Genomic DNA, 55,262 nt, shown 5'->3' on the forward strand with positions numbered 1-55,262 from the left:
CTGCGGCGATCAGGCGCACCCGACCTGCGCCTGATCGCCGCAGGCCGGGCCGTCAACAGCCCGGCAGAGCGCCGTTCGGTGAGTGGCCACGCGACTTGCTTACATCGGCATCAACTGATGCACATCGTCGGGACGAGGTGCACGCCAGACTCGACCGGTCCATGTCTGCCGGGCCAGAGTACGACGGACTGCCGTGATGTGGCTTCAATCCTAGGCTGGCGAGGCCGCAGACGGCAGGCCGCCCGATTGCAGCGCCCGCCCGTCGGTGGTCAGCACTGACCACTGGTGGCCGTCGAGCCGGTTCAGCCAGCTGACCGACCGTGGTCCCATGGCCATCGCGGCGGTGGCATAGGCGTCGGCGTCGGCCAGATCGGGTCCGATCACGGTGGCTGAGGCCAGGCCGTGCGCCGGTCGGCCGGTGTGGGGGTCGGTGATGTGCGCGCCCCGCTCGTAAACGCCGGACGTGGCGACTGCGGCGTCGGTCAGTTCGAGCGTCCACGCCAGCGAGTCGCGGTGCCACGGGTTGGCGACGCCGATACGCCACAGCCGATCCGGTGCCGGCCTGCCTCGTATGCAGATGTCGCCGCCGGCGTTGAGGCAGTGGCTGCCGGCGCCGGAGGCGGCCAGCCGTTCGGAGGCGACCTGGACCGACCAGCCTTTGACGTAGCCGGACGGATCGAAGCGACCGTCGGCGAACGCGTCGAAGTATCCGTCGGTCGCCGTCCACAGGCGGGTGCAGTCGTCCAGTACACGGCGGGTGTCGGGCGAGCAGTCCTCGCGCCGCAACACGCCCGCCCGCAGCAGGCTGACCTCGCTGTCCGGCCGGTAGGTGCTGAACTTCCGGTCGATCTCGCGCAGCCAGGCGAACGTGTCGTCGGCGAGCCGCTCGGCCTGCTGCCGGGGGAGCGGATCGGCGATGTCGAGGCTGATCACCGTGCCCATGATGTGCTCGACGCGCCGCAGCCCGGGGCGGTTCACGAGCGGAAGTGCGCGGTGTCGAGGGCGGCCTGCAGCGAGTCGATGTAGCCGTCGGTGGTGACGGTCGCGCCGCTCACACCGTCGATGCGGGCACTCTGGGCGTCGATGACCTGGGCACGCAGCATCGGCAGGGCCCGGGAGTTGATCTCTTCGTCGCGTCGGTTGCCGGACGGCTGTGCCAGCACCACGACGTCGGCGATCCGGCCCGAGACGATCTTCACCTGGACCTGGACGGGGCCCCAGCGGGTTGCGACGGCCGGGCCGTTGACGGTGAGGTTACCGCTGACCGCTGCCGGCGTGGGGCCGTTGGTCGGCATCGTGCCGGTGGCGTCAGGGCCGCCGACGATTCCCGCCGGCGCCGCGCCGGCGACCGCGGAGGTCGTGGTTCGCGGACCGGAGAGGCTGGTGCGGTAGCTGAGCATGAGTACGACGGCCGCGATCGTGGTCATGACCGCCATCGTGATTCTGCGCATCGTGTCGTGTCTTTCCGTTGTGAGAGGTCACCAGCCGAACTGCTCGGCGTGGATCCGGTCGCGTGGGGTGCCTGCCGCCGCCAGCGCCTGCTGGACTGCGCGCATCCACGGCTGCGGCCCGCACAGGTAGACGTCGCAGTCGCGCACGTGTGGCACCAATCGGCGCAGCACCGCCGGGTCCGGGTCCGTGGCCAGGTTCGCGGGCAGGAACGAGGCGTGCCGTGGGCGCGGTCCCGACAGCGGCAGCACGTACAGGCGCTGCCGCGCCGCCAGCGCCGCGAGCTCGCGGCCGAAGGCGGCCTCCTCCACGGTGCGGGTGCGGTAGAGCAGCGTTACGTGGCGGCGGGAGATGGCCGGGTCGTCGAGCAGGGCCCGCATGACCGTGATGCCGATACCGGCGGCGAGCATGAGCACCGGACGGCCTCTGTCAGCCGTGCCGGTCAGTACGCCGTACGGTCCCTCGACCGCGACGCGGGTGCCGGGTCGCAGGCGGGCCAGCCGGGCGCTGCCGTCGCCGAGGTCTTTGACGGTGATCCGCAGCCGGTCGGCCTGCGGGCCGGCTGACAGGGAGTAGGGGTTGGCCCGGGTCCAGCCGGGGCCGTCCAGGAAGCGCCAGAGGAAGAACTGCCCGGGACGGACCGGCAACCGGTGGAGGTCTCGTCCGCGCAGGTGGACCGATACGATCCCGGGAGCCTCGGGCACGACAGCGTCCACCACGAGCCGGTGCCGCAGCGTGCGCCACAGCGGCAGCCCGACCCGGAACAGCACTACGCAGCCCGCGGCCGTCAGGTACAGCGTCCACCAGTAGGCGCGGGCCCAGGGGGTGGCGACGAAGTCCGCCCCGGTCCACAACTGGTGCGGCAGCGCGAGTGCCAGACCGAGGTAGGCGTACAGGTGCAGCAGGTGCCACGACTCGTACCGCATGGCCTGGCGTGCGGCCCGCACCGAGGTGACGACGACCAGCCCGATCGCCGCGGTGCCGCCTACGGCCAGCAGCATCCCGGGGTAGGTGGCCACCAGGTCCCAGGCCTGCCGTACGAAACCCTGGCGTCCGGTCGCGGCGTACCCGGCGATGGTCGCGACCAGATGGGCCACGAGCAGCCAGAACGATGTGAAGCCGAACCAGCGGTGGCGGCGGGCCAGTGCGTCCTGGCCGTAGGCGCGCTCCACCCACGGGATGCGCGCCATCATCAGCACTTGGAGCAGCATCAGGTCCGCCGACAGCAGTCCGGTCAGCCGCCCCAGCGAAGTGAGCCCGTCGTCGACGCCTTCGAGCTGCTGGATGCCGCCGTGCGCGGTCCACAGCGCCGTCACGGCCACCACCGATGCCATCGCGGCGCCGCCGGCCGCGTCGGCCCACCAGCGGCGGGCCCGCCACGGCGGGGGAGCGGACGGACGGGCCTGGGGTGTCGCGGTGACGGGGGCGCCCATCGCCACCTCCTCGATCGGGTCGGTCGCAGGTCAGCTTGCCCCGCGTATCTCAGAGGCTTCTGAGACGGCTGTGGGACCATCGGCTCGTGACTGAGCCCGCCGTCCACCCGCATGGCTCGCCCCTGCCCGCGCTGCTGCTGGTCGAGGACGACGCCCAGCTCAGTGGACTGCTGACCGAGCTGTTCACCGACGCCGGCTATGCGGTGGAGGCGGTCCGCGACGGCCAGGCGGGTTTGCACGCCGCCCTGACCCGCGCGTACGACGTGCTGGTGATCGATCGGGGACTGCCCGCGATCGAGGGGGTGGACCTCGTTGCGCGGCTGCGGCGGCGCGGCGTGGTCACTCCGGTCCTCATCCTGACCGCTCTGGGCACCGTGGCGGACCGCGTCGAGGGCCTGGACGCCGGTGCCGAGGACTACCTCGTCAAACCCTTCGAAATCGACGAGCTGCTCGCGCGGCTGCGGGCGCTGCGCCGCAGGCACTCGGACGTCGCCACGCTGGTCAGCCTCGGCCATCGTGAGCTGGACCTGGCCGGTCGGCGGGTGACCGGCGCTGGGCGGGAGCCGGTGGAACTGTCGGGGCGTGAGACCGAGCTGCTGGCGGCGCTGGCGTCCAGGCCGACCCGGGTGTTCACCCGGGAGGAGTTGCTGGACAGCGTGTTCGCCGACGCGGACAGCCCTGGGGCGGTTGACACCTATGTCTACTACCTGCGGCGCAAGCTCGGCGCCGACGTGGTGCGCACTGTGCACGGACTCGGCTACCGGATGGGCCGGGCATGAGCGGCGAACGCGGTGGCGCCGACGCCCGGCTGCTGCGACGTGCCACCGCAGTCATCGCCGCGCAGACTGCGCTGGCGGTTGCGGTCGTCGTGGCGGCCGTGGCGGCGCTGGTGCTGTTCCTGACCATGCGAGAGCAGCAGGTCGACGCGGAACGGATCGTGCGTACCGCGGCCCATTCCGCGCAGGACGTCAACGACGCACCGCCGCAGGCGGTGCTGATCATCCGTGACCAGGACGGACGGACCCAGTACAGCAGCGGCACGCGGCCCGGCCTGCGCTCGGTCGACGTCGGAGCACTGCCCGCCGGCGCCGGCGAGGTGTCGACGCCGCCCGACGGGCACCACGACGACACCACTACCTACCAGGTGTACGTCGTCGACCAGCCGGGCCGGCGGGTGGTCGCCGCCCTCGACGGCCGCTACCGCCACTACGAGACAGAGCGGCTGCTCACGTCACTGCTGCTGGCAGGACTGGTCGGGATCGTCGCCGCGGCGGGTGTCGGCTGGCTGACCGGCCGCCGCGCGGTGCGTCCGCTCAGCGAGGCGCTGGGCGCGCAGCGCCGGTTCGTCGCCGACGCCAGCCACGAGCTGCGGACCCCGTTGACGATCCTGCACACCCGGGCGCAGTTGGCCGCACGTCGACCGGGCCTGGACGAACGCACCCGCCAGGAGTTGCAGCAGCTGGTCAGCGACTCGCGCGTGCTGTCGGAGATCGTCAGCGACCTGCTGCTGTCGGCGCAGGCCCAGCACCGCCCCGACACCCGCGAACCGGTCGACCTGACGCTGCTGGCCCGTGACGTCGCCGCATCTTTCGAAGCCAGCGCCCAGCAGGCGGGCGTGACGATCACCGTCCTGGTGCCCGACCAGCCGTGCGTCATCGACGGCGTCGGCGCCGCGCTACGGCGCGCCGTCAACGCTCTGATCGACAACGCACTGGCGCACACGGCACCGGGCGGCACGGTGACCATCCGGGTAGCCCACGGCACCGGCGTCAGCCTTTCCGTCGCCGACGACGGAGAAGGGTTCGACCCCGCGGAGGTGCCCAGGCTCACCGAGCGGTTTGCCCGGGGCTCAGGGACGGTCGACCAGGGCCGCCGGTTCGGGCTGGGCCTGGCCCTGGTACGGGAGGTGGTCCAAGCACACGGCGGTGTGCTCACACTCGACGGCCGGGTGGGCGCCGGGGCGACCGCGACCATCACGCTGCCGGCCCGCCGCTGACACGGCAGTCTGTGGTGAGCCACCGCAGGAGTCAGGCAGCCCGTGCGGCAGCCGGGTCAGCCTGCGGCGACGCCGACGAGATGCCTGAGCGCGTAGGTCACCGCCATCGCCAGCGAGCCGCCGACGACCAGCCGGGCCACCGCCCGCCGGACCGGCGAGCTGCCAAGTCGCCCGCTGACCACGCCGGTCAGCGCCAGCGAGGCCAGCACGACTGCGAAGGTGACCGGGATCCTGATGTCTGCCGGGGGCAGCAGGATCGCGGCCAGCGGCAGCAGCGAACCGGCGGTGAAGACCAGCGCCGAGGAACCCCTGGCACGCCACGGGCCAGCAGCGTCAGGGGTTGGTCAGCTCCTGGGCCGTGATGCCCAGCTCGACCTCGGTATGAGCGGCGAAGGCGTCCACCGCGGGCAGTTCCGGGGCCACCTGCCGCGCGGTCGCCGGTTGCGGGCCATTCGCCTGGTACAGCGCGGTCAGCTCGTCGAGTTCCTGCTCGGGGAACTCGGCTAATTCGGTGCGCTCCTTGGCCAGCAGTGCCCGCTCGGTGTCGCGCTGGCTGCTGACCGACACGTACTCGCCCAGCGCCATCGACACCGCGCCCGCGCCGAGTCCGGCGACACCTGCGGTGAGGATCGGAGCCGTCGCCGAGGTCGCGCTCGCGACACCGACGACCAGGCCAGCTGTGGACACGATGCCGTCGTTGGCGCCGAGGACACCCGCCCGCAGCCAGTTCAAGCGCGCGGCGAGCCCACCGCGGTGCGGCTCGCCCTCGTGTGCTTCCGGACGGTCACGGTCCATGGCGTCCTCGTCCCCATCGGATGGAGTTGTCGTGGTGCGGATCTCCTACCTCCGGCACGAGCCTTCCTCCTGGCCGGGCGTTGGTCAACCGCGGCCGTCCGGGGCCGAGCCCATGAGCAGGGCCAGCCGGCGGCGGTACTCCTCATCATCGATCTCGCGTCGGCCGAGTCGCTGGGCGAGGATCTCGCGCGGTGCGGGCGGCCGATTCGGCATGGCGTCCCCGGTATGGCTGAACCGGGCCGCGAGGAGTCGACCCGGTCGGTCGGTATGGCGAACTGCCCGATGTCGTAGCTGGAGTAATACGCGTTAGTACAGCGCCGCAAATCGGACAGCCGCCGGTCGGGGACATAGATTCCGGAGTATTGACGACTCAACAGGTCATCAAACTACGTTCGTTCCAATTGTCTATTTTGCCATGTGCCAATTGGTTATGCTGAATACCTGAGGTGCTCTGAACTGGGTGAGTGTGGTTCTGGAATGGTGCAATCACATACCCTTGACTGGGGGTACTTCATGCTTCTGGCGACCTCGGCAAACGTTGCCTAGTACACCGCTGACCCTTATAGCCCTGGGGGTCAATAGGTCGTCGGTTCGAATCCGGCCAGCCCGACAGAACGAAATTGCAGTTCACGGGCGGTTCCGGCACTCGCTGGAGCCGCGTTCGACGTTCTTCGAAACACGGCTTTTACGCGTACGCGCGTACGGTTTCGGTCTCGTCTCGGGCAACCCGCTTGGACCCGGGGTGCCTGCGACTGACGTGCGCGGCCCACGCGTGAACTGGATCTTTTGCGCGCCGACTCTTTGTCTGGGGTACTAGATGCCTGACCTGCGCGGATGACCACGGCGTTGAGGTGATCATGTGATCGCGTTCAGTGCATGTCATCGATGAAACATGACCGGCGACAGCCATCGGCGCCACCGCGCCGGCCGTCGGCACCTGATACCGGCGATGGGACGGTTCGCGGCACGGGATCTCCCATCCTTTGCGAGGATGGTGCTGTCGGCTGCGTTGCGTGGGCTGCGTGATGACCCTGCTGGTCGAGATCCTGCCCGGCGGCAAGGCTCTCCCGCCGCACAAGCACTCTGGCCCGCGGCGTGTCGAGGATTTCCCGGTTCGGGCGCTCGGCTGGCAAAGGCTCCGAAGACGGCTTCGGTCGGCCGCACGCCGGAACCGGTAGACGGTCACCTCACCGGGTGCGTCGACGCTCACTGACCCGACCGACCAGATGTGGCACACGCATCCAAAGGACCGAAGGGATGGTTCGCATGTCGTACCCCACGCAGGTGTACACGGGGGATACCGGCGAGATCAACGCGAATTTCCGGCCGGTGGACACTCCTCCAAATGTCGGCACAGCTGGTAGGGACGCCATTTACTACCTGGCGACCACAACCACCACGCGAGGCGAATACGGACTCTTCCGAGTCGAGATGAGCGCGAAGGCGGGTGGCCCCAAGACTCATTTCCACAAGACCATCTCAGAGTCTTTCTTCATCCTCAACGGCACTGTTCGTCTTTTCAACGGCGAACAGTGGATCGACGCGCAGCAGGGCGACTTCCTCCATGTGCCGCAGGGCGGACTGCATGCCTTTCGCAACGACTCCGACGCGCCGGCTGACATGCTTCTGCTCTTCACTCCCGGAGCACCGCGTGAAGGGTATTTTGAGGGGCTTTCGCAGCTGGCCGATGCCACGGACGAAGAGCGCGCCAGGTTCTTCGACAAGCACGACTCGTACTTCGTGGAGTAACCGGCAGTTACTGAGGGCATTTCAACCTGACGTGCGTGGATGTCTCAGGTTGATCAACTGATCGTCGCCAGGTCGGCCGATTAACAAAGCTCCTGGTAGGACGGTTTGCCGCAAACACCAGTTCCAGCAGGAGCTTCAGTTGCTGCGATCCTGCGGTCATAGGTCAGAACGGCTCCGTAGAGCTGCGTTTCGCCGTCCGTGCGCCCGGGTTGGACGTGGCGGGAGCAATGCGCGGATTCGACCGCCCGGACCATCCGAGGCGTCCTAGCGTTGGTTCATGACGATGTCATCGGAACCGGCCTGGCCGATCACCTCGGTGCTGACCACGCTGCTGGAGCAGACCCCGCCGACCGTGCCCCAGCCGACCCAGGTCATGACGCTGCTGGTCGAGATTCCACCCGCAGGCCGCGGGCTGCCGCCGCACCGGCACTCCGGCCCGGTGTTCGGCTACATGCTCGAAGGTGAGATGACGTTCGAGGTGGAAGGAGAGCCCGAGCGAGTCATCAGGGCAGGGGAGGCGTTCTGGGAACCGGGTGGTGACGTGATCCACTACCAGGACTCCAACAACCTCGCAGACGCGACGAGCAGGTTCGTCGTAACGATGATGATGGTGCCCGGAGAGCCGATGATCACCTTCGTCGACGACGATGAGCTTGACCGCCGGCGTGACCGGCGTGCACCGCGACCAGCGTGAACTGAGGCTCGGTGCAGAGTCGGCGGCCGTTGGGGAAGGCGCTGGCGGGCCGGCGGGTAGAGGCCGTGGCCGACGCTCGCACACCGGTCGCGAACGGCACCGTCGCAGGCAAGGCGGTCGTTGACATCACAAGCTGGACAACCGGCGCACAGCTGTGGGTACACCGGCACGCGGCTTGTCTGCTCGACACACGAAAACGTCGCCTTCTCGTTGCTGCGATGGTGCATGGTGCAGGAGCTGCAACGCACACCGCAGCAGGTCGACGAGGTGTTTCGTGCGCTGGTGCTTCCCGGCGTACGTGCCGCCGTTCGGCTGCAGTAGCCGCCCGCGGGGCAGCGTCCGGGGGGAGGCGCTGGTGCGGTGGTGATGGCTGCCGGGCTGGTAGGCGCCGGCGACCGCGCTGACGATCACCGTCGTGGGCCGCTCCGGCGCTGCTAGTCGAAGGAGCTCACCGAGGTCAGGCTCTCGGTTGAAGCTTTCACTCATCGTGGGTGACCCGCGGTTCGCGCCGATGCGGCGCACGACGCTGCGCCGGGAGCGACCGATGAACGACGACAAGCCCGACGCTGCGGTCGGCTAGATGCTGCGCCGGATACTCGCGATCCAGCTGGCGGTGGCCGGTGTCGCGGCGGTGGGACTGGGCACGCCGCTGGTGCTTCTGCTCCTGTCCCGCTCGGGCCCGGTGCCGACGGCCTGGTGGGTCTCGCTGGGGTGGTTTCTGGTGCTGCTGGTGGCCGGCACCGTGGTGTCGGCCCGCGCACTGGCGCGCAGGCTGAGCACCCCCATCGAAGTGCTGACGGTGCAGGCACGGGCGTGGCGGGACGGCACGTCCCAGGGGTCCGTCCCGACTGCGGGCCCGGCGGAGTTGCAGCGGCTCGCCGACGCTTTCAACGAGCTGGGTGCGCGGATGGCGGCGCTGCTGGAACGGCAGCGGTCGTTCGTGTCCTATGCCAGCCATCAACTGCGGACCCCGCTTGCCACCCTGCGGCTGGCGGTCGACAATCTGCGGTTCCGGCCCGGCGCCGATGAGGACGGCGATCAGCAGGAGGAGTTCGACATCCTGGTCGACGAGATCGACCGGATGACCCGGATCTGTGACTCGCTGCTGGCCTATGCTCGGGCTGAGGCGACTGCCGCCAGCCCTGCGGAGGTCGACCTGTCCGCACTGGTCGCCACCCGGGTGGAGATGTGGGAGCCGGCTGTCGCGCTGGCCGGCCTGCAGATCGTGCGCGGCGGTGCCGACGGGGTCGTGGCCTGGGCCGCAGAGGCCGCCATCAGCCAGTGCCTGGACGCGCTGATCGACAACGCGGTGAAGTACGCCGGACCCGGGGCCCGCATCGTCGTGGCCGCGTTCCGCCTGCCGGACGGCTGGACGCAGCTCGACGTGATAGACAACGGGCCGGGGCTGGCCGACGAGGAACTGTCCAACGTCAAGCAGGCGTTCTGGCGCAGGTCCGCCGACCAGAATCAGCTCGGTTCCGGACTCGGCATGACCATCGCCGAATCCCTGATCACCGCCTCGGGGGGGCACGCTGACGCTGATGCCGGCCAGGCCGCGTGGACTGCGGGTGCACATCAGGCTGCCCGCCGACGCTCGCCATCACGGCTGACGGCCGAGTATGTCGGCCGCTCAGCAGGATGCGATGGCGTAGCAGGGTGAAACCGGCTCGGCCGTGCATCTGGCGCATGATCCGCTTTGTCTCGGTGTTCACTCCTTCGGTCCCGCCGTTGTGGTAGGGCAGGGTGACGGCTGCGTGGACGGCGTCGCGGTCCTGGTCGAGGCCTCGGCTGAAGGAGTGCAGGCAGGGTAGGTGGGCCCCTCGGGCGCAGGCGATCCACGCGTCGAGTCTTTCGCTGTTGCCTTCCCTCGGCCGTAGCAGTTCGGCGAACGAGCTGATGAGCTCGGCCAGGTCGATCATCTCGGGGCAGGCGGCGACGAGATCGTCGCGGACGGCGAGCTGCTTGTCGGTGAGGCCGTCAGGGCGGGTGAGCATGAGCCGGGCCAGGCGGCGGGGCGATATCGATGGCCGGTCGCCTTCGACTCGGCCCTGGATGATGTAGCGGTAGAGCAGGTTGAGGCTGCCCTGGTAGCCCTGCGTTTTTATCTCCTCGAACAGTCGCAGCGCGCTGACCGCGGGGTCGTCGCTGCGGTGTTGCCGCAGGTGGTCGCGGTAGGTGTCGACCAGGGTGGGCCGATACTGGGGAGCGCGCTGGAGGCGTTCGGGTTCGGCCACCCGTGCGTAGCGTTTGACGGTGTTGAGCGACAGGTTCAGCCTTCGTGCGCATTCGAGGCCTACCCGCTGCTGGAGGAGGACATGGACCTGGTGCCAGCGTTGCAGGGTGGTCTGTGCGCGCGGGCCGTCCTGCGGTGGGCTCGCCTTGGCCCAGTAGGCGCTGTGCGCGGCGACCTCCTTCAGCACGGCCTTGCCGAGGTTGTCCCACAAATGCCACCGGTCGGCGACCTGCACGGCATCGGGCAGTGCACGGCGGACCGCTTCGGCGTACGCGCCCGATCCGTCGCGGCAGACCACGGCAACACCGGGATGGGTCCGCAGCCATGCTTCGAGGGTGTCGGCGGTGCGGTCGGGTAGTACGTCGACGCGTCGGCGGGTCTCGGCGTCGATCAGCACTGTGCGTAGCAGTGGCGTCGGCGCAACGCGAAGTCATCGACGCCCAGTACCCGGGGCACCGGCAGTCGGGCGAAGGGGATCCGGCGCAGGACCCGGACGGTGGTGTGCCGTGACAGGTCCACGCCCAGGGCTGACAGCAGCCGTGCGGCTCCACGCCCGGCAAGCTCCCTGGCCACTGCGCCGACCTGTCCAGCCAGGCGTGGGGTACGCCGCTGGTAGCGCTCCAGCACGCCCGGCACCTGCTCACGAAACGTCTGCCGACACCCGCGCGTAGGGCATCTGGCGGCTGTTCAGCCAGCAGCTGTGCCTGCCCCACCCCGGCGCTAGCCGCTCCGGCGCTGTCATCGACCGGCTGTGCCTGGCCAGCGCGTCGGCCGATCCCGGTTTGGCGTACACAGCGGTCCTGGCGCCCACGAGGTCGCCCTGAATCCGTTTCAGGTCCGCGCGCAGCCGGGTGCGAGATAGGCTTTGTACCTGCGGATACATGCCTGACGGGCTGCGGCGTTCGCATCCGAGAGAGTAGACGCCTTCTATGCGCGTCCCCAGTGCGCCCGCTCAGCGGAGTGGTGTGCCGGCGGTCTCGCCGCAGATCCCCACACGGTTTCCGTAGTCCGAGATGGAGGTCGGGATGAGGGTTGTGGTAGATCTTTCCCGATGCCAGGGGTATGCGCAGTGCGCGTTCCTGGCCCCGGACGCGTTCCGGATGTACGGCGAGGAAGCGCTGATGTACGACCCGAACCCCGACGAGTCGCAGCGCGACCAGGTGCTGCGGGCCGCGGCAGCCTGCCCGTTGCAGGCCATCCTCGTCGAGCGGCTCGCCGACCGCGACCTGGCGGTGGAGACGAGGCGGTCATGACCAGCAGGGCCGAGGTGTTACAGGCCTTCAAACGCGACGGTCGCATCGCCATCGTCGGCGCCTCGCTTGCAGGCCTACGGACAGCCGAGGCGCTGCGCGACGAGGGCTTCACCGGGTCGCTGACGATGATCGGCGACGAGGCGGGCGAACCGTACGATCGTCCTCCGCTGTCCAAGCAAGTGCTGACTGGTTGGGTACCTGCCGAAGGGACCACGCTGCCCCGACGTCGCCACATCGACGCGCAGTGGCTGCTGGGGGTACCCGCGTCAGGGCTCGACCTGGCCAAGTACGTCGTGCGGCTCGCGGACGGGCAGGAGGTGCCCTTCGACCGGGTGCTGATCTCCACCGGGGTACGGGCGCGGCCCTGGCCGGTCGAGGCTGAAGCGGCCCTGGACGGGGTGTTCGTGGTGCGTACCCGGGAGGACGCCGACGGTCTGCGTCGAGCGCTCGCCGCCGGGCCCAGGCGCGTCCTGATCATCGGCGCGGGTTTCACCGGCTCCGAGATCGCCTCGATCTGCCGTGAGCGCGACATCCCGGTGACAGTGGCCGAACTCGGGCCCGCGCCGCTGGTCGGGGCGCTGGGCGCCATGATCGGTGAGATCGCGGCAGACATGCAGCGCGCACACGGTGTCGACCTGCGCTGCGGTGTGAAGGTCACCCAACTCGAGGGCGATGAGCAGGGCCGGTTCCGCCGCGCTCACTTCTCCGACGGCGGCACGGTCGACGCCGACGTCGCGGTGGTAGCCCTTGGCGGCATCCGCAACACCGAGTGGCTGCGCGACTCCGGTCTGGCGATCGGCCCGTGGGGAGTCGCGTGCGACTCCGGCTGCCGTGCCTTCGACCTGAACGGCCTGGTCACCGATGACATCTTCGTCGCCGGGGACGTGGCGCGCTGCCCGCATCCGATCTACGAGTACCGTTTCATCTCGCTGGAGCACTGGGCCAACGCCGTGGAGCAGGCCCAGATCGCCGCGCACAACATGGTCAACCTCCAGGCGGACCGCTGGCCGCACCTGTCGATCCCGGCGTTCTGGTCCATCCAGTTCGGCGTCAACATCAAGTCCGTCGGGGTGCCGACCTTCGCCGACGAAGTAATGGTGACGCAGGGATCGGTGTCCGATCGCCGCTTCGTCGCCGCGTACGGATACAAGGGCCGCGTCACCGCCGCCGTCAGCTTCAACAACGCCAAATGGCTGGACCACTACCGCACGCTGATCGAGGCGGCGGCGCCCTTCCCGCCGCCCCTGCCGACGCCGGACCAGCCCGCCGACGCCAAACCCATGCCGGTCGACTTCCCCGGACCGCTGCTGCTCAGTCAGGACGCCACCGTCGTCGTCACCGGCCACGACCCGAGCGAGCGGCGTGTCACGGCCGTACGGCTATAGAGAGGAAGCAGCATGACCACCACGGAGGCGCCCGACACGCTGCGCCGGATCCTCGACTACTCCAGCCGGGCCGACCCTTATCCACTCTACGCCGAACTGCGCCGGACCCCGGTGGCCCTGCAGGAGGACGGCAGCTACGTGATCAGCACCTATCGCGAACTCACCGAGATCCTGCATAACCCGCACCTGAGTTCCGACGTGCGCAACCTGTCCCGGCCGATGGCCGCGACCGAAGGACGGGAGACGCCGTCGTTCATCAATCTCGACCCGCCCGAGCACGACCGCATGCGGCGCCTGGCTATGCGCCACTTCGGCCCGCCGCACACTCCGGGCCTGGTCGACGGCATGCGCCCCGACCTGACCGCCATCGTCGGCGGCCTGCTCGACGGCCTGGCGAGCAAGACCGAGATCGACATCGTCGACGACTTCGCCTACCCGTTCCCGGTCACCGTGATCTGCCATCTGCTGGGCGTGCCCCGCGAGGACGAGCCGCAATTCCACCACTGGGTCAACGCCGTCATCGACGCGATCGACTACGACCCCAAGACCGACCCGCCGGAGAAGCTCAGCAACGGCGTGCAGGCCCGCACCGACCTGCACGCCTACCTCGGCGGGCTCCTGGCGCCGCGCCACGGCAAGCCCGGCGACGACCTGCTGTCACGGCTGGCCAACGACGACGGGCCCGAGGGGCGGATGACCGACGAGGAGATCATCAGCACCGCCAACCTGCTGCTCATCGCCGGCCACGAGACCACCGTCAACCTCATCGCCAACGGCATGCTGACGCTGCTGCGCCACCCGCAAATCCTGCAGCGGCTGCGCAGCGAGCCGGACCTCATCGTCCCGCTGGTCGAGGAGCTGCTGCGCTACGAGCCGCCCGTGCACATCATCCCCTGGCGCGCGGCGTACAGCGACATCGCCGTGGGCGGCACCGTCATCCCCAAGGGATCACAGGTCATGCTCATGCTCGCCTCGGGCAGCCGCGACCCCGAGCGCTTCCACGAGCCCGACCGCTTCGACCCCGACCGCCAGGACAACCAGCACCTCGGGTTCGGCAGCGGCATCCATCTGTGCTTCGGCGGCCCGCTGGCCCGGCTGGAAGCCCAGATCGCGCTCAGTGAGCTGGTACGCCGGCTGGACAAGCCCAGGCTCGTCGCCGATCCGCCGCCGTACCGGCCCAGTCCGGTGCTGCGAGGCCCGATCCATCTACCCATCGAGCAGCGCTGACACGTCGGCGGGCACGGCGGGACGCGGCAGCGAGCGGTCGCCGGCAGCTGGGCCAGCACCGCCGACCCACGAACGTGGGCCACGGTGGGACCGCCCGCCCAGTGATCTGCGGCTTGCAAGACCCTGTGCATCGACCAGCGCGTAGATTGAGGAACGGGCTGGTGCGGTTATCGCCGCGCGACCCGCACCCATGTCTTCGGGGGCGTACGGTGATAAATGTCCGGAGGCGCGTGTCTGCACTGCTGGTGCTCGGCATGGCGACATTGGCGACGGCATCCTGCAGCCAGGTCGCCGCAGGCCCCAGCCCGTCGACCGCGCCGACGTCACCGACCGCCGCGCGAGGTGACTTCGCGGGATTGGTCGACATCGGCAACGGCCGCAGGGTGTACCTGGAATGCCACGGCACCGGCAGCCCAACCGTCGTCATGCAGTCGGGCTTCGGCAATGCCGGCGACATCTGGAGCCTGGCCGACGCGCAGCCGCCGGCGGTGGCACCCGGGGTAGCGGCCTTCACCCGGGTCTGCGTCTACGACCGTCCCGGCTCGCTGATCACCACGACGAACGCCGGCGCCACCGTGACAAACGCCCCTTCGCCGACCGCAGCGCGGAGCACACCGGTGCCGCCCATGCCCCGAAACCCCGCCGACCTGGTTGCGGAGCTGCATACCCTGCTGGCCGTCGCGGGCGTGCCCGGACCATATGTGCTGGTCGGCCACTCACTCGGTGGAGCCCTCAGCCAGCTGTACGCCCGTACCCATCCCGACCAGGTCCGCGGGCTGGTCCTCGTCGATGCCGGATCACCGGCGCACCGGGCCGCACAGTCACCGCAACTGTTCGACAAGAGCCGTTACCCCACGATCCCGCCGGGCACGGCGCCCGGCTACCGAACCGAGGCCTACGACCTGGGCGCCGTCTACGACCAGATCGAGGCGGCTGCACCGTTACGTCCCATGCCGGTGGTCGTGCTGTCCTCCAGTGACCTCGACCTGCCCGATCCCATGCCGTCGCCATACACGCCCGGCGAGCGCACGGACGTGGACCGGGCATGGCGTGAGGGCCAGGACGCGCTCGCCGCCGCAATACCCGGCGCCCAACACGTCACCGTCCCCGATACCTCCCACTACGTGCAGAACCAGCGACCAGACGCCGTCATCGAGGCCGTACGCGAGGTCGTCACCCGCGCCGCGTCGCCTCGGCCCACCGATTCCTGACCGACCCGCGCCTGGCCCACACCCTGTCCGACCTGCTCGGCCGGGACTGTACAAATAACGGCGGATCTGCTCAACCGGTGGGCGCGCACCGAACGCGACCTTCCCGCCGCCCCCGAACTCTGACTCCGCGGACCAGTGCCGTGTGCCGCGGGCCGATCGGTCCACGGCACACGCATGTCCTGCGAAGCTGACCCCGGCCCACCGGTCGTGGCCACCGTGCCGGCAGGACGATCAGCGGCAGGCCGGTGGCGTTCACGGCGATGTGGCGCTTTCGCCCTTCCGCCGGGGGTTCCGTCACGCCTGCCGGATCTCTGTGGCGCACCCGCCTACTACTCCGGCGCGGGCATCGGATCCAGCATCGTGTAGAGGTGTCTGATCCGCCCCTCCTCCACGATCGAGATGTCGGCGCCGCCGGCCGCCGGTGCCGCGCCCTCCGGCCCGAAGCGCCAGGCGAGATAGGTCAGGTTCTGCACGGTTCGAACCTCGCCGACCGGCTGGAAGACGAAACCGGGCGCCTCGGCCAGCAGGCGCTGCGCCTTTACGTCCAGGGCGGCCCAACCGACGACCACACGGGCAACGCGACGTTCGACGGCAACCTTGCGCTCAGCTACGAGAAGCTGGCCCGCCTGGCTCTCGACGACGCAGCCGTGGATCAGGCGCGCGAACTGGTGCAGCGGTCGCTGGACATCCGGCGCCGGCTCGCCGACGCCGATCCCGACGATGTCGCGGCCCAGCGGGACCTCGGCGTATGCCTGACCGCCCTGGCCGCCGTTCATCACGCGGTAGGGGACCTCGGCCGGGCGCGGCAGGTGCTTGATCAGGTGCTGGTGCTGCGTCGTCGCGCCGTCGAGCTCGATGAGGACGACCTGGCTCTGCGGGAGGATCTCCTCGATGTCGTGAGCGCCCTGGCCGACGTGCTCCGGCCAGGCGGCGAGGTCGAACTGGTGCAGCAGTTGGCCGAGGAGGCGGCGACGATCGCCGACGCGCTGACCGAGGCTGACTTCGGCAACCACATCTGGCACCGTAAGCGGCTCACCGCGTGCTGGCGGCTCGGTGACCTGGCGCTGGCCGCGGCGGATGTCGCCACGGCCGGCACGCACGTCACCGAGGCGCTGTCGGTGGCGCAGCAGCTGGCCGAGGCCGACCCCGCAGCCGTCGAGGCGCAGCGTGACCTGATCGCCACTTGGCACCGCATGTCCGACCATGCCGTGGCCGACGGCCGCCCCGAGGACGTGCGCGGTCATCTTGAGCGGGCGGTCGAGGTCGCTCAGGACCTTGTCGCCCGGCTTCCGCGCCACAGCGGCCTGCACCGTGATCTTGCCGAGTGCCGCCGGCGCCTGGCGGAATGGCTACGTGATCGCGGTGACCGGGCAGAGGCGCGCACCATGTTCAAGAGGGCGTTGGCGAGCTGGCGGCGCAGGGCGTCGCTCGAGCCGCACGACCTGCAGGCTCGGCTGGCGCAGGCGGAGATGCACGGCCGCCTGGCCGCGCTGGCCAGAGACGCCGCCGCCCCGCCCGCCAGCCGCCAAGCCGACGGTGGTGCTGGTGCACGGCGCGTTCGCCGACTCGTCGAGCTGGAACGGGGTGATCGAGAGGCTGCAGGCCCAGGGCTACCCGGTGGTGGCCGCCGCGAACCCGCTGCGGGGCCTGGCCTCCGACTCCGCCTACGTCCGCAGCGTGCTGGACAGCGTGAAGGGCCCGATCGTGCTGGCCGGGCACTCTTACGGCGGGGCCGTCATCTCCAGTGCCGCAGCCGCTGACCCCGACGTGAAGGCGCTGGTGTACATCGCCGCGGTCACCCCGGAGGTGGGGGAGAACACCGCCGAGCTGGTCAACAAGTTTCCGGGCAACACCCTTGGCGGGCACCTGGAGCAGGTGCCGTTCCCGCTGCCAGGCGGTGGCGAGGGCACTGACCTGTATGTCGCGCATGACGCGTTCGGTGAGCACTTCGCCGGTGACGTGCCGGCCAAGATCGCCGCGCTGATGGCCGCGACCCAGCGTCCGGCCGCGACCGCCGCCCTGGAGGAGAAGGCCACCCACGCCGCGTGGAAGACGATCCCGTCCTGGGCACTGCTGGCCACCGAGGACAAGGCCATCCCGCTGGCCGCGCAGAAGTTCATGGCCGAACGCGCGAAGTCCAAGACCGTCGAGGTCAAGGCGTCCCACGCCGTCACGGTCTCGCGTCCGGGCCTAGTCGCGGATCTGATCATGCAGGCTGCGCGGGCGACGAAGTGAACTCCGTGCTCGTGCCGGTCACCATCCGGACCGGCACGGGCACGGCTCCTCAGCCCTGAGCCCTTCGCCAAGCCGTCTTCACGGCGGGCACCCGGAGGCCGTGGACTTACCGCGACTGCTGCGAGAGCGTCAACGCGCATCGGACGGCGACCGCGTGTGGTCAGGAGCGAATCGGCAGGCGCATGACTGATTCGCTCGAGGAAGGCGCCGTCGACCATGGACGGTGCACGGCGCTGCTTCGATGCTCCACTCGACGAGGAGCACTCCACAACTCGCCATCACCGCGGCGCGAATGCCGAGTCCACCGGTGGAGCGGCGTGATCAGGCCTTCTAATCTGCTGGCGTCGACGCCGAGCTGGCCGGCGAATTCATCAATCGGAGACCCTTTGCCAGGTACCAAATAAGCACTGTAAGCACTGTCAAATGCGCAGTACATTGCATAATGAAGGCGGCTTGCCGCCAATCACCTCAAGCCGTTCCGGGGCAACGCCGGGCGCGGCGATGGAAGGACGAGCTAATGAGCACCACCGGTCAAGAAATCAAGAATGTCGTGCTGGTGCACGGCGCGTTCGCTGACGGTTCGGGCTGGCGCGGCGTGTACGACACATTGACGGCCCGCGGCTACCGGGTCACGATTGTGCAGAATCCGCTGACCTCGTTGCAGGACGATGTCGCGGCGACCACGAGAGTGCTCGACCGGCAGAACGGCCCGACAATTCTGGTCGGCCACTCCTGGGGCGGCACGGTCATCACCGAGGCAGGAGTCCACCCGAAGGTCGCCGGACTGGTCTACGTGTCGGCGCTGGCGCCTGACGCGGGCGAGACCACCTCCCAGCAGTACGAGGGATTCGCCCCGACGCCCGACTTCGTCATCGACGTCGTGGATGGATACGGTTTCCTCAACCACGACAAGTTCAAGGCAGGCTTCGCCGCGGACGCCAGCGACGACGTCGCCGCTTTCCTCCGCGACGCCCAGGTGCCCATCAACATGGCCGTGTTCGCGACGCCGGTGAAGCACGCCGCATGGCGCGACAAGCCGAGCTGGGCCGTCATCGCGACGGAGGACAGGGCGTTCGACCAGGCAATGCTTCAGCACATGGCCACGCGCATCGGCGCGAAGGTCACCAACGTCTCTGCCAGCCACGCGCTGTACCTGACTCAATCTGACGTCGTCTCCGACGTCATCGTGACCGCCGCACAGAACGCCACCGCAGGCGCTCGCTGACCCACCGACACTTCGCCGCTGGGCCGGCTCGCACGCGACGTGAGTCGGCCCGAATCCGTGCGGCGTGACCGTGTGTCGAGCCGCCTCCGCCCGGACGTGTCACACTGGCACCGCCCGGGAGTGGGACTCACCTCCCGTAGAGGACCCCGGCGACGTCGGCGGCCTTGGCTGGCGTCAGCCGCAGCCCGCATATCGCCCTCGAGTGCAGGTCCATCGCGGAGGTGAGCTATCTGTACCCATCGGCACGTCGTCGGCTCCGTCGCGTAGACGTCCGGCCTGGTGGTCTCCGCCGTGGAAAGCCACCCTCACCACTGGCCACCCGCATCGTCGTCGACCCCGCCGACGCCAGCGCCGCCACCTCCGGTGCCACCGGCCCGCTGCTGTCCACCCGCACCCTCAACCAGGTCGCCGCCGAGGTGCGCGCGACGACCTCGCCGCCGTCACCGGCCGCAGCCCGACCGTGGTCACCTCCGGCACCGCCGACCCCGGTGACATCGTGCTGCGCCTGGACCCCGACGCGGCGCGTTCCGGCTGTACCACCCGTCGTATGCGGCCGCCGCGCCGACCGATCCGGCCCAGCGCTACAGCCAGGCCGACATCGACATCGCCGCAGTGACCTGCTCGCGGCCACCGCAGGCCGGGCCCGGGGCGGCCGCCGAGCCCGAGGCCGCGCGCCTGCGCTGGCGGTCCAGTGCGGGCGGCTGCCGCTCGTCCGGCCCCCGCTGCTAGCTTTTCTTGGGAGAAGCCAGTAGCGAGGAAGCTCCCATGCCCGTCTACCAGTGCTCATCTCCCGTGGGCATGCCCACCGCCGACATGCGCGACGGCATCTCCGGCACCGGTCTGTAGATTCGCCGCCGGAGCGGACTCAGCCCTCCGCCAATTGCAGCTCACCCCGGCCGAAGGAGAAGTTCTCCTTGGGCACCGGAATGATGGCGAAGAATATGTCGTCAGGTGAGACGCCGAGCGCCTCGACGACGAGTTCGTTGACTTTCATGGCCAGTCTTCGCTTTGCCTCAAGCTGGTGGTGGGGGCCCAGGAGCACCGTTATGATCATGGCGTTTTCGGTGCGCGTCATACCCATGTAGGTCGGATGCAGGAACAGTTCGTCCTTGCCGTGCTCGGTGACCGAGATGAACCTGTCACCGTCGTCGAGGTTGAGCGCCTGGACGAGGGATTGGACGAGCGCGTCGGCGAGCGCCTGCTTCTGAGCAGGCGTGAATCGTCCCTGAGGAAGGGCTGCAGTAAAAACCGGCATCGCCTTTCTCCTTTCCACTCGGACCATTCTTGAGGGCGTGGAGATCATCGGATTCGGGCGGCTCGGGAAGCCCGCCTGCGGCCGAATGCGGCTACTTCCGCCGCTGCTCGATCAGGCCCGGGCCGGCCTGGATCGTGAGTTCGTCGGGGGTGATGTCGTGGCCGTTGTCGCACACCAACCGTGCGTGTACCGGTGCCTGGCACTGGCGGTGCACGGCCTGCACAGGCGGGCCATTCGTGTCCGCGGTCCAGGTGTCGCCCCAGTCCCGCAGGGCGGTGATGACGGGCAGCAGTGCCCGGCCCCGCGTGGTCAGGCGGTACTCGTATCTCGTGCGCTGGCCGGGCTCCTGGTACGGCACCCGTTCCAGGAGCCCGTCGGCCGTCAGCTCCTTGAGGCGGGCGGCGACGGCCGGCTCGCCGACGCCCGCGCGGCGGGCGAAGTCGTCGAAGCGGCGGGCGCCGAAGAACGCCTCCCGCAGGACGAGCATGGCCGAGCGGGTGCCGATGATCTCGAGGGTCCGCGCGATCGAGCAGTTCTCCATCGACCAGGCGTCCCGGTCCCGGAGCAGATCGTTCACCATGTGATGGTACCTATCCGGCTCGTCTCGACGGGTGTCTGTCGTTGGCCCGGACCGATGGTCCGGCTGTCGGCTCATGTATCGAGCCGTTCGATGATGGTGGCGTTGGCGGTGCCGCCGGCCTCGCACATGGTCTGCAGGCCGTAGCGCCCTCCCGTGCGCTCCAGCACGCCCAGCAGTGTGGTGGCCAGCCGGGCACCGCTGGCGCCGAGCGGGTGGCCGATGGCGATCGCGCCGCCGTCGACGTTGACCTTCGCCGGGTCCGCGCCGGTCTCGGCCTGCCAGGCCAGCACGACCGACGCGAACGCCTCGTTGACCTCGAACGCGTCGATGTCGGCCAGGTTCAGCCCGGCACGGGCCAGCACCTTGGCGGTGGCCGGGATGATGCCGGTCAGCATGTAGACGGGATCGTCGCCGACGACGGTGGCAGTGTGCACCCGGGCGCGCGGGCGCCAGCCCCGCCGCCGGGCCGTCTCGCTCGTGGTCAACAGCAGCGCCGCGGATCCGTCGTTGAGCGGGCTGGAGTTGCCCGCCGTCACCTTCCAGTCCAGGTCGCCGAAGCGGCGGGTCCAGCGCTCGTCGGCGAAGGCCGCGGGCAGTTCGGCCAGCCGCTGGACGCCGGTGTCCGGCCGGATCGTCTCGTCCCGGTCGAGCTCCGCCCCGGGCACCGGGGCCACCTCGGCGGCAAACCGCCCGGCCTGCCACGCCTCGGCGGCTCGGCGGTGGCTCTCGGCCGCGAACTCGTCGAGCTGGGTACGCGACAGCGCCCATTTGCGGGCGATCAGCTCGGCGCTGACGCCCTGCGGGATGAGGCCGCCGGGGTAGCGTGCGGCCACCGAGGGGCCGGCCACGTCGGCCCGCACCCCGCCGACCAGCGCGCTGCTGCCGATCGGCACCCTGCTCATGGACTCGATCCCGGATGCGATGACAATGTCGTACGCCCCGGCGACCAGTCCCTGGGCGGCGAAGCTGAGCGCCTGCTGGCTACTGCCGCACTGCCGGTCGACGGTCACCCCGGGCACCGACTCCGGCATCCCGGCAGCCAGCGCCGCCAGCCTGGTGGTGTTGGTGCTCTGCTCGCCGACCTGCGCGACAGCACCCCCGATCACGTCGTCGATCTCGGCCGGGTCGAGCTCCGGCACCCGGGCCAGCAGGCTGCGCAGCGTGTGCGCGTGCAGGTCCACGGGATGGATGTGGGCGTAGCCGCCGCCGGCCTTGCCCTTGGCCGCCGGCGTACGAACCGCCTCGACGATGACCGCGTCTCGCATGGCTCACTCCTCTGCTCCGATGTGGTCTCCACGACGGCGGACGCGGTGGGCTGCGCGTTCCGGCCTTGCCGGGCCGCGCAGGCGCCGCTCCTCCGCGTGATCCGTCCGGCTGTGCTCAGCTGTAGAGCGCGACGGCGCCGCCCCAGAGCGCGCCGGGGTTGAGCCTGGTCGGGAAGCGTTCGAGCATGCCGCCGAAGAAGCCCAGCGCCGTGGTGTGTCGGGACAGCAGCTCGTCGGCGGTATCGAGGTACTCCCGGGTCTGGGCGAGAGCGCGGCCGGCGTCGTCGTCGAGGGCCTTGTCCTTGTGGCCCGCGACGATCAGGCGCGGGTGCAGGGCCTCGACGGCGGCGATGGCCTCGCGCCACCGGTCGCGGCCGCCGTCTGCGGACTCTACGAGGTACTGGTGCACGCCGTTGTAGACCACGTCGCCGGCGACGACGAGGTCGAGGTCGGGCACGTGCAGGACGCTGGTGTCGTCGGTGTCGCTGTGGCCGACCTCGACGATGCGCAGCTCGTGGCCTTCGAGCAGAAGCAGGTTGCCGGCCGGCGCGGTGGCCGTGACGGGCGCATCGGGGATCTGGCCGGGCAGCAGCCTGTCCCAGAAGCCTGCCCGGATGGCGACGTTGTGGTGCATCTGCTTGATGGTGCCGGCGGAGGCGACCACCTCGGCCCCGAAGCGTTCGGCGAGCACTCCGGCGGTGAACCAGTGGTCGCCGTGACCGTGTGTGGCGAAGATGTGGGTCAGGCGCTTGCCGCTCGCCTCGACCCAGGCGCCGACCTGCTCGGCCTGGGCGCGGGTCAGCGGCGGATCGATGAGCACGGCGTCCCGCTCGCCGGAGATCAGGGTGATCGACAGCGGCGAGAACGCCCGCCGATCACCGTTGGGCACCGGCTCGCTGACATCCAGCGGCACGGGGTCGGCGACGAAAACGTCGTAGCGGATGGTCATTGTTCTCACCTTCCAGCTGAATTCCACGCGGAGCCAGGCCCCGGCGGCTCGCGGGCGATGTCGAACCCTCGCCCTGACTTTCACATACTTAAGCTAGCTAGCTGGCACTGACTTTGTTAAGCCAGGTGGCAGCAATGAGACGAACGCCACATTCCGGTGTCAGCTGTGCCAGCTGGGCGCCGCTGACCCGCTCCAGTGCCTCGTCCAGGGTGATGACGCCCTCGTCGACCAGCTGTGGGGCGATGACGAAGGCCGCGGCGGGGGTGCGTTTGCCGACGCGGGTCTGCAGCATCCACAGCTTGCCGCGGTCGATCGTGATCTCGATGTCGCACAGGTCGCGGTAGTGCTGTTCGAGGGTGTCCATGTGGGACATGACGGCGGCGAAGTTCGCCGGGTCCAGTTCCTGCAGTCGCTGCAGCGGCACGGTGTTGCGGATGCCGGCGACCACGTCCTCGCCCTGGGCGTTCGGCAGGTAATCGCCGTACACGCCGCGCTGCCCGGTGGCCGGGTCCCGGGTGAATGCCACCCCGGTGCCGGAGCCTGGGCCATGGTTGCCGAAGACCATGGCCATCAGGGTGACCGCAGTGCCCAGGTCCTGCGGGATGTGCTCCTGGCGGCGGTACAGGGCAAGCGGCCGCCGGTGTGGAGGTGTGGTCAATGTTGGTGGATGCGTTGAATGCGGGTGCGCAACCGCTGCTGCATCAGATCCACTGCCTCGGTCAGGGTCGGGGCCGCGGCTCGAGCGTGCACGTCGATGCCGTTTACGTCCACGTCAACGCGAGCGGTGGCGGCCAGCGGAGCCGACCCCCGGTCGTGGCTGAGTTTGATCCGCACGAACAGTACCGCTGCCGGCGCGTGGCGCAACACCACGTGGACCTTGCGCGCAGCGTAGGCGATCAGGTCAGTCGGCACCGGGCCGTACGTGCGAACCTGCACGGGATGGTCTGCAACGATGTGACTGGTCATGGTGAACCTCCACTAGGTCGAATCACGGCAATGACCACGTTCCTGCGGCAGGTGGCGCCGCGACAGAGCCCGGCGTCATGCCCCGAGGTGCCGTTGGTCCCGAACCAGAGGCGACCCTGAGCCTGGGTGTCTTACGAAGGTGCGTCCGGAAGGCGAGGCGGTGGGTCGGTGCGGGCCGCGACGGGATCACCTACCGGGGTGTTAACACGTCAGCCCGTGGCTGGAAGCTTCGTGTTGATTGTGGTCTGGCCGATCGACTGGCTTGCGGCACCACCCGGCAAGGAATCGGCCGTGGTCTGCGAAGACGGACGTGACTTGCGCTCCGACGCCCTACCGGTGTCGCCTTCCGCTGCGGCTGCGCCACACTGACGGGGACATCGCGGCGGGATCGAGCGCTTACCCGGCCGTCGTCCAGTCCGCTGTGACGGCCGTGATCGGCGCCCGATTGATGTGGCATCGCATGGTGCACACGGATGGCGTCACAGCTCACGTTCGCGCCAGAACCTCGCAGTGACACATCGGCATCCGTTGACGCCATAACAGTGAACATTGTTTCCTGTTTGGTCTCACGTTAACGGAGGTCCACCATGAGACGACTGGCACTGGCCGTCGCCGTCGCGATCGGCCTGGCCACAGCCGTCCCGGCCGCCGCCGCGCCACCACCCGCCGCCCCTGCGGCGGTGCAGGCGGCGGCGGTGACGCCGATTCAGATCTACGGTGCCTGGCACTGCAGCAACGACGCCTGCACCTGGGCGGCGGTGCGAAGCGTGGCCGAGTTCGACAGCCAGAACCACTGGCTGATCGACCGCGGCGACGGCCGACCCTCGGTCAACGTCGTCGTGCTCAGCTTCGTCAACCCGCTTCGCCTGCTCAATCAGACCACCGACGCCGGCAACCTCAACGGCCTGCCCCGTGGCATGACCGCGGAGATCGTCAACTACTTCACCTCCCGTGGCATCAGGGTGATGTTCTCCATCGGCGGCATCACCTACACCGACGACTGGGACGCCGCCCTGTCCGCCAACGCGACCCTGCTCGGGCAGCGCGCCGCCGCCGTCGCGACGCAGTTCGGCGTCGGCATCGAGATCGACTACGAGCAGAACACCAACCCGAACCTTGTCGGCCTGCAGAACTTCATCAACGCCTACCGGGCCGTGCACCCCTACAACGCCGCCGGCACGGACCCGACCGCGCGGCTGACCATCGACGTGGCCGCCGGAGACCGGTGGCTGATCGACATCAACCGCAAGGCCACCGCCGACTGGCTGCGCACCGACACCCCGGTGCTCGACTACGCCAACGCGATGGTGCCCGCCCGCCAGCCCTCGGCGTCCACAGCGCAGGCCAACTGGCAGGAACACATCGACGGCAAGCCGCAGTACAGCCCACCGGTGCTGCCGCTGGCACCGGCGAAGTTCACCGGCGGGTTCTACGTCGCGGTCGGCGGCAAGGTCATCCCGGAGTGCAACAACTACGCCAACTCACTGCAGAAGGCCACCGCGCCCTACGTACAGTCGGTGACGCCCAACGGCGCCGGCACGAGCGCGGGCATGCTCGGGTTCATGTTCTGGGCGGCGGAGAAGCCGTCCACCCGAGGCATCGGCACCGCACCGCCGAACACCTGCGAGGGCGGCATGGGGGTCGGAGCGACCAGCCTGAACATCCCGATCCCGATGGCGGCACTGCGCCAGAGCTGACCCGCCACGCGGGCTGGACCTCGGCCGTCCCGGCGGCACACGCCGCCGGGACGGCCGGCCCAGGATGCGGGCCACGCAGGTCGGCGGGTGGAGCAGATCGATCGCGTGCGGCCCGCGACGCAGCCGCGAATGTCGGCGATCCCTCGCCCGAGCCGTTGGTCGAACTCGTCGCCGGCCACAACGTCACAGTGACGCCGCCAGCACGCCGCACGCTGTTGTGAACAGAGCCAGTCGTCAATGGATATCGGCCGCTTCGGGCTCGCCCCTTTGCGCATTGCCGAACACGCACCGCCGAACGAAGCGACGCCCGCACAGGACAGTTCCGCATCACCACCGCAAGCACCAGACTCCTCCCGTCCCAGGAGCGTGCCATGGACACCGCAGTCCGCCACCGAACGTCCGCAATCCTCACCGCCGTCGTGCTGACCGCCGCGCTCGTGCCACCGCCGCCGGTCTCCGCCGCCGTGTTGCCCTACCAGGACCCGTCCCTGCCGGTCGCCACCCGCGTGAGCGACCTGCTGTCGCGGATGAGTCTCGACGAGAAACTGGGCCAGATGACCCAGGCCGAACGCGGCTCGGTCGCCGCCGCCGACATCACCACCTACCGGCTGGGCTCGATCCTGTCCGGTGGCGGCTCGGCCCCCACCCCCAACACCGCGACCAGCTGGGCCGACATGTACGACGGCCTCCAGGCCGCGGCCCTGGCGACCCCGCTTTCCATCCCCATGATCTACGGCGTCGACGCCGTGCACGGGCACAACAACGTCGTCGGCGCGACGATCTTCCCGCACAACATCGGTCTCGGTGCGACCCGCGACCCGGCACTGGTCCAGCAGATCGGCCGTGCCGTGGCCGAAGAGGTGTCCGGCACCGGCATCGACTGGGACTTCGCGCCGTGCCTGTGCGTGGCCCGCAACGATCGCTGGGGCCGCACCTACGAGTCCTTCGGCGAGACCCCCGACATCGCATCGTCGATGACCACCGTCATCACCGGACTGCAGGGCAGCACGCTGGGCGGCCCGGCATCGGTGCTGGCCACGGCGAAACACTACGTCGGCGACGGCGGCACCGTCGGCGGCGACGACCAGGGCGACACGGCGCTGCCCGAAGCGCAGCTACGTGCGATCCACCTGCCGCCGTTCCAGGCCGCCGTGCAGCGCGGGGTCGGCTCGGTCATGATCTCCTACAGCAGCTGGAACGGCGTCAAGCTGCACGGCAACCAGTACCTGATCACCACTGTGCTCAAGGGTGAGCTGGGTTTTACCGGGTTCGTGGTCTCCGACTGGAACGGTATCGACCAGATCGACGGCCAGTCCGGCTTCACCGCCGCCGAGGTCAGCGCCGCGATCAACGCCGGTATCGACATGGTCATGGTGCCGACCGCCTGGAAGAACTTCATCACGCTGCTGCGGGCCGAGGTCGCCAACGGCCATGTCCCGCTGTCGCGCATCGACGACGCCAACCGGCGCATCCTGGCCAAGAAGTTCGAGCTCGGGCTCTTCGAACGGCCGATGACCGACCGCACCTACACCCCGACTGTCGGCAACGCGGCACACCGAGCCCTGGCCCGGCAGGCCGTCGCGCGCTCGCAGGTGCTGCTCAAGAACACCGGCGGGGTGCTGCCCTTGGCCCGCGACGGCGGCAAGATCTTCGTCGCGGGCAAGAACGCCGACAACATCGGCCACCAGTCCGGCGGCTGGACCATCTCCTGGCAGGGCGGCTCCGGCGCCATCACACCCGGGACGACGATCCTTCAGGGTATCCGCGCCGCCGTCGGCCCCACCACGACCGTCACCTACAACCAGCGCGGCTCCGGCATCGACGGCACCTACCGGGCCGCGATCGCGGTCGTGGGGGAGACCCCGTACGCCGAAGGGCAGGGCGACCGCACCGGCAGCATGAGCCTGGACCGCGAAGACCTGCGGACCATCGACACACTGCGCAAAGCCGGCGTGCCGGTCATCGTGGTGCTCGTCTCGGGCCGACCGCTGGACATCGCCGCGAACCTGCCCGCCTGGAACGCGCTGCTGGCCGCCTGGCTGCCGGGTACCGAGGGTGGCGGCGTCGCCGACGTGCTCTTCGGAATCGTTCCGCCGACCGGGAAGCTGCCGATGACCTGGATGAATTCGGTGTCCCAACAGCCGATCAACGCCGGTGACGGGCAGACTCCGCTGTTCGCGCAGGGCTTCGGCCTGACGTACTGAATTCGCCGGGGCCGGTGCGGGGACGCCGCACCGGCCCCGGCAGACACCGGCTTCCCGGAACAGGCATCAGCAGTCTGCACGCTCCACTGTGCTAGGCGAGCCGGGAGAAGCATATGTGGAACGCCCCGCCGGCTTGTGGCCGGCGGGGCGCAGGTAGCAGCGGGACAACTAGCAGTTCGGTGCGGAGGTTCCCACGGCGCAGACCACGCTCACGCCGGCCGAGGCCGTGCCGGACGTGGCCGAGGCGTAGACCGTCTGGGTCTGCGCGTTGAACTTGGGGCCGAACATGTACTGGACCCCGGTGTAGCCGTAGGAGTTCACCGAGGTGAGCAGCGTTCCGGCGGTGTACACGGCCGGGTCGGTGGTGCCGAAGATCCACGGGCCGCCGGAGGAGCCGCCGCCCATGTTGCAGGCGACGCCCCAGGTCGGTGCCCCGTAGGGGTCGGCGGTCGTCGGGCCGGCGCAGTAGATGAGGTCGTTGCCCTTGTACTTGCCCTCGGCGGGATAGCCGAACGCCCACTTCGTGACGCTGTCGGCCACGCTGGCGGTGTTCAGGCCGTAGCCGCCGGTGGCGGCGTCGAGTTCGGCGGTGCCGGCGCCGGCGATGCGCAGCCCGACGCGGGCGAAGGCGTAGTCGACCCGGACGGTCTCGTCGGATCCGAATCCTGCGGGTACGAAGTCGTCGTGTGCGGTGAGCAGGTTCGCCCGCCAGCAGCCGTCTGCCCGGGTGTTGCAGTCGTAGCTGGGCTGGGCGTCGAAGTTCGGCAGGTACAGGAAGTTGTAGGACCAGCCGTCGCTGCCGTCGTAGACGCAGTGCCCTGCGGTGAGGACGATCGAGTAGCCGTTGCCGGTCGAGGAGTCGTTGACGACGCTGCCCGAGCAGATCCAGTCCGAGCCGCCCGAGGAGAACAGGATCCGGCCGGAGCGCTGCTGGATCGCGCCGCCGTTGGCCCATGACGAGCCGGTGACCACGCCGCCTCCACCGCCACCGCCGGGCTTGGCGTGCGGAACCATCTTGCCGTCGTCGGTGCGGACGAAGTCGCGGAACTTCGCGTTGGCGATCCGCGCCGGAGTCCAGTAGGCCAGCACGCGGGCGTCCTCGGCGCGGTCGGCAGCCGTCCGGTCTGTGCCTGCGGCTGCGGCTGCGGTTCCGGTTCCCGGAAGCAGCAGCGACAGCATGAGTGCGCTGAGAAGGATGAGGATTCGTGAACGCATGCGAAAAGGCCTCCGACCTCGCAGGTTCCGTTGGGGTGCCCGCCATTCAAACGCACTGCGGATCGGCGAACAACAGCGATGATCGCAAATATCCGAATCGCGGGCCGATCTGGCTTTCCGGCGGTGGCGCTGTCGGGGGTCTGCGACGCGGTCGCGCCTGTGTGGACAGTCGAAGTGCCAAACAACGTCGCGGACCGCGACATCGACCCGGCGGGCCCACCTGGCCGCAGCGTGTGCGGTCGGCAATGGTTGGGGCCCGGATGTGAGGCACGGTTACGCAGGCGGCCGACATCGGTGTGACGGTCGGGGCCGCGGGCGGATAGACGCGGTGCCCGCCGGGTCTGCGCGCCGGTTCGGCGAGCAGGCCCCGGCGTTCGTAGTTGCGCAGCGTCCGCAGCTGGCGTGCGGGTGCTCGGGCCGCACCAGGTTCGGCGCATGCTGGTGACGAGTCTGCTGGATGATTGCTACGACGTGCACGAGGTCGCCGAGCGAATGGGCGACGCTGATGCGCTACTACACGCGGGTCAACGCGGTGCACCTCCAGCGGGCCGCCGACGATGCCGCGGAGATGGGCAGTCTGATCGTGACGTGGTCGTTGAGCTCGCCGGGGATCCTGGTGACGGCGCCGACCTGGTGGAACCCGGTCGGCATCGGCGGCGGCGCGGGCACTTGCTTGATCTTCAAGTCACCGCTGCGGGCCGCGGTTGGGTCCTTGTACGACTCACGGGCGTCTGTCACCGGCCGGCCGCGCCGGCGCCGCGTCTGGTGCCCAGTGGCCGGCGGCTGGCGACGACTCGGGGCAGATGTCGGGTCCGGTGGTGTCATGGGCTGGACCCAGGTCGCCAGCGCCAGGGGCGGCAGCATCCGGGGGGAGCGGTGGCGGCGTCGTCGGCGTACACCTCGCCAGCACGGTGACACCGCCTACCTGCACGTCGACGACGACGGCCCCGGCGTGAGCCCCGCCGACCGCAAAGCGCAACAACATCCTCCGTCGGCAGGGAGTGTTCGCTTCCGTGATCATCGCCTCCCTCCCTTCCCCGGCCACGGCGGTGTGGCACCTCGGTCCGGTGCCGCTGCGGGGTACGCGCTGTGCATCATCGCGGGCATCGTGCTCGCCTGCGTCGTCACCGACCGGCGGATGCGCAGCCGGGGTGCCCCGCCGTGGGCCGTGCTCGACATCGCGGTGTGGGCGGTGCCGTTCGGGATCGTCGGCGGGCGGATCTACCACGTGCTCAGCTCGCCCGAGGCGTACTTCGGCACGGGCGGCGATCCGGTCAAGGCGTACTACATCTGGGAGGGCGGCCTCGGCATCTGGGGCGGCGTCGCCGGTGGCGCGGTCGGCGCGTGGCTGGCCTGCCGACAGCTCGGCATGTCGCTGAGCTTCGTGGCCGACTGCATCGCGGTGGGTCTGCCGATGGCCCAGGCTGTGGGCCGGCTGGGCAACTGGTTCAACAACGAGCTGTACGGCAGCCGGACCGACCTGCCGTGGGGTCTGCGGGTCCACCGCATGTCCACCGGCGATCCGGGCCATGCCGTACTGGGCGCGGACGGCGAGCCGCAGCTGATCGGCGGGCTTACCACCCGACGTTTCCTCTACGAGCTGCTGTGGAACCTGGGCGTCGCCGGCGCGGTGTACGCCCTGGACAAGCGCTTCAAGTTCGGCAGAGGCCGTACGTTCGCGCTGTATGTGATGCTGTATACCCTGGGCCGGGTGTGGATCGAGGCGATGCGCACCGACCCTGCGACGATGATCGTCGGCGTCCGCCTCAACGTCTGGACGTCGATCCTCGTCTTCGTGGGAGCGGCGGTGTTCTTCCTCTTGCTCAAGGGTCCGCAGCAGTTCCTTATCCCGGCCGTCGACGCCGCCGGCGAACCTGCCGGGGGATTTCAGGCTGTGACGGCCGAGCAGTATCAGGCGTTCCAGATCGACGGTGCCCGCCCGGCGGGTGATGCCGCCGACGAGGACGTGCTCGTACCTGGCGGTGGCGGGCAGGAGCATGAGGAGGTCCTGCGCCGGTGACCTTGCCGGGCGGCGTCGCGGTCTCGGCGGCGAGCGGACCCCTGGCCTGGTTGTCGCTGCGGCGAGGGTCAGGCCAGGTCGAGGGTGATTTCCGGCGGGTCGGTGATGGTGTTGTGCACGGTGCAGTGCGAGGCGACCGCCTGCAGCGCCGCCCGACGTTCGACGGGCACGTCGGCGGGCACCCGCAAGGTCAAGGTGACCGCCGCGACCCGCGCCGGCCGGTCGGTGGCCATGGTGTAGCCCACCCCGACCGCTAGCCCGTCGCGGCTGTAGCCGTGGCGGGTCAGGTAGCGGCCTGCGTAGAACGCGACGCAGGTGGCCAGCGACGCTACGAACATCTCGGTGGGCGTGGGGGCGCTGTCGGCACCGCCTGCTTCGGCGGGCTGGTCCACCAGGATCCGGTGTCCCCGCACCGCCACCTCGTACGCCTCGCCGGACACGAACCTGACGTCCAACCCCGGTGTCTCGACCGTCGCAGTCGCCTTCTGCTCTGCCTGGACGCGCATGGCGGCCCTCCTTGTCGATGATCGGGCTGTCGCTCCTCCATCCGACACCCGCCAGAGCGCCAGCGGCAGAGCATCCGGGCCCGCCCTCCCGGGCCGTTGTACCCCCGGACGCGACGCCAGCAGCCTGACCTGTCCGGTCGGCCGTTCAGTGGCGTCCACGTAGTCTCGCCCAGAACCCTCGCGCGGGCTGGTCGGCCGATGTACCGCAGGCGCACCGCTGGGGCTTCGGCACGTCGGCGAGGACCTGCTCGATGTGCATCCCGCAGCCCCGGTACGTGGGTTTGCCGCACTTGCCGCAGACGGCACGCTGACACATGACGCTCTCCTCCGTGGATCTCGTGTCTCCGGTGGATAATACCCCGGGGGGTATATTCGGCCGCCGGTGGTCCCTCTTCGATGCTTGCTTGAAGGACCACCGGCGTATCGATGCCACCGTCGGCTGGCCGCCGGCCGGTTGTGGAAGGGTCCTAACTGGCGAGTTGGCCGGCCAGGACGCCCACGCCCATGACCACCACGAGCCAGCCGAAGGTACGGCGCAGCAGGGCGGGGTCGATCCGTCCGGCCAGCCTGCCGCCGGCGAAGCTGCCGAGGACGGCGACGGCGGTGACGGCGGCGGTCAGGCGCCAGTCGATGGTGACGCTGTGCAGGTATCCGGACAGCCCGGCGGCCGATTTCATCGCGATGACGAGTAGTGACGTACCTACGGCGATGGGCATGGGCAGGCCGCCGAGCAGGACCAGGGCCGGCACGACGAGGAATCCGCCGCCGGCGCCGACCAGGCCGGTGGCCAGTCCGACGGCTGCGCCTTCGGCCAGGATCTTGGCCACGGGCAGCGGCTGGTCGTGGCGCGGGTCCGGTGCGGTGTTGCCGGGCCGTGATCGGAGCATCGCGACCGCGGTGATCAGCATCATCACTGCGAAGGCGATGAGCAGCACGGTGCCGGGGATGTACTGGGCGACCCGGCCGCCGGCGTAGGCGCCGGCCATGCCGGCCGCGCCGAACAGTGCTCCGGTGCGCCATTGCACCCGGCCCGCACGGGCATGCGGGACCAGTGCGACCGCGCTGGTCACCCCGACCGCTACCAGTGACATGGCGATCGCCGACTTGGGTTCGACTCCGGCGAGGTAGACCAGCACGGGGACGGTGAGGATGGATCCGCCGCCGCCGAGCAGTCCCAGGGTCACGCCGATGGCGACCGAGGCGGCCAGGGTGAGGGCGAGCGCGGCGGTCACCGGGCGGCCCTGTCGCGCAGCCGGGCGACGGCATGCCCGGCGTCGGTGCTGTTGCGGGGCCGGTTGTAGGGCAGCTTGGACAGCATCATGCCCATGGCGCAGGTGTCGGTCAGGGCCGCGAAGGTCAGCCCTGCGCCGATGAGTCCGGCCACGTACCGTGCTGCGGGCAGCCAGATGCTCGCGACGACCGCGGCGAGCACGATGCCTCCGGCGGCCAGGCGCACCTGGCGTTCCAGGGACCATCGCTGGTGGCCGCGGACCACGGGTGCGCCTGCGGCGATCCAGGCGTTCATGCCGCCGGTCATGACGGTGGCACCGGTGGTGCCGGCGGCGGCGAGTCTGGTCTGGCACTGCCCGGCGCGGTTGCCGGACTGGCAGACGATGACCATGGTGCCGCCGGCGGCGGCGACGATGTGCTGCAGGTGCGCGTCGACCTGGTCGAGGGGCAGGTTGATCGAGCCGGCGATGTGCGCGCTCTCGTACTCGCCGGGTGTGCGTACATCGACGAGCAGTACGTCGGGGTTGGCGGCGATCAGTGCCCGGGTGGACACGATGTCGATGGCGGCGGATGTGGTCGGGGTCATGACAGTTTCCTTCGCGGGTTGGCGGTCAGCGGGTCAGGGCGGCGGCGACATCAGGCACGCCAGCGCCGTTAAGCGCCACGGGCTGGTAACCCGCACGCAGCAGTAGCGTCGCGGCGATGGCGGCGCGGCGGCCGGAGCCGCAGGCGATCAGTACCGGGCGGTCGCGGTCCAGCTCGGCGGGGATGCCGTCGGTGAGCAGGTCGGGCAGGAACCGCCGCACCGCACCGTTTAGGCCCGCGGACGCCTGCTCGCTGGGCATGCGCACGTCGAGCACCTGTGCGTCGGCGGCGGCGACGCGCTCGAGGAAGGTCGCCAGGTCGGCCAGCTCGAAGCGGGTGGTGGCCGCCTCGCCGAGCTCGAACACCACTCCGGCCACGCTGTCGATGCCGATCTGTGCCAGCTGCGTGACCGCATCAGCGACGTCCTGGCCGCGTTCGGCGACCAGCACGATCGGCTCCTGATACGGCAGCAGCCAGCCAGCCCAGGAGCCGAAGTCGGTGCCCAGCTCGATGCCGACCGCACCGGGCAGGTGCCCCGCGGCCAGCGCGGCGCGGGGTCGGATGTCAACCACATGGGCCGTCGCGGGGATCTCGGCGGGGGCCAGCTCGGGCAACGTGAGCGCGGGCATGGGCGGCACGCCGAGCGTGTTCGCCGGGCCCATGTGCTGGTAGAAGGCCGGGATGGGCATCGGCTCGGCCATCAGCCGCTGGGCGAAGGCCTCGGCATCGCCGATGGCCAGCAGCGGGTTAGTGTCGACCTCGGCGCCGATGGTGGAGGTGTAGCGGCCGGCGCCGCTGGACGTGCAGAACGAGCCCTCGCCGTGGGTAGGCAGCAGCTCTACGTCGCGGGGCAGTGCCGCCAGCCGGTGCAGCGAGCCGTACTGCAGCTTCGCCAAGGTACGGGCGCGGGGCCGGCCGAGCAGGTCAGGCCGGCCCGCGGAGGCGACCAGGAGGCTGCCGCCGGAGAACACGGCTACCGGTTCGCCGTCGATGAGCACCAGGTAGCTGGTGTGCTCGGGAGTGTGGCCCGGGGTGTGGATCGGCCGCAGGCTCAGTCCCTGCTCACCCTTGATGTCCTCCAGGTGGAACGCCTGTGTGTGTGGGTAGGCGGCGGCGGCCGCTGCGGGCAGGACCAGCTCGGCGCCGGTGCGCAGGGCGGCCTGCTCGCCACCGGAGACGTAGTCGTTGTGCAGGTGCGTCTCCAGCACGAACCGCAGAGCCACGTCGCGCTCGGCGGCCGCGGCCAGGAACCGGTCGATGTCGCGCTGCGGATCGACGAGCACGCCCTGACCCTCGTGGGTCAGCAGGTAGGTCTGGTCGCCCAGACCGGGCGTACGGAACGAGATGATCTCCACTTTTCACTCCTTCTCTATACCCCTGGGGGTATATTTCTTTGACACTTCGGCAGGCAAAATACCCCCGGGGGTATCTTCCGAGCCGGAAGAAGCCGACACCGGGGCCGGTGTCGGCTGAAGGATCAGGCGAGGGCCAGGAACAGCTTCTCGAGCTCGTCCTCGTTCATCGGCGGCTGCTCGCCGCGCTCACGGGCGCGCTGGCAGTGCCGAAGGCCGGACGCGACCAGCTTGAACCCGGCCCGGTCCAGGGCCTTGGACACGGCGGCGAGCTGGGTGAGCACCTTCTCGCACTCATCGCCGTCCTCAATCATCGAGATCACGCTGGCCAGCTGGCCCTGGGCGCGCTTGAGCCTGTTGAGGGCATCGCCAGCGAGTGCTTCGTTGAGCTGCATAGCCCCAACATACCCCCATGGGTATAGCGCGGCAAACCTAGAGCGCTACCACGCTCACAGCTGGGACAGGCGCTGGTTGTCAACGATGCGACGCTGTGCCGCTTCATGACGTGAGTCGCCCGACGTGGCCGCACCACGGCACGGGCGGTTCCTACATCGCTCTGCCGACCGGGTTTCTACGTCGACAACGGCAACCAGCTTCCGCTATGGGACCGGCTGCCCCAGCTGGCCTACTGGCTCGCGCCGGCCTTGGTGGGCGTGCCGTTGATCTGGTGGGCGCTCGGCCGCTACCACGCCGGCATCAGCACGAGACCACCGAACTCGCGCTAGCCGCCGCGTCGTGTGCCAAGGCGTGCCCCCCAAATCCGCCAACAGCCCTCCCGCCATAGGACCGCTCTCATATCGTGAGCTGGGGTTTCGTCGAGGCGGAGGGAGCCGATCATGCCTCGCAAGCAGAGCCACGCCACGATCATGCAACAGGGCGTCACCCACGCGCTGGAATGCCACCGCATCTGCGAAGAAACGATCACCCACTGCCTGCAGGCGGGCGGTAAGCACGTCGAGGCCGCGCATATCCAGCTGCTCACTGACTGCGCCGACATCTGCCGCACAGCGGCCGATTTCATGGTGCGGGGCAGCGAGTTCCACCCGGCGGTCTGCGCGGTCTGCGCCGACGTGTGCGAACGGTGCGCGATCGACTGCGAGCGCTTCAGCGGTGATGAGCAGATGGCCAAATGCGCAAAGGCATGCCGCGAATGCGCGCAGTCGTGCCGGCAGATGGCAGGCGCGCTGGCGTGAGCCTGCCAGCCTTCCTCACAGCCAGTGGTCGCTGCGGGGCCACGGCTCGCGACGGGCTCGCCCCGCCGACGGCCACAGCACGCCCCGACGCAGCAGCGGCCGGCGCGCAGCGACAGGACTGAATCGCCGGTGACCGAGAACTTGCCGAACCTGCAGCACCCGAGATTCGCGCGGTTCTACACACGCATCAGCACCCTGGCCGAAGCCCACGGCGCCGCCGCGCACCGTACCCGGCTGCTGGCCGGACTCACCGGATCCGTGATCGAGGTAGGGGCCGGCAACGGACTCAACTTCGCGCACTACCCGGCCGGCGTGACCGGTGTTCTGGCTGTCGAACCCGACGACACGCTACGCGAACATGCACAGCGGGCGGCACGCCACGCGCCTGTAGTGGTGGACGTCGTCGCCGGGCACGCCGATGCCCTGCCCGCCGCCGACGCGGTCTTCGACGCGGCCGTGACCTCGCTGGTCTTGTGCACCGTGCCCGACCCCGGGCACGCGCTGGCGGAGATCCGCCGTGTGCTGCGCCCCGGCGGTCAGCTGCGCTTCTACGAGCACGTCCGCTCCGACGAACCGGCGCTGGCCTGGCTGCAGGACAGGATCGCGCCGCTGTGGTCGCGGCTGGCCGGCGGCTGCCGACCCAACCACGACACCGAAACCGTGATCAGCGTCAACGGGTTCACGATCGACACCTGCGAGCGGTTCGGGTTCAGCCCTGCCCCAGGCATCCCCCGCTTTGCCCACATCCTCGGTAGGGCTCGACCGCGCGCCGACAGCGGTCGATGACTGACGTTTGGCTTTGTTCGCGCAGTTGAGGCATCAGTGTCGCTGAGTTGGGCCCCGGCGGGATCTGACGGAAGCTGGCTCTGAGCGAGGCCGCCGTGGATTTCACATGCGGTGCGGGTGACGCGACGCGAGACGGGCAAGCAGTTGGGCGTACGGTGCCCGAGGATGGCTCGGTCAGACCGCGGGGTCTGGTACGCGAAAGGGCGGATCCATCTGCCTGGACCAGGTCCGAGCAGCCACCTTCGGTCTCGTCAGCTGGTGGGGCTGGGTGTCGCTCCCAGCATCTGGCGCATCTGCTGGATCTGAGCGGTCTGGCTGGCTTGGATCTTTGCGGCGAGCTGCTTGACGGCCGGGTTGGCGCCACCGGCGATCTCGGCCTTGGCCATCGCGACCGCGTCCTCGTGGTGGGCGATCATCATCTGCAGGAACATGCGGTCGAACTGCTCGCCGGTCATGTTCTGCATCCGTCCCATGTCGGGCATCGGTCCCATCGACGGCATCATGCCGCGGCCCATCGGCGGCGACATCGACGGCAGTGCCATGCCGGGCCCCATCGACGGCACGGGCTTGCCCCACTGCTGCAACCAGGCGCTCATCTGCTCGATCTCGGGCTTCTGCTCCTGCTCGATCTCGACGGCGAGCTGCTTGACGTCGGCGTCGGCGGCCTTCTGGGCGGCCATCTGGGCCATCATCAGCGCCTGCTGATGGTGCGGGATCATCTGCTGGAGGAACTGCACGTCGGTGTCGTTGAACTGCTGTGTCGGGCTCGGCTGCGCCACCGCAGGCACCGGTGCGCTCTGCGTGGTCTGCGTGCCGGCGCAGCCGACCACGGTGCTCGCGGTGATCAGCGCTGCGGTGAGCGCCACGGTGCGAACGGCGTGACGCATGTCTGCCTCCCAGGGACGAGTCGCCTCGACAACCCTAAGTCCGAAAAGGGCTCATAGGTGGGGATATGCGTCAACTGGTGCGGCGCCGGTGGTGACCGGGCGGGCAGCCGCACGGTGCCGGTTGGTGGTACCGGCACCGTGCGGCGCGTGGTCGGTCAGGTCTGTAGCGCGTGGACGGCCTGGTATCCGGCGGCGGTGATCGCTGCGGCGATGACGGCCGGGTCGACACCGTTGTCGGCGGTCACGACGGTGCGGCCTTTGCGGACGCTGGTCTCGGCCCGCTGCACGCCGGGGACCTCGTCTTCGAGGGTCTCGTCGATGAGCAGCCCGCAGCTGGCGCAGTGCATCCCGCTGACGGTGAAGACGTAGGTGGTGCTCATGAGGTCTGCTCCGTGACGGTCAGGCGGCCGGTGTACATGCCCATGCCGCAGGAGTACCCCAGCGGGCCCGGCTTGAGGACGCCGAGGTCGATGCGGGTGTCGCCGTTGACGGGAAGGATTTTCTCGACGTTGAGGCTGGGAATGACGAACGACCGCACGCAGCCCTGCGCCTTGTCCGAGCGCACGATCAGCGTCGTGGGCAGCCCGGCAGCCACTTCAAGATTGGCCGGGGTGTAGGCGCCGGTGACCGCGCTGACGATCACCGTCTGGTGGCCGGCCTCGACGCTGACCCGGGGTCCGGTGACCGCCGCGGGGGCGTCGCCGGTCAGGGCCAGGGCGTAGGCGATCTGGCTGGCCGCGACCGGGGAGCCGGACAGTTCCAGGCCGCCGTTGAGGGTGTAGGCGCCCAGGGCCAGGATCAGCACGCCGGTCGCGACGGCCAGGCGCTTGGCCCAGGTGCCGGCGGCACGGCGGGCACGGGCGGCGGCGAAGCCGAGCACGGTGAACAGCGGCGCGGTCCCCACCACGAACACGGCCATGATCAGCGCGCCCTGCCACGGCGACCCGGACGCCACGGCCAGGGCCATGACCGACAGCGTCACCCCGCAGGGGATCAGGACGCTGGCCACGCCGAGCACGGCCGGAGCGAGTGCGGACTGCGAGCGGGCGCGGCCGCGTACCAGCCGGGTCCAGGAGGCCGGGGGAGTGAAGGTCAGGCCCTGGAACGCCTTGACGCCCAGCTGGCCGAGGCCCATGGCGATGATCAGCAGCCCGGCGCCGATCTGGACCATGGCGCGCAGGTGCATGCCGAGCTGCACCGCCGTGCCGAGGGCGCCGAGCAGGGCGCCCAGCAGGGCGTGGGAGGCGAGTTTGCCGACCAGGAACCCGCCGACGGGGGCGAGGTCGTCACCGACGCCGGCTTGCGCGACCGCAGCCGCACGGCGAGGGCTGGGGCCGGTGGTGACGGGTTGGCGCTGGCGGGATACCAGGCCGGCCAGGAGGCCGCCCTGCACCGCGGCGCACGACACGCCGCCGGCGAGCAGGCCGAGCAGTAGCACGGAGAAAAGACTTGTCGACACGGTGGAATGAAGCCTTTCGCAAGAAGGAGGAAACCAGCGGCACGACATCCACATCAGTGGATGCATGGGGGCGGGTTTCTCCTACGTGCGCAGGATGCACAACTGTGCGAGGGTCGCCGCGCGGGGCAGCGGCCCGACAGGGCGCACCAGAGCCTGGCCGGCCCGTCGCAGCGGCGTCAGCACCCGAGCCGGTTGGGCCAGCAGCAGCAGCGCTGCGGCGATCGCAGCCAGCACGCTCATGCACGCCACGGCCAGGCTGCTGTGCCCGCCGCCGTCGGTGGGCTGGTCACCGTGCCCGGTACCGCCCGGGTGCCCGTCGTGGCCTGCGTCGGCTGCCATCGCCGCCGGCATCAGCAGCGGGGCCATGTCGTCGGTGCACTGCCACGACTGCCACAGCCCGAGCCCTGCCAGCAGCAGCGCGACGAGCACGACACGCAGCGGCATCGCCGCTCGTCGGGTCGCGCTGTGCTGCATGGCAGAAGGATACGGGGTGCGTCTGGCCGCGCTCTGCCGCTGCCGCTGCGCCGCAGAGGGATCAGCGTGCATCGGCTGGCTCGGTCGCGGCGATGCGACGACCAGGTGGCTGCACATGCGGGACCAGCCGCTCCGGTGGGTCGGCGACCCCGGGCCCGCCTGCAGCGATCCAGTCGACGACGGCCTGGGTCAGCGTCGCGTCGAGGATGCGCCCGAGCCAGGTGACCCGGCCGCCGGCGGCACTGCCGGCAGGGCTGGGCAGCACCACGATCGTGTTGCTGCGCTCGCAGTTGCCCAGGCAGCCGGTGACCGCCAGGTCGACGCCCGCAGCGGCGCTTAGCTGGTCGACCTGCTGCCGGTGGTCGGTGTCGGGATGTTTGTCGGTCGTGCCGCAGCAGCAGCCGCGGCACAGCACGACCCGGCAGGTGCCTGCCGCAGGGATGGGGGAGGACATGCGGAGTGTGGCCTTCCGGGCGGGGTGCGCCGGTGGCGCCGCCCGGACTCGGGCGTCGCCACCGGCGCTGTGTGGTCAGGGGCGTGCGGTGACGGTGTCGTGGGCACGGCCTCATTCTGTGGGGTGATCCTCCTGCGCACCGCTTGGACGGTCGGGATCGCTTGGTCGCGCGACCAAGGCGTGGCCACACCGATCAGCCGGTCATGATCGCGTACCACGGCCATCGAAGCATGATCGAACCGGTGGCCCCGCAGCGACGCGAGCACGGTGTGCACGGGCCTGCCGGCGCGGCGATCAGCACGTTTCGCCTGGCGTGCCGCGGGGTGAAGCCCAATAGTTGGCCAGCCTTCGGTCCGGCGGTCACCGGAGCCCGTCGCATGTCGCCGTGCTCACGAGTCGACTGTGCATCTCGACCGGGCGACATGGACGCAAATGTGCCACGCCGGCTCGCTGTCGCGTGTGCCGTCTTCGGGCAGCCCGTGACCAGGGAGACTTGGCTGGCCCGGGTCGTTTGGCCCTGGCCGGCGGTGGCGGGCAGAGCGATGCTGGACGCGTGATCGTGGCTGCCGTGCCACTGGGCGATATATGCCCGATTAGGCGGAACATTGCTCTTGACCTGAGTCTGCCAGGGCCATGGTCATGACCGCATCCACCGCTGTGCAGCCGGGCACGTCGGCGCCGCTGGAGGTGGCGGCGGTCGCCGCGCTGCCTGCGGCCGACGTGCTGCGGCGGTTGGACGCCAGCGCGCAGGGTCTGACCAGTGCGCAGGTCAGGCAGCGGCTGGCCCGGTACGGGCCGAACGCGGTGTCGACGCATCGGGCCAGGGCGCTGGTGGTGCTGTGGCATCAGGTCCGTTCGCCGCTGCTGGGGTTGCTGCTGGCCGCTGCGCTGGCGTCGGTGTTCTTCGGGCAGGGCACCGATGCGCTGATCATCGGGGTGATCGTGGCGGCGTCGGTCGGGCTCGGCTTCGTCAACGAGTACCGGGCGGAGAAGGCCGCCGAGGCGCTGCATTCGCAGATCCGCGACGACACGCTGGTGATACGCGATGGCGGGCCCGTCGAGGTGGAGGTGACCGGTCTGGTCCCGGGCGATGTGGTCGACCTGCGGCTGGGCGATGTCGTCCCGGCCGACCTGCGGCTGCTGCACGTGGCCGGGCTGGAGTGCGACGAATCGATCCTGACCGGCGAATCCCTGCCGGTAGGCAAGGACATCGGTGTGACGCCCGAGGGCGCCGGCCTGGCCGACCTGTCCGGGTGTGCGCTGATGGGCACCGTCGTGCACGCCGGCGGCGGCCGTGGCGTGGTGGTGGCGACCGGCGCACGCACCCAGTTCGGGCGTATCGCCGCCGGGCTGTCCGGCCACCAGACCGAGACCGAGTTCCAGGTCGGGCTGCGGCGCTTCTCCATGCTGCTGGTGTATGTCGCCGCCGCCCTCACCGTGTCGATCTTCGCCATCAACGTGGCACTCGACAAGCCGATACTGGACGCGCTGCTGTTCTCGCTGGCGATAGCGGTCGGCATCACCCCGCAGCTGCTGCCCGCGGTGGTCTCCACCAGCCTCGCCGCCGGATCACGGAAACTCGCCGCCCGCAAGGTCCTGGTCAAACGCCTCGTCTGCATCGAGGACCTCGGCGATATCGACGTGCTGTTCACCGACAAGACCGGCACGCTGACCCACGGCCGGATCAGCTTCATGCGGGCCGTGCCCGCCGACCCCGCCCGTGGGGACCTGCCGCTGCGGTGGGGGCTGCTGGCCAGCGACACCACCGCGGCCGGAGGGCATACCGTCGGCGGCAACCCCCTGGACGCCGCGCTCTGGAGCTCCCCGGCGGCGGACACCGCGCACGACGCGATCGCGGACTTCCAGAGGCTGTCGGTGCTGCCGTTCGACCACGACCGGCAGATGACCTCCGTCCTCGTCCGGGACCGCGACGGTACTCAGACCGTGGTCGTGAAAGGCGCCCCTGAGGCCGTGCTGCAACGCTGCACCGACGTGCCTGCGACGGCACAGGAGGCGCTGGCGGCCGAGTTCAGCGCAGGAAACCGTGTCATCGCCGTGGCCGCGAAACCCGCGGCCGGGCTCGACGTGGTGACCGCCGCCGACGAGAAGGACCTGCACTATGCCGGGTTGCTGGTCTTCCTCGACCCGCCCAAACCAGACGCCGCCCGAGCCCTGGCCCGCCTCGCCGCTCTCGGCATCACCGTCAAAGTGGTCACCGGCGACAACCCCACCGTGGCCGCCAAGGTCTGCCACGACCTCGGCCTGCCCGACGGCCACACCTTGACCGGCACGGACGTCGACGCCCTCGACGACACCGGTCTCGCGGCAGCGATCGCCACCACGTCCGTGTTCGCCCGGGTCAGCCCCGAACACAAGGCACGCATCGTACGGGTGCAGCGCCTCACCGGCGGCGATGTCGCGTTCCTCGGCGACGGCGTCAACGACGCGCTCGCCCTGCATGCCGCCGACGTCGGGATCTCCGTAGACTCCGCCACCGACGTCGCCAAGGACGCCGCCGACGTGATCCTGCTGGAGAAGGACCTCGATGTCCTAGCCGACGGCGTCGTCGAAGGCCGGCGGATCTTCGCCAACACCATCAAGTACGTGCTGATGGGCACCTCCAGCAACTTCGGCAACATGTTCTCCGCCGCCGGCGCCTCCCTGTTCCTGCCGTTCCTGCCGATGCTGCCCTCGCAGATCCTGCTCAACAACCTGCTCTACGACACCAGCCAGCTGGCCATCCCGACCGACAACGTCGACGAGGAGCAGTTGCGCCGACCCTCGCACTGGGACATCCGGTTCATCCGCCGGTTCATGCTCTACTTCGGGCCGTTCAGTTCCGTGTTCGACTTCGCCACCTTCGCGATCATGCTGTCGGTGTTCCACGCCGGGCCCGCGCTGTTCCACACCGGCTGGTTCGTGGAGTCCCTGGCCACCCAGACGCTGATCATCTTCGCCATCCGTACCCGCCGGACGCCGTTCTACCGCAGCCACCCCAGCCTCCCGCTGACTTTGGCCGCGCTGGGCGTCGTCGCCGTCGGAGCCGTCCTGCCCGCCACGCCGATCGCTGCCGTGCTGGGATTCCAGCCCTTGCCCGCCGGATACTTCGCCGCACTGGCCGGCATGGTCGTCTGCTACCTGAGCCTGGTCGAGGTCGGCAAGCGACTCTTCTACCGTGCCGCCGGACCCACCGCGGTCACCAAGACGCCCACCATGCAACGCCACCAACGCCGCCGCGCCACCCGGTTCCGCACCCGCAAGGAACCACAGGAACACCGCCGCACCCAGACCACCACGCCGCAGCACGCTACGCAGAGCAAACCCGCGCAGAGCCAGATCGGCCGCTAGGGACTTCGGGCGGGGCCGGGGTCCCCCTCCCCCCGCCTGCGCACCGTTGGCCGGCGGGCGAGTGCGACCCGGTGGAATTCCGCGTGACCGATGGCGCGGTCGCCGCTGACTCCAATGGTGCCACGACACGATCGAACCGTTGATCGGGCCGGGTGCCGATTACATCGGCTTGAGTCCAACGGGGCCTCAGTCGGCGGACGGCTTGTCCCGGTCGGACTCCTCGGCGGACTCGGCATCCTGCTTGGTCGCTGCACGGCGCCGATGGCGTGCTCGGGAGGGCCGTACACCTTGTGGAGCGCAGCGGGTTGACGCCGGTGTTGCGGAAGTTGTGCCTGGTGCCGGCGGGCACGGCCACCGGTTCGCCCTGTGCCACCTGCGTGGTCTGGCCGTCCATGTCCGCCTTGCCGCCGCCGCTGACGGAGGTGAGGAGATCTGGTCGGTGTGGTCGTGCGTCGCGCAGGCCGTCTCGTGACGAGTCGTCGTCGTGCCCGGCGTACCAGCTCACCCAGTTCGGCCACGGGCCACCGCATCGGGGCAGACGTGCCGTGCCCCGCCAGCGATCTGAAGGCTTTGCGTCTGGGCCGGCCTATAGCTGGGGTGCTTCGGGAGGCAGCGAGGTGACGCGACTCATGAGGGCGTGCAGCGCCTCGATGACGATCCTGCGGTCGTAGGTCAGCACGGCGTCGTAGAGTTGCGCTTCGCCGTCGGTGCGCCCGGGTTCGATGTGGCGGGCGAGCATCGCGGCGGCGAAGTGGCTGCCGACTGCGATGAGGGCGCATTCGTCCAGCAGTGGGTCGGTGTCGGGCAGCGGCACGATGTGGACGTCGGCTCCGAGGGGAGCCAGTGGTTCCCGGCCGAAGACGGCCACGCCGACGCCGCGTTGCGCTATGTGGTTGTAGGTCTTCCAGGCCCGGTCGTCGAAGGGTGTGGTCTTGGAGACTGCGGCGAACAGGATGCGTACGGCGTCGGTGTGCAGGGCCATGTCCTCCAGGAGGGCGCACAGGGGCACGAGCATGTGCTGGCTCATCGGTAACGTCTGGGCGCGACCGCGGATCGCTGCGAACGGGGTTGCGGCATAGTCCGGGTACGGGGTGACTCGGGGTAGCGGCTCGGGGGACAGGGCGAGGGTGGTCGGCAGTTGTCCGGGTCTGCCGAACAGCCAGCCCTGGCCGAGGGTCGCGCCCATCGCGCGGGCGGCGTCGAGGTGTTCTGGGGTCTCGATGCCCTCGCACAGCAGTGCGGCGCCGGTTGCCTGGGCTTCCACTTTCACGGAGTTGAGGACGTACGTGCGTGCCCACGACGGTTCGATGCCTTGGGTGATGCTGCGGTCGATTTTGATCACGTCCGGTGCGAGGATCGAGATCATGTTCAGGCTGAACGGGTCGACGCCGACGTCGTCGATCGCGATCCGGCGGCCCTGCTGACGGAACGCGGCCACCGCATGCAGGATGGACGCGGGGTCGCCGCCCCGGCGTTCGGTTATCTCCAGGACGAGATCCAGTTCCCGCAGCGCACGTCGGTAGGTGGGTTGCAGGTCGGCCGGGCAGGCGGTGCCGAGCGAACTCGGGTTCACGTTCAGGAACAGGGGGACATGGCGCAGGCCGAGGTCGAGAGCCTGGGCGCAGGCGGCGACACCGCAGATCCAGTCGAGGTCGGCCGTCATGCCACGACGTGCGGCCTCAGCGAAAAGCGCCGTCGGAGAGTGGTAGCGACTGCCGTCGGGGCCGCGGGCCAGTGCCTCGAATCCGACCGGCCGTCCATCGTTGAGCGAGACGACCGGCTGAAAAACCGGATGAACAGCGCGGGCGGCGACTATGGCGTCGAAATCATCACTTGCCATGGACACGGCTCGCATCCCGGCCCCCAGACGTTCGCGTCGTCGACTATTGATCTTAGCGCGGCCAGCGGCGGGCCGACTCGGTGGCAAGGCACCCTGGCTCGGACATAACGACAGCGCGTGCGCCCATCGCCTTCGAGCGCTGTCCAAGGGACGGTCGCGTAGCAGCAACGGCGCGGCCCGTCGCGCGCTGACAGTCCGCCGTGATCGACGGCTGGCAGCCGCACGTCGCTGCCAGCCCGGCGGCACCACCGTGGTGTCGGGCGTCCGCGTCAAGGCCGCGCACAAATCCTTCAGTCCACCCTCGTCCCTCGGTGGCGCCGCGCCGGGCTCGCCGGAGCGATCCAGCTCCTCGCTCACCGCTGACGGCGGCAAGCCGACCACTGACATGGGCTACGTCTGCAGACCGCCGCGGGCGATGGCTCGGGCAGCAGATCTTTCCCACACCGGAACTGCCGGACTCCAACCAGGGCGTATCCGCCTTCGTGTCCCGCAGTTAGTCCGATCAGTACCTACCCTCCGTGGCGTAATGCTGACTTTCCGTAGTCAGCGGAGATCGCTGATGCGCCCCAACGAACCAGCAACGAGAGGTGCCGCCTCAGCGGCAGAAGGCGTAGTGAACTGTGGAAAGACGACAACTTCTCATGGCTGGCGCCGCCGGGGGCGCAGCCATGCTCATCTCTGCGCGTGCCGGATGGGCGTGGGCGGCAAAGAACGGCAGGGCGGGCACCCTCGACCCGACGACCGTCCGCAAGTACGTGACCCCGCTGGTCATTCCACCGGCGATGCCACCGGCAGGCAAGGACGACGGCTACTCCCGGGTCGACCGATACCTCATCGGGATCCGGCAGTTCGCCCAGCAGATCCTGCCGCCAGGAATGCCGCGCACCGCGGTGTGGGGATACGGCTCGCTCAAGCAGCCGCACACGTTCAACTTCCCCGCCTTCACCATCGAGGCGGATGTCGACCGTCCGGTGCGTGTCACCTGGGTGAACGATCTGACCGACAGGAACGGCGACTTCCTGCCGCACCTGTTGCCGGTAGATCCCACGCTGCACTGGGCCAACCCTCCCGGCGGCGTCTCCCGCAGAGACAGCCGCCCCATCTTCGCCACGACCCCCGGCCCGTATCGAGGACCGGTGCCGATCGTCACCCACCTGCACGGCGGGCACACCGCAGAGGAGAGTGACGGCTACGCCGAGGCGTGGTATCTGCCCGACGCGAAGGACATACCCGAAGGCTTCGCTACCGTCGGTTCCTTCTACGACGAGTTCCGCACGAAGTTCGCCGAACAGCACGGGGCGCGCTGGAAGCCGGGCACGGCAACCTTCCAGTACGAGAACGACCAGCGGGCGACGACCGCGTGGTACCACGATCACTCCCTCGGCATCACCCGGCTGAACGTCTACGCCGGCCTGGCCGGCTTCTACCTGCTCCGCGGCGGGAAGTCGGACCTGCCGAAGGGCGTGCTGCCCGGGCCGTCGCCGGCCCTGGGCGACCGGCCCGGCACCAGGTACTACGAGATCCCGATCGCCGTCCAGGACCGCTCGTTCAACGCCGACGGCTCCCTGTTCTACCCCGACAGCAGGGCCTTCTTCGACGACGCCGGCCCGTACATCCCTGACGGTCCCTTCCCCCCGATCTGGAACCCCGAGTTCATTGCGAACGCGATGGTGGTCAACGGCAACACCTGGCCGGTGCTCGAGGTCGAGCCGCGCCGATACCGACTGCGCCTGCTCAACGGGTGCAACTCCCGGTTCCTGATCCTCAAGATCGTGTCGGATCCGCTCGCCTCCCGACCAGCGCCCGCGGCGCTGCCAGTGTGGCAGATCGGCAACGACGGCGGCTTCCTGCCGGCACCGGTCGAGCTGCGACGACTGCTGATCGCCAACGCCGAGCGCGCCGACGTCATCGTCGACTTCACCGGCCTGCGCGAGGGCACCGAGCTGTACCTGATCAACGAAGGCCCCGACGGGCCGTTCACCGGAGGCGACTTCGTCCCGGCCGACCCGGCCACCACCGGGCAGGTGATGAAGTTCGTCGTCGGCCGGCTCACCGGCAAAGACAAGAGCGTGCCGCCGGACCAGCTCAAGCTGCCCTTCATCAAGCCGCTTGGACCGCCGAGCGTCACGCGCCGGCTCTCCCTCAACGAGAAGCTGGAGGACGACAAACCCGTCGAACTGCTGCTCGGCACGGTCGACGACGCCGGAGCAGCGGTCCCCCTGGCCTGGGCCGACCCGATCACGGAGAACCCCGCACTGCACGCCACCGAGATCTGGGAGTTCGAGAACTTCACGGCCGACGCGCACCCGATCCACATCCACGAGGTGCAATTCGAGGTGGTCGGGCGCGGTGCCGACGGCAACCAGCCGCCGGAGCCTTGGGAACTGGGCGCGAAGGACACCGTGATCGCCTACCCCGGCCAGCTCACCCGCGTGAAAGCCCGGTTCGACCTACCCGGCCGGTACGTCTGGCACTGCCACATCCTCGAACACGAGGACAACGAGATGATGCGGCCTTACCAGATCGGATAGGCGGCACGCGAGCACGGGCGCGGGCGGTGGCCCTGATCAGGCGACCACTGCCCGCGCGGTCACGCCCTTGGCCGCTGGTGCTGCCGGCAGGGTCATGGCCCCGCTGCTTTCTGATGTCCCCAGCCTGGGACGGTTCGGTCGCTCGGCCCGGTCGGCTGCGCGACGTTCGCGGTGAGCGTGTAGGCGTCGTTTGCCAGCGAGCACGGCGAGAGCGATCTCATCTTGGCGAGCTGGCTGGTCAGCGCCTTGCCAGGACTAGACATGCGAACCACTTTTCGCGTATTCTGAATCGTAGTTCGAGGGGGAGTACCCGAGGCACCACGCGACTTCGTCAATACGGCCCGGCCGTCCGGGACCCGGAGCCGCCGCCATCCCACGGGTTGGTTCGGGGAGACCGTCGACCGTTCACGCCGCGCCCGGTAGGGCTGCGCCGGTCGAAGGGGTCTTCGATGTCAGTGTCACTGTGGGCCTGGTCTGCTGTCATGGGCGCCGTGGCCGTCATGCTCGCCGTCGATCTGTTCCTGCACAGGGACGGCCACGAAATCGGCTTCCGGGAGGCGCTCGCCTGGTCCGGCATCTGGATTGCGGCCGGGCTGGCCTTCGGCGGCGTGCTGTGGTGGTGGCAGGGCGGCGAGGTCGCCGGCACCTATTACGCCGGCTATCTGATCGAGAAGGCGCTGTCGGTCGACAACGTGTTCATCTTCGCAATGATCTTCACTTTCTTCTCCGTGCCCACCGCCTACCAGCACAAGGTCCTGTTCTGGGGCGTGATCGGCGCGCTGGCCTTCCGGCTCGTGCTCATCTTCGTCGGGGCGGAACTGCTCAACGCCTTTCACTGGACCGCCTACCTGTTCGGCGCGTTCCTGATCTACACCGGCTACAAGATGGCCTTCAAGCACGACGGTGACATCGATCCGCGCCGCAACCTGCTGGTGCGGATCGTGCGCCGGGTCGTGCCCACCGACCCGGCATACCACGGCGACCGGTTCTTCACCCGGAAGGGCGGCAGGCGGGTGGCCACCCTGCTGTTCGTCGTGCTCATCGCGATCGAGGCCACCGACCTCATCTTCGCCGTCGACTCGGTCGCGGCGATCCTCGCCATCACCACCAGCACGTTCATCGTGTGGACCGCCAACGCCTTCGCGGTGCTGGGCCTGCGCAGCCTGTACTTCTGCCTGGCCGGGCTGCTGCGCCGGTTCGTCTACCTGCACTACGGCCTGGCGGTGCTGCTGGGCTTCGCCGGAGTGAAGCTGATCCTTTCCGAAACCCCGGTCGGCAAGCTGCCGATCCCGGTCACGCTCGGGGTCATCGTCATCACCCTGGCCATTTCGATCGTCTGGAGCATGACCGTCACCCGCCGCGACGCCGCCGCGCACACCGCCGAGCCGGACCGCCACAGGGTCACTCCGGCCGGATGACACGGCGTCGGTGACCGAGCCCCGGCCAAGCCTGCGGCACCGCCGCCCGGAGCCGGGGCTCGGCCGCCGGCGAACCGCCGTTCACGATGGCGCAATCGCGTCACCCGGTACGTGAATCGGCGCTCGTAGAATGTGCTCATGGCGCAGAAGGCCACCGGCACCCGGACGTGGACGTTCCTGACCAATCACGCCCACGTACTGCTGGCCCTGGCGCGAGAACCCGATGCCCGGCTGCGCGACGTCGCCGTCGACGTCGGCATCACCGAGCGAGCCTGCCAGGCGATCGTCCTGGATCTGGAGACCGCGGGCTACCTGGTGCGCCAACGGGTCGGGCGGCGGAACCAATACACCATCAACCCGGACGGCCCGTTCCGCCACCCGGCCGAGGCCGACCACCGCATCGGCGACCTCATCGCCCTGCTGGCCCCACCCCACGCCGAGCGCTAATCCGCATGATGTGCCCGTGAGGCGGTGAACCGCACCGCGGGCGAAGATTCCGCCGACGTCGGCAGCGCCCGACCGAGGCTCGCCGCCGGGCACCGAGGTCGGGCGCTACCGCGTCCGATCAGCGCCGACGTGGCGTCCCGGACCGAAGTTCCGGCGCCCCTGGAACGGGTCGGATGTGCTGATCGCTGTCAATCTGACTCGGTTCAGGCAACTACGACTGAGTCATGTGAGGCGACTGGTCGATGGGGGCTGCTCCGGTGTCGTCGACCGGTCACCCAGGTGACACGCACCGGACGGTCGGCATTCGCCTCGATGGTGAAGGCGGGGAAGTTGAACGTGTGCGGCTGCTTGAGCGAGCCGTATCCCCACACCGCGGTGCGCGGCATTCCTGGCGGCAGGATCTGCTGGGCGAACTGCCGGTTCCCGATGAGGTATCGGTCGACCCGGGAGTAGCCGTCGTCCTTGCCTGCCGGTGGCATCGCCGGTGGAATGACCAGCGGGGTCACGTACTTGCGGACGGTCGTCGGGTCGAGGGTGCCCGCCCTGCCGTTCTTTGCCGCCCACGCCCATCCGGCACGCGCAGAGATGAGCATGGCTGCGCCTCCGGCGGCGCCAGCCATGAGAAGGTGTCGTGCGGGCCGGTGCCGAGGCCGGGGTACCAGCGCTGCGGCTCAAGGTCGAGGAGGACCTTGCGCGGCGGTGGTGCGTGGTAGTGCTCCGGTGGGTTCAGGCGGCTGCGCAGGCAGCGTCGACAAGGGCCTGCGCGGCGGCCTTGGCGGCCTGCGGGCTTGTGGGGTCGGCGTCGAGGACGCCGGCGGACAGGCCGCCGTCGATGAGCAGGGTGAGCTGACGGGCGAGCAGGTCCGGGTCGGTGGCGCCGGCCCGGCGGGCCAGGTCGGTCACCCACGCGCGGACCACGTTCTTGTGCTCGACGGTGCGGGCGTGCACGTCGCTGCCTGCGGGGGACTCGGCGGCGGTGTTGATGAAGGCGCAGCCGTGGTAGCCCTCGCGGCGGCACGCAGTGGACAGGGCGTCGAACATGCCGACCAGCTGAGCGCGGGGGTCGCCGCCGGCGGCGCGGGCCGCGGCACGCAGACTGCCGAACCAGGCCTGGTCGACCTTGTCGAGGTATGCCAGGACCAGGTCGTCCTTGCGCGGGAAGTGCTTGTACAGGGTGGCCTTGGCCACGCCTGACTCGGCGATGACGGTGTCCACACCGACGCCGCGGGGGCCGTGAGCGTAGAAGAGCCGGAACGCCGTGTTGAGGATGCGCTCGCGGGCCGACTGTGCCACGTTGCCTACCTCGGTCATGAAATCGCACCTCCTGCTTCAGCTGACCCCACATCTTACAGACAAGTCTGTCCAGTCGTCCCGTGTGCTCTGATCACGCGCCCAAATGGTGCTTGCGGAGACGATGTTCTCGCCGGCTAACAGGCAGACAGACCTGTCTGTTAGTTTGTGTGCCCGGGGAGACACCCCGTTCGAGATTTCAGGGAGCACCCACGATGAAGATCGCAGTTCTAGGGACGGGAATGGTCGGCCAGGCGCTCGCCGGCCGGCTTGCCGGGTTGGGCCACGAGGTGACGGTCGGCACCCGCGACGTCGCCGCGACCATGGCCCGCACCGAGCCCGACAGCATGGGCAACTCGCCCTACCCGAGCTGGGTGCAGGCCCACCCCGCCGTCAAGCTGGCCACCTTCGCGCAGGCCACCGCCGCCGCCGAGCTGATCGTCAACGCGACCTCAGGCGACGTGTCGCTCGCCGTCCTGGAGGCGGCCGGCCGGGAGAACCTGGCCGGCAAGGTGCTGCTCGACATCGCCAACCCGCTCGACTTCTCGCGGGGCTTCCCACCCAGCCTGTTCGTCAAGGACACCGACTCCCTCGGCGAGCAGATCCAGGCCGCGTTTCCCGAGCTGAAGGTCGTCAAATCGCTCAACACGATGAACGCCTTCCTGATGGTGGACCCCACCCAGCTCGCCGGCGGCGAGCACTCGGTGTTCGTGTCGGGCGACGACGCCGAGGCGAAGAAGACTGTGACCGCCCTGCTGGAGTCGTTCGGCCACACCGACGTCATCGATCTGGGCGACATCAGCACCGCACGCGGCACCGAGATGCTGCTGCCGGTCTGGCTGCGCGTGTACGGGGCGCTGGACACCCCGATGTTCCAGTTCAAGATCGTCCGCTGATCGTTGCGCCGGGCGGGCGCGTGACCGCCGACGTCGCCCGCCTGGCGCACCCCTCCCCACTCAAGACTCCTCGGAAACGGAGTCGGCATGGCTGACCTACTCTTGACCGGTAAGACCGTCCTGGTCACCGGCGGCACCGGCGGTATCGGCAAGGCCACCGCGATCGGGCTGGCCGCGCTCGGCGCCCGCGTCCCCATCACCGGCCGTGACCGTATCCGCGCCGAAGTGGCCGCAGCCGACATCCGTGCCGAGTCGGGCAACCCGTCGGTCGACGTGTTCGCCGCCGACCTGTCGTCACACGCCGAGGTACTGCGCCTGGCCGCTGAGGTCCTCGACGACTACCCGCGCCTGGACGTACTGGTGAACAACGTCGGCGGCTTCTGGGCGCACCGCCACGTCACCGCAGACGGCCTGGAGCACACCTTCGCGCTCAACCACCTCGCCCCGTTTCTGCTCACCAATCTGCTGCTGGACCGGCTCAAGGCCGACGCCCCGGCCCGGGTCGTCACCGTCTCGTCGGGTGCCCAGGCCATGGGGAAGATGGCCTTCGATGACCTGCAGGGTGCGCGGGCCTACTCCGGGCAACGCGCCTACAACCAGTCCAAGTTGGCTAACGTCATGTTCACCTACGAACTCGCCCGCAGGCTGGAGGGCACTGGCGTCACCGCCGCCGTGCTGCACCCCGGCGTCGTGCGCACCGACTTCGGCGCCGAGGACTCCTCGGCCATGTTCAAGCTCATGCTCCCGCTGGTGCGCCCGTTCATGAATACCCCCACCGAGGGCGCCGCCACCTCCGTTTACCTCGCGTCGTCGCCCGAGGTCGAGGGCGTCACGGGCCGGTACTTCACCAACAGCAAGGCCAAGACCTCCAGCAAGGCCTCCTACGACGCCGCCGCCCGGCTGTGGCATCTCAGCGCCGACCTGGTCGGCCTCGCCGCGGCGCAGCAGATCTGAGCAGGAAGTGCCGTCGCACGACCTGGCCGACGGTACGAAGGCGCCCGCAGTCATCGCCACCGGCCGCTGACCCGGCTGTCTGCATCCCGCTGCGCCGCACGAGCGGCCGTCGCTTCCAAGGAAAGGTAACCCTGCTCGAGAAGGCCCACAATGAACACGCTCGCTGAGCGGGTGGCGCTGGTAACGGGCGCCGGGCGCGGCATAGGCCGGGCCGTCGCCGTCTAGCTCGCCTCCCACGGCGCACGCATCGTCGTCAACGACCTCGACCCCGCACCTGCCGAGGAGGCGGCAGCACACATCACCGCTACCGGAGGGCAGGCCATCACGGTGCCCGGCAGCGTCACCGATCCCGGCTTCGCCGACCGGTACGTCGACGCGGCGCTGTCGGCCTTCGGCGGGCTGGACATCATCGTCAACAACGCCGGCTACACCTGGGACGCCGTCATCCAGAACACCTCCGACGAGCAGTGGGCCGCCATCATCGACGTACACCTGACCGCACCGTTCCGGCTGCCCGCCGCACAGCCGATCATCAAGCGCCTCGCCGCGCAGGAAAGGGCGGCGAGCGTCACCCAACCCCCGCTCACGGATGTGGCGGCGGCGACTGCTCCTGCTCGCAGCCGTCCTGAGCACGATTAGGCTTCCCGCATGCTCGTCGCCCGCTCTGTGGTCCTGTTCGTCCTTGCCGCGCTGCTGGAGATCGGCGGGGCATGGCTGGTATGGCAGGGCTGGCGCGAGCACCGCGGGCTGTGGTGGATCGCCGCCGGTGTGCTAGCCCTGGGCGCGTACGGGTTCGTGGCCACGTTCCAGCCCGACGCGAACTTCGGCCGGATCTTGGCCGCCTACGGCGGGGCGTTCGTCGCCGGATCCCTCGCGTGGGGCATGGTCGTGGACAAGTTCCGTCCTGATCGCTACGACATCATCGGCGCTGCGGTGTGCCTGGTCGGTGTGGCGGTCATCATGTACGCCCCACGCGGCGCCTGACGTCCACCGCGGTCTTGTGTCGCGGCATTCGCTGTGGGTGCCGCTGTCGTTCGTGGTCCGGGTCCTGGTGGCGGAGTTGTCCGTGAGCTGGGTTCGGGCGCGCGAATCTCGGCGCCATCGATCGGGTAGTCGGAGTAGACCGACGCCAGCGACCGGATCGCGTCGCAGTCAGCCTCGACGTGGTCGAAAGCGGCGGTGGGTGACGCCGGTGGCGACGATCCGGCTGGTAACCGACATGGCGGAGCAGCCCGGCGGCTGTTGCGGCGACCGCGGTAGGTGTCCGAGCGCGGTTACGTAGGTGATCACGTGCACGAAGATGACGGCGACGGCGACTCCGTGGATGACGAACGCGGTAGTGATCAGCCAGAACCCGCGATGGCATTGGCCAGACCGAGGCGTTGCGCGTTGGCCAGCGACAGCTTCCCCGCCGTGCGGTCGGCGTACCGGGACCAGCCGGCGGCGGTCGATCGCCTCGTCGACGGCTGTGGTGCCCGACAGGTGGCGCAGCCGTGCGGCCGGGCGCAGGTTTTCGCGCACGGTCAGCTCCGGATACGCCGAAGGGGACTCGACCAGGTAGCCGACATCGGCCCACACCTGCGAGCCGGTGTCGCCGTCCAAGCGGCGGCCCAGCACGGTGACCGTGCCGGCGCTGGGTTTGACCATGCCTCGCAGTATCCGGATCGTCGTGGTCATGCCCGCGCCGTTCAAGCCGAGCAGCGCGTAGATCTCACCGGTGCCGACCCGCAGGCACAGCTCGTCGACCGTGACGAGGTCGCCGTAGCGCTTGGTCAGCCCAGCGATGGTCACCGCGTCCGAGGCCGCGGCAGCTGTCGGCATCAGAACCGCCCCGCGCACATGCGTCGACCCGTGTACGCACACGCGGTGCCGATGCCGCGGGTACGTCTACCGCGAACACCTCGTACCGGATCGGCCGCGGTCTTGGAAGTCGAGCACGTTGCGCAGCTCGCTGCCGCCACTGGCCAGAATGGCCGCTGCCACGGCCGCCGACGGGCGCACGATGCGGAAGGGCAGGCCGCGTAGGTCGGCTTCGCGGCGGCGGGCTGCGAGGGTGGCGAGTCCGGTGGTGTCCAGCGAGGTCACCGCCGCCATGTCCAGGCAGAGGCTGTCGGCTGTCGGCGCCCGCAGCGCCACCGCGGCGACATGCTCGAGTGTTTCGGCGGTTTGCAGGCCCACCACACCTGACAGCATCAGCCGCCACGAACCTGCGTGGGCGTGCAGGCGGATTCTCAGCTCGTCAGGCATGGCGCCGGGCGCCATGACCGCAGTGGGGTGTGCACGACATCGGTTCTCCTGACCGTCACGGAACTGCATCGCCGACCAGGCTTCCCGGCACACCGTGGTCCACGATAGGGCCGGGCCCGCCGCCGTCGGACCGCAACGCCGCCGGCCCGTCGCGGCCGGATGCAGGCGGCCTGCGGCACGGTCGAGCACGGGCCGTCGGGTGCCCGACCGGCTGCGGCGTGGCCGCCGGCTGTGGTGCAGCACACCGGGCCGTCACCGCGGCGTCAAGACTTCGACGGCCGGCGTACGGATCGCGTCAAGCCGCCTGGCGTGGCCTGGTGCACGGGTGT

At 69.7% G+C, this 55,262-nt stretch carries 52 protein-coding genes and 5 pseudogenes; 25 read left to right on the plus strand and 32 right to left on the minus strand.

All coding sequences use genetic code 11. From position 1 onward, the window contains the following. Positions 1-210 precede the first annotated feature (210 nt). Genes AB0B66_RS33410 through AB0B66_RS33420 form a run of 3 tightly spaced genes read right to left on the minus strand, consistent with a single transcriptional unit; the run spans position 211 to position 2,882 of the window. Entirely contained in the window at positions 211-978 is a 768-nt protein-coding gene (locus tag AB0B66_RS33410) for an FAD:protein FMN transferase (RefSeq protein WP_360537538.1), read from the minus strand. After that, positions 975-1,427 carry an FMN-binding protein gene (locus AB0B66_RS33415; protein ID WP_360537540.1) on the minus strand — a complete coding sequence of 151 codons (453 nt, stop codon included), beginning with the start codon at positions 1,425-1,427 and terminating at the stop codon, positions 975-977. The genes AB0B66_RS33410 and AB0B66_RS33415 overlap by 4 nt, the downstream gene beginning before the upstream one ends. A 51-nt stretch (positions 1,428-1,478) precedes the next feature. Continuing rightward, positions 1,479-2,882, minus strand: coding sequence for a ferredoxin reductase family protein (locus AB0B66_RS33420; RefSeq protein WP_360537542.1), 1,404 nt, complete (start codon positions 2,880-2,882; stop codon positions 1,479-1,481). A gap of 86 nt (positions 2,883-2,968) precedes the next feature. Between AB0B66_RS33420 and AB0B66_RS33425 the strand changes: the two genes are divergently transcribed. Together AB0B66_RS33425 and AB0B66_RS33430 are read left to right on the plus strand one after the other, a co-directional pair. Further along, positions 2,969-3,661, plus strand: a complete 693-nt coding sequence (locus AB0B66_RS33425; RefSeq protein WP_360537544.1) for a response regulator transcription factor — start codon at positions 2,969-2,971, stop codon at positions 3,659-3,661. Further along, positions 3,658-4,878 (plus strand): HAMP domain-containing sensor histidine kinase, encoded by a 1,221-nt coding sequence (locus AB0B66_RS33430; RefSeq protein WP_360537546.1) that lies wholly within the window; start codon positions 3,658-3,660, stop codon positions 4,876-4,878. The genes AB0B66_RS33425 and AB0B66_RS33430 overlap by 4 nt, the downstream gene beginning before the upstream one ends. 56 nt (positions 4,879-4,934) lie before the next feature. On the opposite strand, the gene AB0B66_RS33435 is transcribed toward AB0B66_RS33430, so the two are convergent. The 3 genes from AB0B66_RS33435 to AB0B66_RS33445 form a co-directional block, all read right to left on the minus strand. Next, on the minus strand, positions 4,935-5,174 hold the full coding sequence (locus AB0B66_RS33435; protein ID WP_360537685.1) for a VIT1/CCC1 transporter family protein: 240 nt from the start codon (positions 5,172-5,174) through the stop codon (positions 4,935-4,937). 37 nt (positions 5,175-5,211) lie between these two features. Beyond that, entirely contained in the window at positions 5,212-5,673 is a 462-nt protein-coding gene (locus tag AB0B66_RS33440) for a VIT1/CCC1 transporter family protein (protein ID WP_360537548.1), read from the minus strand. 84 nt (positions 5,674-5,757) lie between these two features. Continuing rightward, a complete protein-coding gene (locus AB0B66_RS33445; RefSeq protein WP_360537550.1) occupies positions 5,758-5,886 on the minus strand; it encodes a hypothetical protein in 129 nt (42 codons plus the stop codon). A gap of 1,053 nt (positions 5,887-6,939) precedes the next feature. On the opposite strand from AB0B66_RS33445, the gene AB0B66_RS33450 reads away from it, so the two are divergent. From AB0B66_RS33450 to AB0B66_RS33460, 3 genes are all read left to right on the plus strand, one after another. Beyond that, a complete protein-coding gene (locus AB0B66_RS33450; RefSeq protein WP_360537552.1) occupies positions 6,940-7,422 on the plus strand; it encodes a cupin domain-containing protein in 483 nt (160 codons plus the stop codon). A 277-nt stretch (positions 7,423-7,699) separates the two neighbouring features. Beyond that, on the plus strand, positions 7,700-8,116 hold the full coding sequence (locus AB0B66_RS33455; protein ID WP_360537554.1) for a cupin domain-containing protein: 417 nt from the start codon (positions 7,700-7,702) through the stop codon (positions 8,114-8,116). 580 nt (positions 8,117-8,696) lie between these two features. Next, positions 8,697-9,776: a HAMP domain-containing sensor histidine kinase gene (locus AB0B66_RS33460; protein ID WP_360537556.1), complete on the plus strand. Its 1,080-nt coding sequence runs from the start codon at positions 8,697-8,699 to the stop codon at positions 9,774-9,776. Here AB0B66_RS33460 and AB0B66_RS33465 read toward each other — a convergent pair. After that, positions 9,748-11,024 (minus strand): annotated as a pseudogene (locus AB0B66_RS33465) (ISL3 family transposase); the annotation flags it as partial. The gene AB0B66_RS33460 and the pseudogene AB0B66_RS33465 sit on opposite strands and share 29 nt — an antisense overlap. A 350-nt stretch (positions 11,025-11,374) precedes the next feature. On the opposite strand from AB0B66_RS33465, the gene AB0B66_RS33470 reads away from it, so the two are divergent. From AB0B66_RS33470 to AB0B66_RS33500, 7 genes and pseudogenes are all read left to right on the plus strand, one after another. Beyond that, positions 11,375-11,602, plus strand: a complete 228-nt coding sequence (locus tag AB0B66_RS33470) for a ferredoxin (RefSeq protein WP_360537558.1) — start codon at positions 11,375-11,377, stop codon at positions 11,600-11,602. Then, positions 11,599-12,987: an FAD-dependent oxidoreductase gene (locus tag AB0B66_RS33475; RefSeq protein WP_360537560.1), complete on the plus strand. Its 1,389-nt coding sequence runs from the start codon at positions 11,599-11,601 to the stop codon at positions 12,985-12,987. The genes AB0B66_RS33470 and AB0B66_RS33475 overlap by 4 nt, the downstream gene beginning before the upstream one ends. Positions 12,988-12,999: 12 nt before the next feature. Then, a complete protein-coding gene (locus AB0B66_RS33480) occupies positions 13,000-14,214 on the plus strand; it encodes a cytochrome P450 (protein ID WP_360537562.1) in 1,215 nt (404 codons plus the stop codon). A 230-nt stretch (positions 14,215-14,444) separates the two neighbouring features. Beyond that, complete coding sequence (locus tag AB0B66_RS33485; RefSeq protein ID WP_360537564.1) at positions 14,445-15,425, plus strand: alpha/beta hydrolase; 981 nt, start codon at positions 14,445-14,447, stop codon at positions 15,423-15,425. Between the two features lie 260 nt (positions 15,426-15,685). Further along, a pseudogene (locus tag AB0B66_RS33490) lies at positions 15,686-16,831 on the plus strand (tetratricopeptide repeat protein); the annotation flags it as partial. A gap of 130 nt (positions 16,832-16,961) precedes the next feature. After that, complete coding sequence (locus AB0B66_RS33495; protein WP_360537566.1) at positions 16,962-17,660, plus strand: alpha/beta hydrolase; 699 nt, start codon at positions 16,962-16,964, stop codon at positions 17,658-17,660. Positions 17,661-18,177: 517 nt separating this feature from the next. Further along, positions 18,178-18,885 carry an alpha/beta hydrolase gene (locus AB0B66_RS33500; RefSeq protein WP_360537568.1) on the plus strand — a complete coding sequence of 236 codons (708 nt, stop codon included), beginning with the start codon at positions 18,178-18,180 and terminating at the stop codon, positions 18,883-18,885. An 865-nt stretch (positions 18,886-19,750) separates the two neighbouring features. Here the strand turns inward: AB0B66_RS33500 and AB0B66_RS33505 are convergent. The 6 genes and pseudogenes from AB0B66_RS33505 to AB0B66_RS33530 all read right to left on the minus strand — a co-directional run bounded on the left by AB0B66_RS33505 (position 19,751) and on the right by AB0B66_RS33530 (position 23,900). Beyond that, positions 19,751-20,140 carry a tautomerase family protein gene (locus AB0B66_RS33505; protein WP_360537570.1) on the minus strand — a complete coding sequence of 130 codons (390 nt, stop codon included), beginning with the start codon at positions 20,138-20,140 and terminating at the stop codon, positions 19,751-19,753. 91 nt (positions 20,141-20,231) lie between these two features. Then, entirely contained in the window at positions 20,232-20,717 is a 486-nt protein-coding gene (locus tag AB0B66_RS33510) for a helix-turn-helix domain-containing protein (RefSeq protein ID WP_360537572.1), read from the minus strand. A gap of 74 nt (positions 20,718-20,791) precedes the next feature. Beyond that, a complete protein-coding gene (locus AB0B66_RS33515) occupies positions 20,792-21,985 on the minus strand; it encodes a thiolase family protein (RefSeq protein WP_360537574.1) in 1,194 nt (397 codons plus the stop codon). A 115-nt stretch (positions 21,986-22,100) separates the two neighbouring features. Further along, a complete protein-coding gene (locus AB0B66_RS33520) occupies positions 22,101-22,934 on the minus strand; it encodes an MBL fold metallo-hydrolase (RefSeq protein ID WP_360537576.1) in 834 nt (277 codons plus the stop codon). Positions 22,935-23,094: 160 nt separating this feature from the next. Next, positions 23,095-23,559: pseudogene (locus AB0B66_RS33525) on the minus strand (PEP/pyruvate-binding domain-containing protein); the annotation flags it as partial. 29 nt (positions 23,560-23,588) lie between these two features. Then, entirely contained in the window at positions 23,589-23,900 is a 312-nt protein-coding gene (locus tag AB0B66_RS33530; RefSeq protein WP_360537578.1) for an HPF/RaiA family ribosome-associated protein, read from the minus strand. Positions 23,901-24,487: 587 nt separating this feature from the next. Between AB0B66_RS33530 and AB0B66_RS33535 the strand changes: the two genes are divergently transcribed. Beyond that, positions 24,488-25,597 (plus strand): hypothetical protein, encoded by a 1,110-nt coding sequence (locus AB0B66_RS33535; protein ID WP_360537580.1) that lies wholly within the window; start codon positions 24,488-24,490, stop codon positions 25,595-25,597. Between the two features lie 371 nt (positions 25,598-25,968). Then, on the plus strand, positions 25,969-27,801 hold the full coding sequence (locus tag AB0B66_RS33540) for a glycoside hydrolase family 3 protein (protein ID WP_360537582.1): 1,833 nt from the start codon (positions 25,969-25,971) through the stop codon (positions 27,799-27,801). A gap of 168 nt (positions 27,802-27,969) precedes the next feature. Here AB0B66_RS33540 and AB0B66_RS33545 read toward each other — a convergent pair whose 3' ends face one another. Genes AB0B66_RS33545 through AB0B66_RS33555 form a run of 3 tightly spaced genes read right to left on the minus strand, consistent with a single transcriptional unit; the run spans position 27,970 to position 29,700 of the window. Beyond that, positions 27,970-29,016: a hypothetical protein gene (locus AB0B66_RS33545; RefSeq protein WP_360537584.1), complete on the minus strand. Its 1,047-nt coding sequence runs from the start codon at positions 29,014-29,016 to the stop codon at positions 27,970-27,972. A gap of 46 nt (positions 29,017-29,062) precedes the next feature. Next, positions 29,063-29,554, minus strand: coding sequence for a MerR family DNA-binding transcriptional regulator (locus AB0B66_RS33550; RefSeq protein WP_360537586.1), 492 nt, complete (start codon positions 29,552-29,554; stop codon positions 29,063-29,065). Then, the gene (locus AB0B66_RS33555) at positions 29,530-29,700 is read right to left on the minus strand and encodes a hypothetical protein (RefSeq protein ID WP_360537588.1); all 171 of its coding nucleotides are present in this window, start codon (positions 29,698-29,700) and stop codon (positions 29,530-29,532) included. The genes AB0B66_RS33550 and AB0B66_RS33555 overlap by 25 nt, the downstream gene beginning before the upstream one ends. A 317-nt stretch (positions 29,701-30,017) precedes the next feature. Here AB0B66_RS33555 and AB0B66_RS33560 point away from each other — a divergent pair. Next, positions 30,018-30,940: pseudogene (locus tag AB0B66_RS33560) on the plus strand (prolipoprotein diacylglyceryl transferase family protein); the annotation flags it as partial. A 164-nt stretch (positions 30,941-31,104) separates the two neighbouring features. Here the strand turns inward: AB0B66_RS33560 and AB0B66_RS33565 are convergent. The 5 genes from AB0B66_RS33565 to AB0B66_RS33585 form a co-directional block, all read right to left on the minus strand. Continuing rightward, the gene (locus AB0B66_RS33565; protein WP_360537590.1) at positions 31,105-31,542 is read right to left on the minus strand and encodes an OsmC family protein; all 438 of its coding nucleotides are present in this window, start codon (positions 31,540-31,542) and stop codon (positions 31,105-31,107) included. 467 nt (positions 31,543-32,009) lie between these two features. Beyond that, the gene (locus tag AB0B66_RS33570; protein WP_360537592.1) at positions 32,010-32,774 is read right to left on the minus strand and encodes a sulfite exporter TauE/SafE family protein; all 765 of its coding nucleotides are present in this window, start codon (positions 32,772-32,774) and stop codon (positions 32,010-32,012) included. Next, complete coding sequence (locus AB0B66_RS33575; RefSeq protein WP_360537594.1) at positions 32,771-33,358, minus strand: rhodanese-like domain-containing protein; 588 nt, start codon at positions 33,356-33,358, stop codon at positions 32,771-32,773. Before AB0B66_RS33575 ends, AB0B66_RS33570 begins: the two co-directional genes overlap by 4 nt. 25 nt (positions 33,359-33,383) lie before the next feature. Next, a complete protein-coding gene (locus AB0B66_RS33580) occupies positions 33,384-34,712 on the minus strand; it encodes a rhodanese-like domain-containing protein (protein WP_360537596.1) in 1,329 nt (442 codons plus the stop codon). A gap of 122 nt (positions 34,713-34,834) precedes the next feature. Further along, a complete protein-coding gene (locus tag AB0B66_RS33585) occupies positions 34,835-35,104 on the minus strand; it encodes a metal-sensitive transcriptional regulator (RefSeq protein ID WP_144128087.1) in 270 nt (89 codons plus the stop codon). A gap of 441 nt (positions 35,105-35,545) precedes the next feature. Here AB0B66_RS33585 and AB0B66_RS33590 point away from each other — a divergent pair, with 441 nt between their 5' ends. Together AB0B66_RS33590 and AB0B66_RS33595 are read left to right on the plus strand one after the other, a co-directional pair. Next, positions 35,546-35,902, plus strand: a complete 357-nt coding sequence (locus AB0B66_RS33590) for a four-helix bundle copper-binding protein (RefSeq protein ID WP_360537598.1) — start codon at positions 35,546-35,548, stop codon at positions 35,900-35,902. A gap of 129 nt (positions 35,903-36,031) precedes the next feature. After that, positions 36,032-36,688: a methyltransferase domain-containing protein gene (locus AB0B66_RS33595; protein WP_360537600.1), complete on the plus strand. Its 657-nt coding sequence runs from the start codon at positions 36,032-36,034 to the stop codon at positions 36,686-36,688. A 251-nt stretch (positions 36,689-36,939) separates the two neighbouring features. On the opposite strand, the gene AB0B66_RS33600 is transcribed toward AB0B66_RS33595, so the two are convergent. The 5 genes from AB0B66_RS33600 to AB0B66_RS33620 all read right to left on the minus strand — a co-directional run bounded on the left by AB0B66_RS33600 (position 36,940) and on the right by AB0B66_RS33620 (position 39,962). Beyond that, positions 36,940-37,575 carry a DUF305 domain-containing protein gene (locus AB0B66_RS33600; RefSeq protein WP_360537602.1) on the minus strand — a complete coding sequence of 212 codons (636 nt, stop codon included), beginning with the start codon at positions 37,573-37,575 and terminating at the stop codon, positions 36,940-36,942. Positions 37,576-37,730: 155 nt separating this feature from the next. Further along, positions 37,731-37,955 (minus strand): cation transporter, encoded by a 225-nt coding sequence (locus AB0B66_RS33605; protein ID WP_360537604.1) that lies wholly within the window; start codon positions 37,953-37,955, stop codon positions 37,731-37,733. Next, positions 37,952-39,034 (minus strand): sulfite exporter TauE/SafE family protein, encoded by a 1,083-nt coding sequence (locus tag AB0B66_RS33610; protein ID WP_360537606.1) that lies wholly within the window; start codon positions 39,032-39,034, stop codon positions 37,952-37,954. The genes AB0B66_RS33605 and AB0B66_RS33610 overlap by 4 nt, the downstream gene beginning before the upstream one ends. Before the next feature lie 81 nt (positions 39,035-39,115). Then, positions 39,116-39,508: a hypothetical protein gene (locus AB0B66_RS33615; RefSeq protein WP_360537608.1), complete on the minus strand. Its 393-nt coding sequence runs from the start codon at positions 39,506-39,508 to the stop codon at positions 39,116-39,118. 61 nt (positions 39,509-39,569) lie between these two features. After that, on the minus strand, positions 39,570-39,962 hold the full coding sequence (locus AB0B66_RS33620; RefSeq protein ID WP_360537610.1) for a (2Fe-2S) ferredoxin domain-containing protein: 393 nt from the start codon (positions 39,960-39,962) through the stop codon (positions 39,570-39,572). Between the two features lie 639 nt (positions 39,963-40,601). Here AB0B66_RS33620 and mgtA point away from each other — a divergent pair. After that, the gene (gene mgtA, locus AB0B66_RS33625; RefSeq protein ID WP_360537612.1) at positions 40,602-43,310 is read left to right on the plus strand and encodes a magnesium-translocating P-type ATPase; all 2,709 of its coding nucleotides are present in this window, start codon (positions 40,602-40,604) and stop codon (positions 43,308-43,310) included. Here mgtA and AB0B66_RS33630 read toward each other — a convergent pair. Both AB0B66_RS33630 and AB0B66_RS33635 read right to left on the minus strand, forming a co-directional pair. Then, positions 43,270-43,704, minus strand: a complete 435-nt coding sequence (locus tag AB0B66_RS33630) for a hypothetical protein (protein WP_360537687.1) — start codon at positions 43,702-43,704, stop codon at positions 43,270-43,272. The genes mgtA and AB0B66_RS33630 overlap by 41 nt on opposite strands. Before the next feature lie 192 nt (positions 43,705-43,896). Then, entirely contained in the window at positions 43,897-45,150 is a 1,254-nt protein-coding gene (locus AB0B66_RS33635) for an EAL domain-containing protein (RefSeq protein ID WP_360537689.1), read from the minus strand. Positions 45,151-45,818: 668 nt separating this feature from the next. Between AB0B66_RS33635 and AB0B66_RS33640 the strand changes: the two genes are divergently transcribed. From AB0B66_RS33640 to AB0B66_RS33650, 3 genes are all read left to right on the plus strand, one after another. Next, positions 45,819-47,681 carry a multicopper oxidase gene (locus AB0B66_RS33640; RefSeq protein WP_360537614.1) on the plus strand — a complete coding sequence of 621 codons (1,863 nt, stop codon included), beginning with the start codon at positions 45,819-45,821 and terminating at the stop codon, positions 47,679-47,681. Between the two features lie 449 nt (positions 47,682-48,130). Then, positions 48,131-49,099, plus strand: coding sequence for a TerC family protein (locus tag AB0B66_RS33645; protein WP_360537616.1), 969 nt, complete (start codon positions 48,131-48,133; stop codon positions 49,097-49,099). A gap of 138 nt (positions 49,100-49,237) precedes the next feature. Next, on the plus strand, positions 49,238-49,546 hold the full coding sequence (locus AB0B66_RS33650) for a MarR family transcriptional regulator (RefSeq protein ID WP_360537618.1): 309 nt from the start codon (positions 49,238-49,240) through the stop codon (positions 49,544-49,546). A 203-nt stretch (positions 49,547-49,749) separates the two neighbouring features. Here AB0B66_RS33650 and AB0B66_RS33655 read toward each other — a convergent pair whose 3' ends face one another. Together AB0B66_RS33655 and AB0B66_RS33660 are read right to left on the minus strand one after the other, a co-directional pair. Beyond that, a complete protein-coding gene (locus tag AB0B66_RS33655) occupies positions 49,750-50,139 on the minus strand; it encodes a hypothetical protein (protein ID WP_360537619.1) in 390 nt (129 codons plus the stop codon). Positions 50,140-50,272: 133 nt separating this feature from the next. Further along, positions 50,273-50,857, minus strand: coding sequence for a TetR/AcrR family transcriptional regulator (locus tag AB0B66_RS33660; RefSeq protein WP_360537621.1), 585 nt, complete (start codon positions 50,855-50,857; stop codon positions 50,273-50,275). Positions 50,858-51,051: 194 nt separating this feature from the next. Between AB0B66_RS33660 and AB0B66_RS33665 the strand changes: the two genes are divergently transcribed. From AB0B66_RS33665 to AB0B66_RS33680, 4 genes and pseudogenes are all read left to right on the plus strand, one after another. Beyond that, complete coding sequence (locus tag AB0B66_RS33665) at positions 51,052-51,732, plus strand: NAD(P)-binding domain-containing protein (RefSeq protein WP_360537623.1); 681 nt, start codon at positions 51,052-51,054, stop codon at positions 51,730-51,732. 87 nt (positions 51,733-51,819) lie between these two features. After that, positions 51,820-52,686 (plus strand): SDR family oxidoreductase, encoded by an 867-nt coding sequence (locus tag AB0B66_RS33670; RefSeq protein WP_360537625.1) that lies wholly within the window; start codon positions 51,820-51,822, stop codon positions 52,684-52,686. 237 nt (positions 52,687-52,923) lie between these two features. Then, positions 52,924-53,325 (plus strand): annotated as a pseudogene (locus tag AB0B66_RS33675) (SDR family NAD(P)-dependent oxidoreductase); the annotation flags it as partial. A gap of 9 nt (positions 53,326-53,334) precedes the next feature. Further along, positions 53,335-53,670, plus strand: coding sequence for a YnfA family protein (locus AB0B66_RS33680; RefSeq protein WP_360537627.1), 336 nt, complete (start codon positions 53,335-53,337; stop codon positions 53,668-53,670). A gap of 168 nt (positions 53,671-53,838) precedes the next feature. On the opposite strand, the gene AB0B66_RS33685 is transcribed toward AB0B66_RS33680, so the two are convergent. Together AB0B66_RS33685 and AB0B66_RS33690 are read right to left on the minus strand one after the other, a co-directional pair. After that, positions 53,839-54,507 carry an ATP-binding cassette domain-containing protein gene (locus tag AB0B66_RS33685; RefSeq protein ID WP_360537629.1) on the minus strand — a complete coding sequence of 223 codons (669 nt, stop codon included), beginning with the start codon at positions 54,505-54,507 and terminating at the stop codon, positions 53,839-53,841. A 66-nt stretch (positions 54,508-54,573) separates the two neighbouring features. Next, positions 54,574-54,933 carry an STAS domain-containing protein gene (locus tag AB0B66_RS33690; RefSeq protein WP_360537631.1) on the minus strand — a complete coding sequence of 120 codons (360 nt, stop codon included), beginning with the start codon at positions 54,931-54,933 and terminating at the stop codon, positions 54,574-54,576. Positions 54,934-55,262: the final 329 nt, after the last annotated feature.

It is taken from the genome of Catellatospora sp. NPDC049111, assembly GCF_040648615.1.
Classification (GTDB): domain Bacteria; phylum Actinomycetota; class Actinomycetes; order Mycobacteriales; family Micromonosporaceae; genus Catellatospora; species Catellatospora aurea.

What these genes read in the sequence shown, in the direction of transcription:
- AB0B66_RS33415 (WP_360537540.1), bottom strand. Translation starts at nt 1,427, where the DNA reads ATGACCACGATCGCGGCCGTCGTACTCATGCTCAGCTACCGCACCAGC.
- AB0B66_RS33420 (WP_360537542.1), bottom strand. Translation starts at nt 2,882, where the DNA reads ATGGGCGCCCCCGTCACCGCGACACCCCAGGCCCGTCCGTCCGCTCCC.
- AB0B66_RS33430 (WP_360537546.1), top strand. Translation starts at nt 3,658, where the DNA reads ATGAGCGGCGAACGCGGTGGCGCCGACGCCCGGCTGCTGCGACGTGCC.
- AB0B66_RS33440 (WP_360537548.1), bottom strand. Translation starts at nt 5,673, where the DNA reads ATGGACCGTGACCGTCCGGAAGCACACGAGGGCGAGCCGCACCGCGGT.
- AB0B66_RS33445 (WP_360537550.1), bottom strand. Translation starts at nt 5,886, where the DNA reads ATGCCGAATCGGCCGCCCGCACCGCGCGAGATCCTCGCCCAGCGACTC.
- AB0B66_RS33450 (WP_360537552.1), top strand. Translation starts at nt 6,940, where the DNA reads ATGTCGTACCCCACGCAGGTGTACACGGGGGATACCGGCGAGATCAAC.
- AB0B66_RS33455 (WP_360537554.1), top strand. Translation starts at nt 7,700, where the DNA reads ATGACGATGTCATCGGAACCGGCCTGGCCGATCACCTCGGTGCTGACC.
- AB0B66_RS33460 (WP_360537556.1), top strand. Translation starts at nt 8,697, where the DNA reads ATGCTGCGCCGGATACTCGCGATCCAGCTGGCGGTGGCCGGTGTCGCG.
- AB0B66_RS33470 (WP_360537558.1), top strand. Translation starts at nt 11,375, where the DNA reads ATGAGGGTTGTGGTAGATCTTTCCCGATGCCAGGGGTATGCGCAGTGC.
- AB0B66_RS33475 (WP_360537560.1), top strand. Translation starts at nt 11,599, where the DNA reads ATGACCAGCAGGGCCGAGGTGTTACAGGCCTTCAAACGCGACGGTCGC.
- AB0B66_RS33480 (WP_360537562.1), top strand. Translation starts at nt 13,000, where the DNA reads ATGACCACCACGGAGGCGCCCGACACGCTGCGCCGGATCCTCGACTAC.
- AB0B66_RS33500 (WP_360537568.1), top strand. Translation starts at nt 18,178, where the DNA reads ATGAGCACCACCGGTCAAGAAATCAAGAATGTCGTGCTGGTGCACGGC.
- AB0B66_RS33505 (WP_360537570.1), bottom strand. Translation starts at nt 20,140, where the DNA reads ATGCCGGTTTTTACTGCAGCCCTTCCTCAGGGACGATTCACGCCTGCT.
- AB0B66_RS33515 (WP_360537574.1), bottom strand. Translation starts at nt 21,985, where the DNA reads ATGCGAGACGCGGTCATCGTCGAGGCGGTTCGTACGCCGGCGGCCAAG.
- AB0B66_RS33520 (WP_360537576.1), bottom strand. Translation starts at nt 22,934, where the DNA reads ATGACCATCCGCTACGACGTTTTCGTCGCCGACCCCGTGCCGCTGGAT.
- AB0B66_RS33530 (WP_360537578.1), bottom strand. Translation starts at nt 23,900, where the DNA reads ATGACCAGTCACATCGTTGCAGACCATCCCGTGCAGGTTCGCACGTAC.
- AB0B66_RS33535 (WP_360537580.1), top strand. Translation starts at nt 24,488, where the DNA reads ATGAGACGACTGGCACTGGCCGTCGCCGTCGCGATCGGCCTGGCCACA.
- AB0B66_RS33540 (WP_360537582.1), top strand. Translation starts at nt 25,969, where the DNA reads ATGGACACCGCAGTCCGCCACCGAACGTCCGCAATCCTCACCGCCGTC.
- AB0B66_RS33545 (WP_360537584.1), bottom strand. Translation starts at nt 29,016, where the DNA reads ATGCGTTCACGAATCCTCATCCTTCTCAGCGCACTCATGCTGTCGCTG.
- AB0B66_RS33565 (WP_360537590.1), bottom strand. Translation starts at nt 31,542, where the DNA reads ATGCGCGTCCAGGCAGAGCAGAAGGCGACTGCGACGGTCGAGACACCG.
- AB0B66_RS33575 (WP_360537594.1), bottom strand. Translation starts at nt 33,358, where the DNA reads ATGACCCCGACCACATCCGCCGCCATCGACATCGTGTCCACCCGGGCA.
- AB0B66_RS33585 (WP_144128087.1), bottom strand. Translation starts at nt 35,104, where the DNA reads ATGCAGCTCAACGAAGCACTCGCTGGCGATGCCCTCAACAGGCTCAAG.
- AB0B66_RS33590 (WP_360537598.1), top strand. Translation starts at nt 35,546, where the DNA reads ATGCCTCGCAAGCAGAGCCACGCCACGATCATGCAACAGGGCGTCACC.
- AB0B66_RS33600 (WP_360537602.1), bottom strand. Translation starts at nt 37,575, where the DNA reads ATGCGTCACGCCGTTCGCACCGTGGCGCTCACCGCAGCGCTGATCACC.
- AB0B66_RS33605 (WP_360537604.1), bottom strand. Translation starts at nt 37,955, where the DNA reads ATGAGCACCACCTACGTCTTCACCGTCAGCGGGATGCACTGCGCCAGC.
- AB0B66_RS33615 (WP_360537608.1), bottom strand. Translation starts at nt 39,508, where the DNA reads ATGCAGCACAGCGCGACCCGACGAGCGGCGATGCCGCTGCGTGTCGTG.
- AB0B66_RS33620 (WP_360537610.1), bottom strand. Translation starts at nt 39,962, where the DNA reads ATGTCCTCCCCCATCCCTGCGGCAGGCACCTGCCGGGTCGTGCTGTGC.
- mgtA (WP_360537612.1), top strand. Translation starts at nt 40,602, where the DNA reads ATGACCGCATCCACCGCTGTGCAGCCGGGCACGTCGGCGCCGCTGGAG.
- AB0B66_RS33630 (WP_360537687.1), bottom strand. Translation starts at nt 43,704, where the DNA reads ATGGACGGCCAGACCACGCAGGTGGCACAGGGCGAACCGGTGGCCGTG.
- AB0B66_RS33635 (WP_360537689.1), bottom strand. Translation starts at nt 45,150, where the DNA reads ATGGCAAGTGATGATTTCGACGCCATAGTCGCCGCCCGCGCTGTTCAT.
- AB0B66_RS33640 (WP_360537614.1), top strand. Translation starts at nt 45,819, where the DNA reads ATGCTCATCTCTGCGCGTGCCGGATGGGCGTGGGCGGCAAAGAACGGC.
- AB0B66_RS33645 (WP_360537616.1), top strand. Translation starts at nt 48,131, where the DNA reads ATGTCAGTGTCACTGTGGGCCTGGTCTGCTGTCATGGGCGCCGTGGCC.
- AB0B66_RS33650 (WP_360537618.1), top strand. Translation starts at nt 49,238, where the DNA reads ATGGCGCAGAAGGCCACCGGCACCCGGACGTGGACGTTCCTGACCAAT.
- AB0B66_RS33655 (WP_360537619.1), bottom strand. Translation starts at nt 50,139, where the DNA reads ATGCTCATCTCTGCGCGTGCCGGATGGGCGTGGGCGGCAAAGAACGGC.
- AB0B66_RS33660 (WP_360537621.1), bottom strand. Translation starts at nt 50,857, where the DNA reads ATGACCGAGGTAGGCAACGTGGCACAGTCGGCCCGCGAGCGCATCCTC.
- AB0B66_RS33665 (WP_360537623.1), top strand. Translation starts at nt 51,052, where the DNA reads ATGAAGATCGCAGTTCTAGGGACGGGAATGGTCGGCCAGGCGCTCGCC.
- AB0B66_RS33670 (WP_360537625.1), top strand. Translation starts at nt 51,820, where the DNA reads ATGGCTGACCTACTCTTGACCGGTAAGACCGTCCTGGTCACCGGCGGC.
- AB0B66_RS33680 (WP_360537627.1), top strand. Translation starts at nt 53,335, where the DNA reads ATGCTCGTCGCCCGCTCTGTGGTCCTGTTCGTCCTTGCCGCGCTGCTG.
- AB0B66_RS33685 (WP_360537629.1), bottom strand. Translation starts at nt 54,507, where the DNA reads ATGCCGACAGCTGCCGCGGCCTCGGACGCGGTGACCATCGCTGGGCTG.
- AB0B66_RS33690 (WP_360537631.1), bottom strand. Translation starts at nt 54,933, where the DNA reads ATGCCTGACGAGCTGAGAATCCGCCTGCACGCCCACGCAGGTTCGTGG.